Here is a 56,413-nt window from a genome sequence, read left to right on the forward strand (position 1 = left end):
GAGCCGCGCTCGGCAAGGGACATGCTTTGCGGCGTAAGCGTAGGAGATGTTGCCGTCGGGATCGTCGTATAGGCATCGCGGTCGCTTGCCGGAATGGCTGCGCGAATGCGGCTCCTGACGATGGCGTAGCCGGTGATCAGAAGATGGGCGAGCGCCGTCACCAGGAAGAGTGCATGCGGGCTGATGACCGACATGACCGGACCACCAATCGTCGGGCCGATGACGGTGCCGATACCGTAGAGAAGCAGCAGGCCGCCCGAAACCTTCACGAAATCCTCCGATGCCGCAAAGTCGTTCGCATGGGCGACGGCGATCGGATAGAGCGTATTGGCAACGGCACCGTAGAGGATGACGAGGCCGATCAGGAAAGCAGGGGACGAGGGGTGCAATACGAATATCAGGAGGCCGGCGAGCGCTGCAATGGCCGACATGGCCGCCAGCACATAACGGCGGTCGATGCGGTCGGAAAGTCGCCCGGCCGGAAGCTGCATTATCGCGCCAGCAAAGATGGTAGCACTCATCATTACCGCAATCGAAGTATCGGAGAGGCCGGCACCCGCGCCGAAGACGGCGCCGAGCGTACCATAGGCGCCGTTGGCGATGCCGACGAGCAGAATGCCGAGGCAGGAGACGGGCGAATTGCGATAGAGTGCAGGCAGATCGAGTTTCACCGCCTTCAGCGGCTGTGGCGAGGCGGCGGTCGAGAGCGTCGTCGGCAGCATGGCGATGCAGTAGAAGATACCGCAGATCATGAAGAGCACCGGCGTGCGCACGTCTTCCAGCGGGATCATCAACTGACCGCCCACGACGCCGAGCAGCGTGATGCCGATATAGAGCGAAAAGATCGCACCGCGGCTTTCATTGTTCGCCCGTTCGTTCAGCCAGCTTTCGATGATCATCGAGGTGCCTGCGGTTGAGAAGCCGGTGACGGCGCGCAGGATGACCCACCAGACCGGGTCAATGACGATGCCGCTCACGAGCGCGATGATGGCGATAATCGCGATGAAGCCGGAGAAGGCGCGCACATGGCCGACGCGGCGCACGATCTTCGGGGCAACGAGGCAGCCGATGACGAAGCCCGCGGCCCAAGACGTGCCGAGCAAGCCGAGTGTGGTCGTTGCATAACCTTCGAGATTTCCGCGCACGGGAAGCAGAATGCCCTGCAATCCGTTGCCCATGAAAAGGAAAAGCGTGCCAAAGAGCAGCGCAGCGACGGACAGCAGATTTCTTGTCATATCCCCAGACTCGGCGTGTTCGCTTTGAAAAGGACATAAGGCGAGACCTGTATCTGCCTAGTCCATAAGAATGTTGATTGTGTCCCGGAATGCCTTTACGGCGAGTAGATATTCTTTGTTCGCGTGAAAAAATGTCCGTCCTGTGACATTCTGCTAAATGGAAAAAATAAAGCCATGACAAAGCTGATAGCGTTGCTGCTCATCCTTGCCATGGCAATCCAGGTCATTAAGCCGCTCGGCTATCCAGGGCTGCGCCGCCGGATGGATTTCTGGAAGATCGCGCTGATTGCCTTTGCCATCTGGGCGGTGGCGCTGCTGGCGCGCGACTTTGTAGTATGATGCCTGCATTCAGTCCCGTAGGATGATTTCGCCCTTCATAACGGGCACGCAACTTCCCGAGATCGTTACGTCGGTGACGACGCCTGCTTTCTTGACGATATCGAGCTCAATGATGCTGCGTCGGCCCATTTCGACGCCCTGTTCGATCGTTATATGCTGCCGGATGTCCGCCTCCGGCAGCAGCGAAACGAGATAGGCGGAAAGAGCGGCCGATGCGCTGCCGGTCGCGGGATCCTCGATGACGTTGTCCAGCGGCGCGAACATGCGGGCGCGGATCTTCCACGGCGTAGCGGCGGGTCGGACGTAGAGGAACAGGGAAAAATCATGGCTGCCGGTCGTGGTCTTGGCCGCCGCCTGAAAGCCATTGATATTCGGGCTTGCCGCAGCGAGGGCCTCAAGGCTTTCGAGTTCTGCGACGGCGAAGTTCAGACCGACCGATGCAAAGACTGGGGCATGGGTGTTTTTGCGGATTGAGGCAAGATCGATGGACACGCAGTTTGCAATGACCGCTTCGGGTATCGTCTCTCCTATTTCAAGCGGCCGTGGAGCACGGATGGCTGCAGCGGTGACACGGCCTTCGTTGCGCTGCAAGGCCACTTCCACGAGACCGGCCTTCTCCTCGAACCGCAGCGTATCGCCGATGGGGCGGCCGAAGATTTCGCTCTGCCGGCCGAGAACACAGGCGGTGCCGACATTGGGATGCCCGGCAAACGGCACTTCCATTGTCGGTGTGAAGATGCGCACTCTTGCCGTGTTTTCGGGCTTCTCCGGCGGCAGCACGAAAGTAACTTCGGAATAGCCGAATTCGGCAGCGATCTCCTGCATTGTCGCGTTGCTGAGGCCCCTTGCGTCGGGCATGACCGCAAGCGGGTTGCCCTGGAAGCGGGTTGAGGTGAAGACGTCGACGGTGATGTAAGAGAGGCTGTTCATGGCGGCTCCGATGGTTGAGATGCCATGATTAGCGAGGCCGACGGTTGCGGCGAACAATTATCTTGTCGCCATGACAAATCGCGGTGGCGATACGCAGGCACAAAATAAAACAGGCGGCGAAGATGCTCGCCGCCTGCGTGTTTTTCTCGATGCTCAAGAAGCTTATGCAGCTTTTTCGAGCTCAGCCTTCCAATTGCCCTTGGCGGCGAGGCTGTTCATCTCAGCGCGGTGCGTGAACTCGCGCTGGCCGGCGGCGACGTTTTCCTGCTTGCCATTCCAGGTCTTGAGCGCACTGTCCTGCAGGGCGCGGCCATAGGAGAAGGTGACGAGCCAGGGCAGATCGTAGCCCGAATTGATCGCGGAGAGATGCGCGGTTGCTTCTTCCGTGGTCTGGCCGCCGGAGAGGAAGGCGATACCCGGAACTGCTGACGGGACCGTGTGCTTCAGTACCCGCACGGTGCGCTCGGCAACTTCAGCGACGGAAGCCTTGCGCGCATTCTTCCCGTCGATGACCATGTTCGGCTTGAGGATCATGCCTTCGAGGCTGACACGTGCTTCGGCCAGTTCCTCGAAGACGATGCGCAGCGTGGATTCGGTCACTTCGGCGCAGCGGTCGATATTGTGGTCGCCCGGCTTGCCGTCCATAAGGCACTCCGGCTCGACGATCGGGACGATCCTAGCTTCCTGGCAGAGCGCTGCATAACGGGCCAGCGCCTGAGCGTTCGCACGTACGGAACCGCGGGTCGGCAGGGTCTCAGAGATAGCGATCACACCGCGCCACTTGGCGAAACGGGCGCCGGCTTCGTGATATTTGGCAAGGCGGTCTGCGAGGCCGTCGAGGCCTTCAGTGATGGTTTCGCCAGGGAACTTGGCCATCGGTTTGGCGCCGATATCCACCTTGATGCCCGGAATGCTGTCGGCGGCCTTGATAATGTCGACGAAAGGCGTGCCGTCGGCGGCCTTCTGAAACAGGGTTTCCTCGTAAAGGATGACACCGGAAATGTACTTCTTCATTGCGTCTTCCGAGCGGAAGAGCATCTCGCGATAATCGCGGCGGCTGGTTTCGGTCGATTCAAGATTGATCGTATCGAAACGCTTCTTGATGGTGGAGGTCGATTCGTCGGCTGCAAGCAGGCCCCGACCGCCAGCAACCATCTTCACTGCAATGTCTTCCAGTCGTTCGCTCATCTCGTTCTCTCCACAATGAAACCCAGCAGAATTGACAATATAGAACTCGGATAACAGAAGTTTATAGGGAGAAAAATGGGAGCGCTAAGTCATTGAAACGATTGAATTGATTTCAATCGTTTGAAAGTTCGGGAATTTTTTCTCTTTTTGAGGAAAAGACCGCGGAAGCGCTAGCCTCCGCGGTCTATCCTGCTGGAATATCTGCCTAATCGGCTTACCGATCAGTGGGTGAGTTAACGGGAGAGAACGGCCACGCCGGGTAGTTCCTTTCCTTCCATCCATTCAAGGAAGGCGCCGCCTGCCGTCGAAACATAGGTAAACTCTTCGGCCACGCCGGCATGGTTCAATGCTGAGACCGTATCACCACCGCCCGCGACGGACGTGAGCTTACCCGCCTCGGTGCGCTCGGCGGCAAATTTCGCGGCGGCAACGGTCGCCGCGTCGAAGGGTTCGATTTCGAACGCGCCGAGCGGACCGTTCCAGACAAGCGTAGCGGCGCGTTCGATCCAAGCCTTGACGGCATCGATCGACTTCGGGCCGACATCGAGGACCATGGCATCGTCAGGGATGGCTTCAATCGAGACGATCTCATTGGCAGCACCTGCCTTGAACTCGCGGGCGACGACACCGTCTTCAGGCAGAACGATCGCGCAGCCGGCGGTGGCGGCCTCGATCATGATCTGCTTGGCGGTATCGGCGAGATCATGTTCGCAGAGCGATTTACCGACGTCGGTGCCGCGGGCGGCAATGAAGGTGTTGGCCATGCCACCGCCAATGACGAGCGCATCGACCTTCTTCACGAGGTTCATCAGGAGATCGATCTTGGTCGAGACCTTGGCGCCTCCGACGATTGCGACAACCGGACGGACCGGCTTGCCGAGGCCCTTTTCCAGTGCCTCGAGTTCGGCCTGCATCGTGCGCCCCGCATAAGCCGGTAAATGATGGGCAAGACCTTCGGTGGAGGAGTGGGCGCGGTGCGCGGCCGAAAAGGCGTCGTTCACATAGATATCGCCGTTTGCCGCGAGCGCCTTGGTGAAATCCGGATCGTTCTTTTCCTCGCCCTTGTGGAAGCGGGTGTTTTCCAGAACGAGGATATCGCCATTGTTCATTTTCGCGACGGCAGAAGCCGCTGCCTCGCCGATGCAGTCGGAAGCCGTCAGCACGGCGTGGTCAAGTACCTGCTCGACCGAGGGGGCAACCAACGAGAGGGAGAATTCTGGTGAGGGACCGTCCTTCGGGCGGCCGAAATGAGCGAGCAGGATGACCTTGGCGCCCTTTTCTGACAGTTCGAGGATCGTCGGCGCAACGCGCTCGATGCGGGTCGTGTCCGTAACCTTGCCGTCCTTGACCGGGACGTTGAGGTCGACGCGAACGAGAACGCGCTTGCCGGCGATGTCGTTGAGGTCGTCGAGGGTCTTGAAAGCTGCCATGGAAGGATCCGTTCGTGGTTGCGAAAGTTGCGCCGACCATAGCAAGGATCGGGGGAGACGCAAGGCAGTCGGCGGCCGTTTTAGCGCGGGCTTTCGTCACGTCCGGCAGCGCTTTCCGCAGCCGTCGCCTCGTGCTTTTTACGGCCTTTCATACGCTCGCGGGTGCGCTGGATAATCTCGCGCAGATTGATGAAGATCGGCAGCGTAATGGCGGGCTCGACGGCTTCCAGCGACATCCCGACGGAGGTGATGTGATCCTGGTCGTCGAGGTCGCGGACGATGAGGATGAGCGAGCCGAGACGGACGCGATCGGCATAGTCCGCCTTGCCGCCGAGACGCTGTTTCATCAGTTCGGCGATCGTCAGACCCTTTTCGGATTCGTTGAGCAGGCCCGGACCATAGGCAGCATCGAGATCGGCGGCAGGCCGGGCCGGCGACAGCGCAAAGGCGCCGAAAAATTCCGCGTCGTCCTCATCAACAGGTGCACGGCTGGCGAAGAGCCGGTCGAGCAGGCGCGAATAGCTGGGTGCGATGAAGAGGTAGACGAGATCGTTTTCCCTCAGGCGGCCGGCATATTGGTAGCGCATCGACTTGCCGTCCCGGATCACGAGCGAGGGGGCTGCCCAGCGCGGAATGCGTTCGCCGCGAAGAACCGGGCTGTCCTTGATGACGCGATAGGAAAGCAGCTCGTGATTGGCGGCACCCGGCAGATCGACCTCCACCTTGTCGACCGCGCCGATGCGCGGCGGGATGATGAGGCCGAGGCGCTTGGCGACTGGCTTGATCGTCCAGCCCTGCACGAGCAGCGAGACAAGCACGATGATGAAGGCAGTGTTGAAATAGATTTGGCTATGCTGCAGCCCGCCGAGGATCGGCATGATGGCAAGCAGGATAGAGACGGCGCCGCGCAGGCCGACCCAGGCGACAAAGCCGATTTCCTGCTGCGTATAATCGAAGGGCAGCAGCGACAGCCAGACGGCGAGCGGCCGGGCGACGAAGATCAGGAAGAGAGCGAGCAGGATCGCCGGTACGATAATGACCGGAAACTGCGAGGGCGTCGCCAGCAGGCCGAGCACGAGGAACATGATGATCTGGGCAAGCCAGGTCATGCCATCCTGAAAGCGCCTAATGGTGCCGATCGCCTGCATCTTGCGGTTTCCAGCGTAGATGCCGGCGACATAGACGGCAAGGAAACCACTGCCGCCGACTGCGCCAGTGAACGAGAAGACAAGCAGGGCGAGCGCCAGCACGAAGATCGGCGTGAGGCCGCGATCGGTTTCCAGCCGGCCAGCGATCAGCACGATCATCATGCCGCCGAGCAGGCCGAGGATGACGCCGAGGCCCATTTGCTGAATGAACATGGCGAGCATGCCGATGTTGATACCGGCGTAGCGTTCGCCGCTCGCTAAAACCTCGACCAGTGCGATGGTCAGGAAAATCGCCATCGGGTCGTTGGTGCCGGATTCGACTTCCAGCGTGGAACGCACCTTGTCCCTGATATTGATGCCGCCGATGCGCAACAGGAAGAAGACCGCGGCGGCATCGGTGGAGGCGACGATCGAGCCGAGCAGCATGCCTTCCAGCCAGGTGAAGTTGAGCAGCCATCGGGCGGCGAAGGCAAAGAGGGCTGCCGTAAGAAGCACGCCGACCGAGGCCAGCGTCAGCGACGGCACCGCTGCAATGCGGAAAGCCTGCATCGGCGTGCCAAAGCCGGAATCGAAGAGAATGATTGCAAGAGCAATCGAACCCAGGACATAGGCGAGGTAGTTGTTGCTGAATTCGATGCCGAGACCATCGACACCGGCGGCAAGGCCGATCATCAGGAACAGCAAAAGCAGGGGAGCGCCGAAGCGGAAGGCAAGAAGGCTCGAAAAGGCAGCAAGAAGCACAAGCGCCGTCGCAACGAGCACCACAATGTAAAACGCTTCCATGCCTACCCCTTTCGCCTCATCACGCCATCCCGAAGCCGCTCCGGCCTGTCCCTTGCCCCTCCGCGCCCAGTGCGATCTTTTAATAAACGGCAAAATACAGCAGAAGGGTAGGCCTTGCGGGCTTAACCTCTACTGCATCGCTGCATCATGCTGCTGGACAGCCCTCGGGTAAGGACCAGTGAGGAATGCTACGGAAAAAAGTCTGATAAAGAATGTAGAAGCAATTCAGGCGAGAGGAGGGCGGATAGGCCGGGTGAGGGACTTTTTATTGAGCTGGCCGTCAGAGGCCGCTTTTATCTTTGCTCACCTGATATTGCTTTTGAATTCGATCCACCGGCGTACCGTCGTTCAGCGGCACTTTCTCCAGCGTGTTATAGGTGCGAAACCCCATCTTCTCGTAGTAGGCCAGCCCGCCGGCATTATCGGCGCGGATGGTCGCATTGATGACGTCGATATTGCGTTCCTCGGCAGCGGAAAGCGTTGCTGCAAACAGCGCGGTGCCTACGCCTGATATCTTTGGGCTCTGGCGCGCGAAAGTTCCGATATCGGCCCAACCCTCTGGCAGGTCGCCGTAACGGCTGAGGAACTGAAAGCCTGTCAGGCCAGAGCCCGCTTGCGCCACATGGCAGACAATTGCGAATTCGCCTGATATGAACCAGTCAGCCAGGATTTCGGGAGAAAAGGGATCCTGCAGCGCGGTCGTGCCGCCGGCTTGGATGATTTCATTGATAAGTCTGCAGAGTTCCTCCGCGTCATCAACAGTCGCCTTGCGAATGGTCAGCTGCGTCACGCTCTTTCCTCAACGTTTGCCCGAAACGAAAACGGCCCGGTTTCCCGAGCCGTTTTCTAATGTCACTGCCTGAAGGCTCAGATGAGCTTGGCGAAGGCGACAGCCGTGTCGGACATGCGGCTGGAGAAGCCCCACTCGTTATCGTACCAGGACAGGACGCGCACGAAGTTGCCTTCCATGACCTTGGTCTGATCGGTTGCGAACATCGAGGAGTGGCTGTCGTGGTTGAAGTCGCGCGAGACGAGCGGCTCGTCGGTATAGCCGAGAATGCCCTTCAGCTTGCCGTTTGCGGCAGCCTTGATGGCTTCGTTGATTTCGCCGACCGTGGTCGTCTTCTTGGAAACGAACTTGAAGTCGACGACTGAGACGTTCGGGGTCGGAACGCGGATCGAGGTGCCGTCAAGCTTACCCTTCAGGTGCGGCAGAACGAGGCCGACGGCCTTGGCAGCGCCCGTCGAGGTCGGGATCATTGAAAGCGCAGCAGCGCGGGCACGATACAGGTCCTTATGCATCGTGTCGAGCGTCGGCTGGTCGCCGGTGTAGGAGTGGATGGTCGTCATGAAGCCGTGGTCGATGCCAACGGCGTCATCGAGAACCTTGACGACCGGCACAAGGCAGTTCGTGGTGCAGGAGGCGTTGGAGATGACCAAGTGCTCCTTGGTGAGCTGGTCATGGTTGACGCCGAAGACAACGGTCAGGTCAGCGCCATCGGCAGGAGCTGAAACGATGACGCGCTTGGCGCCAGCCGTCAGGTGGGCGGCAGCCTTGTCGCGGGCGGTGAAGATGCCCGTGCATTCCATCGCGATGTCGACACCCAGTTCCCTATGGGGAAGGGTTGCCGGATCCTTGATCGCGGTGACCTTGATCGGCTTGCCGCCACCGACGATGATCGTATCGCCTTCGACCTTCACTTCGGCCGGGAACTTCCCATGGATGGAGTCGTAACGGAGCAGGTGGGCATTGGTCTCAACCGGGCCGAGGTCATTGATGGCGACGACTTCGATGTCGGTGCGGCCGGACTCGACGATGGCGCGAAGAACGTTGCGGCCGATACGTCCGAAACCGTTGATGGCAACCTTGACTGTCATGTGCATTCACTCCCTAGAGGTGGGGCTTGCTAATAGTAGATGAGGAAGTACCCGAAGGTACTTCTATTAAAGCTTCGCTTCTGCAGCTGCAACGACGGCGTCAGCCGTGATGCCGAAATGTTCGAAGACCTTCTTTGCGGGGCCGGATGCGCCAAAGCCCTTCATGCCGATAAAGGTTCCTTCCGGACCGATGAAGGCATCCCACCCTTCGCGAACGGCAGCTTCGACGGCAATCTTAACCGGCGAGTTGCCGAGGACTTCCTTGCGGTAAGCTTCCGGCTGATCGAAGAAGAGTTCGGTGCAGGGAACGGAAACGACACGGGCGCTGACACCCTTGCCTTCGAGCGTGGCACGGGCGGCCACGGCGAGTTCCACTTCTGAGCCGGACGCAAAGATCGTGACCTTGGCGTCGGCATTGCCGGCGAGCGTATAAGCGCCGAGTTCGCAGAGGTTCTTCTGGTTATATTCGGTGCGGACGGTCGTCAGGTTCTGGCGGGTGAGAGCCAACGCAGACGGATGGTTCTTGCTTTTCATGGCGATCTGCCAGCACTCCGCGGTTTCCACGGCGTCTGCAGGGCGGAAGACCCGCAGGTTCGGGACGGCGCGCAGACCGGCAATCTGTTCGACCGGCTGATGGGTCGGGCCGTCCTCGCCGACGCCGATCGAATCGTGCGTCAGCACGTGGATGACACGGATGCCCATGAGCGAGGCGAGGCGGATCGGCGGACGGCAATAATCGGAGAAGATCAGGAAGCCACCGCCGTAAGGAATGAGGCCACCGTGCAACGCGATACCGTTCATGGCAGATGCCATGCCGTGCTCGCGGATGCCCCAGTGCATGTAACGACCGGCGAAATCCGTCGGCGTGATCGAATGCATCTGGCTGGTCTTGGTATTGTTCGACGGCGTCAGGTCGGCGGAGCCGCCCAGTGTTTCCGGTACGAAGCCGTTGATGACTTCGAGCGCGTCTTCGGATGCTTTGCGGGAGGCGATCGTCGGCTTGGTTTCGGCAAGCTTCTTCTTGTAGTCGTCGATGGCCTTGTCGAAACCTTCGGGCAGGTCGCCGGCAAAACGGCGGGTGAACTCGGCCTTGGCCGGCGACTTGGACAGCGTTTCTTCCCATGCCTTGACGATATTGTCAGAGCGGGTGCCGGCCGCGCGCCATGCGTCGAGAACATCGGAGGGAACGACGAAGGGCTCATATTCCCAATTCAGCGCCTTGCGGGTGGCGGCAATTTCGTCGGCACCGAGCGGATTGCCGTGTACCTTGTGAGTGCCCTGCTTGTTCGGAGCGCCGAAGCCGATGACCGTCTTGCAGGCGATGAATGTCGGGCGGTCGGACTTGTGGGCAGCTTCGATCGCGTCGGCGATAGCGGCCTGATCGTGGCCGTCGATCTCGATCGTGTTCCAGTGCACGGCCTTGAAGCGGGCGATCTGATCGGTCGAGTCTGACAGCGAGACGGCGCCGTCGATGGTGATCGAATTGTTGTCCCAGAAGAGGATCAGCTTGTTGAGCTTCAGATGGCCGGCGAGCGCGATCGCCTCATGGCTGATACCCTCCATCAGGCAGCCGTCGCCATTGATGACGTAGGTATAATGGTCCTGCAGTTCCGGACCGAACTCTTCGCGCAGCTTGCGCTCGGCGATCGCCATGCCGACGGCGTTGGCAATGCCCTGGCCGAGCGGGCCGGTGGTGGTTTCGATGCCGGTGGCATGACCATATTCCGGGTGGCCGGCGGTCTTGGAGCCGAGCTGGCGGAACTGCTTCAGGTCCTCTATCGACATGTCGGGATAGCCGGTCAAATAGAGCAGCGAGTAGAGCAGCATCGAGCCGTGGCCGGCCGAAAGCACGAAACGGTCGCGGTTCGGCCAGTGCGGCTTTTGGGGATCGAAGCGGAGATATTTGGTGAAGAGGACCGTCGCCACATCCGCCATGCCCATCGGCATGCCCGGGTGGCCGGAATTCGCCTTTTCGACGGCGTCCATGGAGAGGAATCGGATCGCATTCGCCATCCGATCGTTTTGTTCGCGTGAGGTCATGGCTTTTCCGCTGGTTCCGGGTTGGAGGATGGCCTCGAGCCTGACAAGACCATCAATGAGAGCGGTCGAGACATAGCAGTTGGAACGGCCAAGTCAACAAAATGGAAGCCGTTTGGAGCGCGGGTGCGACGATTTTTGACATTTGACCGTCAAGTTTTACAAAAGACGAATTTTGTGTGACGGGCTTATGTAAATCGCTCATCCACAGAATAGGGCGGGGCTAAGCCGGGAGGCTTTATTGACGCGCTCCAACCTAGCTGCATATCCTCTTGAAAATACAGGGTCGGCGGCAGAGGCCGATTCGCGGGTCTTGTGCGGGGAACCGGAAGAGACATGACGCCTAACGGCAAAACCATCGAAGCTGCGCTTACGGAGCTGAAACAGGCGATCTCGGGCCTTGAGAATGCCGTCGACATGCGTATCGAGCGCCAGCGCGAGCAGGGCGAGATCGAGGGTGAGGTTCGCCGCGTGCATGCCGACCGCTCGCGCCTTGCCCAGGAGCTGGATCAGGCCGAATTCCGCGCGAACCGACTGGAAGAGGTCAACCGCGAGGTTTCGCGCCGCCTGGTGACGGCGATGGAAACGATCCGCGCGGTTCTTGACCGCTAAGAGGACTTGATAGCATGGCGCAGGTAACGGTAACAATCGACGGCAAGGCCTATCGCATGGCCTGCGAAGAGGGACAGGAAGATCATCTGACTGACCTCGCGACCCGTTTCGACCGTTATGTCGGCCATCTCAAGGGACAGTTCGGCGAAATCGGCGATCTCAGGATTACCGTCATGGCCGGGATCATGGTTATGGACGAGATCTCGGAGCTGACGCGGCGCGTCGCCGGGCTGGAATCGGAGCTGGAGACGCTGCGTGGCAACCGGGATACCGTGCTTGCTGCCACCGCCCGTACGGAAGAAGGCATTGCGGCGGCGCTTTCGGAAGTGACGAGCCGCATTCAGGGCATCACCGACAAGCTCAACGGCCGCGCGCCCGCCGAACTTAATTAATTTCGAACAGCACCGCTGCCCCACTGGTGCGGCGACGTAAATGCCCCTATATTCCCTCACGCGGTCTGTGCTTCTCGACAGGAACAATGAATCCTCGGGGCCATACCCGATCCTTAGGGAGCTGTCCCTGTCCGGGCTCGTGGGTCTGGACACACGGCGCCCACCTACTTTCGTAGGCGCCCAGGATCGAAAGTTTCCACCGGTTGTGTGGATCGCGCTCTTTTCTTTTTGGCCGGTTCTTCCTGACCAGCCAGCCCATTTCCCCAATCAGCTTTATTGTCAGTCGCCCGGGGGCTCTGTCCACCCGGTCAGCTTCGCCCAGTCGTAGGCGCCTTCCATGATGATATCGAAGACTGGATCCTTGATGTCGTAGTAGGCATCGGCATTGTCAGGGAAAAAACCGGCGAGGCGCTGTTTGATCAGCCCCTAGGCTGCTGCCGCCGTCGGATGAGCGCGCAGGAAATTCCGGCATAAAAGCGGATAGCGCTGATTGAATCGGCCCCTTTCACGAACATGGATATTCGCGGGCCGGCCCCTGCTTTTGAAATACAGCTTTCTCAGCTCACTTTCGGCCAGATCGAGACCTGGTGGACAGTGATCGGTTACGATCGAGCGGCTCTCGAACCCCTCGCGTTCGAACGCTGTTCTATCGACCAGTTCAAGAGCATCGACACTCACCTGGATGTCGATGATATCCTTTGCGACAAGTCCGGGCACGGCCGTGGAGCCGATGTGATGGATTGCGGCACCAGCGGGTGCTGCGCGCAGGATGACCCGCTTCAAACTTGCGAAGTCGTCGGCCCAGCTTTGGCGCGGCTGATGGATTTCTATCGGCATGGAGCGCTCGCTATCGTTGAGCCGTGACAGGGGAATGACGGAGGTCTTCCTCAATGAATGTTCTCGACCAGGAAATCGATGAAGGCCCGGATACGTGCGGCAAGATGTTCGTGACCGGGATAAACGGCGTGAATGAGTTCGGTATCTTCAGGATTATAGGTTTCCAATACGGGCACCAGCGTTCCGGCATCGATATCCGGCTGCACATGGAACTGACCGACACGAGCGAGGCCAAGACCGGCGAGGCAAAGGCTGCGAGCGGTCGGTCCGTTATTGGTTTCGAGGTTGCCGAAGACGGGTCTTGAGAAGCGATCGCCATTCGGGATGCGGAATGGCCATTCCTCCGCGGTCGAGCGGAAGCTGAAGGTCAGGCAGTTGTGACGATCGAGATCCTCAGGGCTTTCCGGGATGCCTGCTCTTTTCAGATAGTCAGGCGAGGCGACGATGACGCGGCGGCTTTCGAGCAGCTTGCGTGCCTTCAGAGAGGAATCGCGCAAGGCGCCTGAGCGGATAGCAATATCGGCGCGCTCGCCGACGATGTCGATGATGCCGTCGCTGAGTGCGAGGTCGAGATCTACCTCAGGATAGAGTTTCAGGAAATCCGGAACCAGCGGCACGATATAGCGAACGCCGAAAGCCACAGAAGTGCTGACGCGCAGTCGGCCGCGCGCTACCGTCGTGCCGCCGGCCGAGACGGCGCGTTCTGTCTCCTCAATGTCGGCGAGGATGCGGCGGGAGCGTTCAAGATAGATTTCGCCTTCCGGCGTCAGCTTCAGCGCGCGGGTGGTGCGCACGAGAAGACGCGTGCCGAGCCGATCTTCCAGCCGCGTGACCAGCTTGCTGACGGCAGAGGGCGAAAGCCTGAGCTTGCGGCCGGCCGCCGAAAAGCTCTGCAGTCCTGCCACCTGCACGAAGACATCCATCTCGCCGATGCGGTTGTCCATCCGCTTCCTATCTTGAATTCAATTCACAACTGTTGAGCCATTATAGGCGATTATCGAACAGGTGCGCCACGCCCATATTTCGGCCCGAACAAGAACCAAACACATCGGGCCATTCCCATGCCACTTGCTCTTTTTGCGTTGACGATCGCGGCCTATGCGATCGGGACCACGGAATTCGTCATCGTCGGCTTACTGCCGACGGTTGCCAATGACCTTCACATCACCCTGCCGCTCGCCGGCCTCATCGTCAGCGTCTATGCGCTGGGTGTCACCTTCGGTGCGCCGATCCTGACGGCGCTGACCGGGCGGATCGAGCGCAAACCGCTGATGCTGGGGCTGATGGCGCTCTTTATTATCGGCCACATTATCGCGGCGCTCAGCCCCGGCTACGAAGTGCTGCTGATTGCCCGCGTGGTCTCGGCCTTCGCGCACGGGGTATTCTTCTCCGTCGGTTCCACGATCGCTGCCGATCTTGTGCCGGAGAATCGAAGGGCGTCGGCTATTGCGATGATGTTCATGGGCCTGACGGTTGCAATCGTCACCGGCGTTCCGCTGGGTACTTTCATCGGCCAGACCTTCGGTTGGCGTACCACCTTTGCTGCCGTTGCCGGTCTCGGTGTCGTTGCCTTCGCAGCCATTGCTTTCCTGCTGCCCTCGAACCTCAAGAAGGCTCCGCCGGCCAGCATCGGTGAACAGATCCGCGTGCTTGCTACGGGGCGGCTACTACTCGTCTATGCCATGACGGCACTCGGTTATGGCGGCACTTTTGTTGCCTTCACCTTCCTCGCACCGATCCTCGAGCAGATTACCGGCTTTGCCTCTTCGGCCGTCGGCCTGATCTTGATGCTCTATGGGGTGGCGATTGCCGTCGGCAACGTCGTCGGCGGACGCATCTCCAACCGCGATCCGGTTAAAGCGCTGACATTCCTGTTTATCGCCCAGGCACTCGTGCTGGCGCTCTTCAGGTTCACGGCTGTCTCGCCCTGGCTGACGATCCCAACGCTCGCAATCCTCGGCTTCCTGTCCTTTGCCAATGTGCCGGGCCTGCAGCTTTATGTCGTACAGCTGGCACGTGGGCTCCGGCCGAATGCGGTCGATGTTGCTTCGGCGCTCAATATCGCCGCCTTCAACCTCGGCATTGCTATGGGTGCCTGGGTGGGTGGTCTGGTGGTTGAGTCCCGCTTCGGGCTGGGCGCCACGCCATTCGTTGCTGCAGCGCTCGTCACTGTCGCCCTTGGCCTCACCATCCGCAGCGGCGCCCTCGACCGCCGCTCCACCCCGGCTGCAGCCACGGCCTGCAGCGCGGCCTGACCTCCCCGCACTCGAAAGGAAGCAACATGAAATTCGTCAGCGCCAATGGCGCCTCCATTCCCGCCCTCGGCTTTGGCACGTTCCGCATGCCGGGCCCGGACGCCGAGCGCATGGTCTCGCATGTGCTCGCAAACGGTTATCGCCATATCGATACCGCGCAGATCTACGGCAACGAGGCCGAGGTCGGCGACGGTATCCGCCGCTCCGGCGTCGCCCGTGGCGATATCTTCCTGACCACCAAGGTCTGGGTCGAGAACTACAAGCGCGATGCCTTCCTTGCATCGGTCGACGAGAGCCTGAAGAAGTTGAAGACCGACTATGTGGATCTGCTGCTGCTTCATTGGCCGGACCAAACCGTACCGCTTGCCGAGCAGATCGGCTCGCTGAATGAAGTGGCGAAGGCGGGCAAGGTGCGCCATATCGGCGTGTCGAACTTCAATACTGATCTGATGGGGGAAGCCGTCAAGCTCAGCAGCCTGCCGACCGTGACGAACCAGGTGGAATATCATCCCTATATTGATCAAACGCCGGTGCTGCGCGCTGCAAAGCAGCTCGATATGTCGGTGACGGCCTATTACGCCATGGCTGACGGCAAGGTGTTTGAGGATGCGGTGCTGAAGGCGATTGCCGCCAGGCATGGCAAGCCGATTGCCCAGATCGTTCTCCGATGGATCGTTCAGCAGGATCTGATCGTGCTTTCCAAGACCGTCTCTGAACGGCGCGCACAGGAGAATGCGGCGATCTTAGATTTCGAACTCTCTTCCGAAGAGATGACGGCAATCCACGCGTTGGCGAAAGCCGATGGCCGTATCGTCAGCCCGGAAGGGTTGGCGCCGGCTTGGGATAGGGCAGCTTAGGGAACGGGCGCTTCGGCCCGTCCCTGTTTGCTATAGCTCAGGCAATCTCTGCAATGATCATCGGTCCGCTCCGCCGCAGACGGCCGGCGTTGCGGTCCGTGTCAACGGCGCATCGGCGGAGGATGATGGGGAAGCGAAGATGCTTTCCAGCCGCCTTGCCTGAGCAACGGTGACCGGCAGGATACCCCGCTCCCAGCGGGAGACGGTCGCCTGGTTGACGGCGAGGATTCCGCCAGATGCTCCTGCTTCATATTGCGCAGCTGACGCATGCGCCGGATGGCAGATCCCGATATCGGCATGGTTCCTCCCTCTCTTTATCATAGAGCCGCGACGATTGCCGCTGCAAGTTAATGGGTGGGATTGTCGAGGTCGCTCTTCAGCCGGTCGAGAATGGACAATGCGTGGCCGGCATAGGCGCTGATCCAGCGGTCATGAATCTGCTTGATCGGCAGACTGTTCAGATGGTTCCAGCGCTCCCGGCCCTCTTTCCTGGCAATCACCAGATCGGCTTCCTCCAGCACCTTCAGATGCTGCATGACAGTGCAGCGGTCCATCTCCGGGAATGCTTCGCAGAGCGCGCCTGTCGTGCGTGGTTCTTCCTTCAGAAGGTCGAGAATATCGCGGCGGCGGCGATGCGCTAGCGCCTTGAAAATGGGGTCGTCATCCGATTCGCTTGACATGTTATGTTTTTATAACATAATTAAGGCCGGATACAACGGAGAAGAGGAGGAAGTCGCATGTCCCTCAATATTCGCGTCTCGGGCCGCATCGGCCGCCCGGTGGCTGATGTCTTCGATGCGGTCGTCAACCCGAAGAAACTCTCGAGCTATTTCACCACGGTGGGCGGTGCCAGCGCGCCGCTGGTTGAGGGGACGACGGTGACCTGGTGGAAAGATGTACCGGTCGAGGTGGTCGAGCTCGTGCCAGACAGCAAGATCGTGCTGCGCTGGGATGGCGCAACTGACGAGGAGAAGAAGCCTTACAACACCCTCGTAGAGATGAATTTCAAACCGCTTGATGACGGTGGCACCATGGTGACCATCGCGGAGGACGGTTGGCGCGAGGATGAGCCGGGGCGCCGCGGAACCTACCAGAATCTCGAGGGCTGGACGCAGATGTTCTGCTGCATGAAGGCCTTTGTCGAATACGGCATCAATCTGCGCGAAGGCATGTTCCTCAGCGAGATGCGGGGTGAGCAGGCCAAAGCGCAGGAGGGGTGAGGGGAAGCGTCATGAACGATCTGATCTATGGCGGCGTCGACGTCGCGATGAAGGTTCCGCCGAGCAGGCAGAAGATCATATAGCCGCCGATGAGGCGGCTATATGTCCGTCGGAGGGTTGGAATTACGTTCTGAAGACGGCAGATTGCTGAGTGCGGAAGCCATAGCCCTGCGCAAGATGCAATAGACGCACTCGTCTTCGTGACAGAGACTTCGCTTGCCTGTCACGATGCGGGTGTTAGTTTCCGGAATCATATCGATTAAATCCCAGGAGATTTCAGATGCAGCTTGGCATGGTAGGTTTGGGCCGTATGGGCAATTACATGGTCCAGCGCTTGATGCGGGGCGGCCACGAATGCGTGGTCTATGACGCCAGGCCGGAAAGCGTCGCCGAGCTCGTTGGTCTCGGTGCCGACGGTAGTGGCTCGCTCGAAGAATTCGTCTCGAAGCTCGCCCGCCCGCGTGCCGTCTGGCTGATGCTGCCGGCCGCGATCACCGACAAGGTCATCGCCTCGATCGTCCCGCTGCTGCATGACGGCGATATCCTGATCGATGGCGGCAACTCCTACTATCACGATGACATCCGCCGCGGCGCGGAACTCATCACCAAGGGCATCCACTATGTCGACGTTGGCACCAGCGGCGGCGTCTTCGGCCTCGAACGTGGCTATTGCCTGATGATCGGCGGCGAGAAGGGTATCGTACAGCATCTGTCGCCGATCTTCGCAACGCTGGCACCGGGCAACGGCACCGCGGAGGCCTCGCCGAACCGCACGCCGGAAGCTGCAGCTCTCAGCACCGCCGAGCAGGGTTTCCTGCATTGCGGCCCGCATGGTGCCGGCCACTTCGTCAAGATGGTTCATAACGGCATTGAATACGGTCTGATGGCCGCCTATGCAGAAGGCCTCAACATCCTGAAGCACGCCAATATCGGCGCTCTGACGCATGAGGCCGATGCCGAAACGGCGCCGCTCTCTCATCCGGAATATTACCAGTACGATTTCAACCTGCCGGAGATCGCCGAAGTCTGGCGCCGTGGCAGCGTCATCACCTCCTGGCTGCTCGACCTGACGGCCGATGCGCTGCACAAGGACCCGGTCCTTACCCAATATGCGGGTCGTGTTTCGGACTCCGGCGAAGGCCGCTGGACGATCATGGCCGCCATCGACGAAAGCGTGCCGACGCCGGTGCTCAGCGCCGCGCTTCACGGCCGTTTCTCCTCGCGCGACCAGGACGAATTCGCCAACAAGGTACTTTCGGCCATGCGCGCCGGCTTCGGTGGTCATGCCGAGAAGCCGCACAAATAAGCAAAACACGCTGTCTTTATGTCAGCCGCCGGTCCGCGAGGTCCGGCGGCTTTGTTTTCGCCACGATAGCTAGACCATTTGTCTGTCTGGCTTTTCCGGCGCAGCACTTGCATAAATGCCTGACGTGCAAAACCGGAGGCGGGCATGGGGCAAATTTCTGCGATCGGCATCTGCAGCATCATGATGCTGCTTTCTCTTTTCGGCGCCGTTTCCGCGCAGACGACGCCGGCAACTTCCACCGACGTTGCGCCACCGCCTGCCCAGGTGCGGCAGATGATGGAGTTGATGCAAACGCCCGAAGTGAAGCAATGGATGGCGACGCAGATGGCGGCGCCCGCAGCCTCGACCGGCAATAACGAGGAAATGTCGATATTGTCCGACCGCCTCCAGCACGCCCGCAGGCACATTGCCATGGTCTCGGGTGCGGCGATGACACTACCTTCCGAAGTCGCACGGACGTCATCGCTTTTTCTCGGCGAATTGCGCGCGGCTGGTCCGCTTCGCATGGTCGGGCAATTTCTCGCCGTCCTCGTCACCGGCTTCATCGTCGAAATCCTGGTGCGAAGGATGGTACGTGAAAGGCGGGAGCGGGCAGCGCAGATGACAGTTACGCGCCTTGCCACTCGGGTCATTCCGGCCATCGTATTCGGCCTCGCGACGGGACTCACGTTGATCAGCTTCAATTGGCCGCCGGTCAGCCTGAATGTCGCGATTGCCATTGCCATCGCTGTCGTCGTCCAACGCTTCGCCGTTTCCATTGGCGGTGTCATCGTCGATCTCGTCACCTTGCCACGTGGCGAGGGAGAGACGGTTGCGGTTGATCCGGCTGTCGCGCAGTTCTGGTTCCGCCGCTGCACCTTGTTTGTCATCTATTTCGTCTTCGGCTGGGCCGTCCTGCAATCGATGCAGCCGCTCGGCTATTCGATGGGCGCGCGGTATCTGATCGGCTATATGCTCGGCGTCGGCCTCTTTTTGATTGCCACCGAAGCTGTCTGGTCACGGCCGGGCAATGAAACCCGGCGCAGTTATGCCATTACCTGGCTGCTGACCCTTTATTTCCTGCTGCTCTGGGGCATATGGGTGCTGAGCTTCAATTGGCTCCTTTGGGTGTGCATCTATCTCCTGCTGCTGCCGAGGGTGCTCGCCGTTTCGACGCTGGCGGTCAAATCCTTCCACTATGCCGAAGCGGGTTTTCTTGCCAAACGCCGCATCGCGACTGTGTTACTCGACCGTGGCGTCCGGGCGCTGATCATCGCCTTTGCAGCGATCTGGCTTGGACGCATGCTCGGCGTCGAAACCACCACGATGATGATGTCGAACGAAACGATGATCGATCGAGTGGCACGCGGTATTATCGGCGGTATCGTCATCCTCCTTGCGGCCGATCTTCTTTGGCATCTGGTCCGGGCTTATATCGACGGCAAGCTTCTGGATTCGCCCGTCGACAGCACGGTCAGCGATGAGGACAAGGTCAAGCGCGCGCGTCTGCAGACATTGCTGCCAATCTTCCGCAACATCCTTGCCGTCGTCATCGTCGTCATCGCCGTTCTGATGGTACTTTCGGGCCTCGGCATCGAGATCGGGCCATTGATCGCCGGTGCCGGCGTCGTCGGCGTCGCAGTCGGCTTCGGTGCGCAGACCATCGTCAAGGATGTCATCAGCGGCATGTTCTATCTGTGGGACGATGCTTTTCGTGTCGGCGAATATATCGAAAGCGGCAGCCACAAGGGCGTGGTCGAAGCCTTCAGCCTGCGTTCCGTCAAACTCCGCCATCATCGTGGGCCGCTGACGACGGTGCCTTTCGGGGAGCTTGGGGCCGTCAAGAACCTCAACCGCGATTGGACGATCGACAAGATAAGCCTGAACGTGACCTATGACACCGATCTCGTGAAAACGAAGAAGATCATCAAGCAAATCGGCCAGCAGCTTCTCGACAACCCCGAGTGGGGTCCGAATATCATCGAAACGCTGAAGATGAAGGGGGTTGAGCAGTTCGGTGAATTCGCAATCGAGATCCGCCTTTCGATGATGACCAAGCCCGGTGAGCAGTTCGTCATCCGCCGCAATGCGCTGGCGATGATCCGCAATGCCTTCAAGGAGAACGGTATCGAATTCGCCGTGCCGACCGTGCAGGTCTCCGGCGAGCGCGAGATTGAGGCGAGCGTCGCTGCGGCGCGTTATGCGGCGCAGGCCCGTGCCGCGGGAGAGCCGACGACCTGATCTTCGATTGAAAGACAAAGCTTACGAAATCGCAATGCGATCAGGGATCAGCACTGCGCAAATTTGCCCCAATTGAGGATGAAGGAGGCGGCAAGTGCGCGGGTGTGGGTAGCCGCAACATGGTTCATAGAGCCTGTATGTTGCTTATGTTACGTCTTTCAAAAGAGATTCCCGCGAGATGGCAATTACGGCAGGTAAGAGATGTCGGGTAACGACAAGTTGGAAGTTACTTCAGAGCCGGAAGAGGGCTCTTCCTTTGGCGCACTTTTCCGGCGCTACCGCACACCGCTGACGGCTCTCGCCACGCTCCTCATTTTCTGCCTCGTCGGCTATGCGATCATGCAGCTGACGGATGAGGTGCGCTATGACGATGTGGTCGAGGCACTGGCCGAAACGCGGCCGAGTTCGATCCTGATCGCACTGTTCTTTACGGCGCTGAGCTTCCTGGCGCTCGTCTTCTATGATCTCAACGCCATCGACTATATCGGCAGGCGTCTGCCCTTCCCGCATGTCGCGCTGACGGCCTTCAGCGCCTATGCTGTCGGCAATACCGCCGGTTTCGGCGCTCTCTCCGGTGGTGCGATCCGTTACCGTGCCTATACGCGGCTTGGAATTGCGCCCGAAGATATCGGCCGTATCATCGCTTTCGTGACACTTTCCTTTGGCCTCGGGCTGGCTGCCGTCGCAGCAATTGCGCTCCTCGTCATTGCCGATGAGATCGCCCCGCTGATCAGCGTCAGCAGCCTATGGCTTCGCATCATCGCGGCAGCGATCCTGGCAATCCTCGGCTCTCTCATGGTCATCGGCCGCGAAGGCCGGGTGATCGAAATCGGGTCGATCGCGCTCCGCCTGCCGGATTCGCGTACGTGGTCGCGCCAGTTCCTGGTGACCGCATTCGATATCGCGGCTTCCGCCTCGGTGCTCTATGTGCTCCTGCCGCAGACGGCGATCGGCTGGCCGGTGTTTCTGGCAGTTTATGCGATTGCCGTCGGCCTTGGCGTGCTGAGCCATGTGCCGGCGGGCCTCGGCGTTTTCGAGACCGTCATCATCGCTTCGCTCGGCAGCGCGGTGAATATCGATGCCGTCCTCGGCTCACTGGTTCTTTATCGTCTGATCTATCACGTCTTGCCGCTGCTGATCGCCATCCTTGCGGTTTCGGTGACGGAGCTTCGCCGCTTCGTGGATCATCCGGCCGCCTCCAGCGTGCGGCGCATCGGCGGACGGCTGATGCCGCAGCTGCTTTCGGCGCTGGCGCTGCTTCTCGGCGTCATGCTAATTTTTTCGAGCGTGACGCCGACGCCTGACCAGAATCTTGAATTCCTCTCCAACTATCTGCCGCTGCCGATCGTGGAAGGTGCCCACTTCCTCTCCAGCCTTCTTGGCCTTGCACTGGTCGTTGCGGCGCGGGGCCTTGGCCAGAGGCTCGATGGCGCCTGGTGGGTGGCGGTGTTTTCGGCGGTTGCTGCCTTGACGCTCTCGTTGCTGAAGGCGATCGCCCTTGTCGAAGCGGCTTTCCTCGCCTTTCTCGTTTTCGGCCTATTCGTCAGCCGTCGGCTTTTTACTCGCCATGCTTCGCTTCTCAACCAGGCGATGACGGCTTCCTGGCTGATGGCGATCGCTGTGATTATCGGAGGCGCGGTCGTCATCCTGCTCTTCGTCTATCGTGACGTCGAATACAGCAACGAGCTCTGGTGGCAGTTCGAATTTGCCGCAGAAGCGCCGCGCGGCCTGCGTGCCGTGCTCGGCATCTCCATCATTTCCTCAGCCATTGCCATTTTCAGCCTGTTGCGGCCGGCGACTTTCAAACCGGAACCGGCAGATGAAGAGGCGGTGCGCCGTGCCGTGGAAATCGTCGAGAAACAGGATAGCGCAGACGCCAATCTGGTGCGCATGGGGGATAAGTCCATCATGTTTTCGGAAAAGGGCGACGCCTTCATCATGTATGGCCGGCAGGGCCGTTCGTGGATAGCGTTGTTTGATCCGATCGGCGATCGTCATGCTGTGCCGGAACTGGTCTGGCGCTTCGTGGAAGCGGCGCGCGCTGCAGGCTGCCGCGCTGTATTCTATCAGATCTCGCCGGCGCTGCTTTCGCATTGCGCCGACGCCGGACTGCGCGCCTTCAAGCTCGGCGAACTGGCAGTGACCGACCTGCGCACCTTCGAGATGAAGGGCGGCAAATGGGCGAACTTGCGCCAGACCGCAAGCCGCGCCCAGCGCGACGGTTTGGAATTCAGCGTTGTCGAACCAGTCGATATTCCCGGGATCATCGACGATCTCTCGGCCGTTTCCAACGCTTGGCTCGAGCATCACAATGCCAAGGAGAAGGGCTTCTCGCTCGGCGCCTTCGATCCGGATTATGTAAAGTCGCAACCGGTCGGCATTCTCAAGAAGGACGGCCGGATCGTTGCCTTTGCCAATATCCTTGTCACCGCGGCGAAAGAGGAAGGGACGATCGACCTGATGCGCTTCTCGCCTGATGCGCCCAAGGGATCTATGGACTTCCTGTTCGTGCAGATCATGGAACATCTGCGCGCCCAAGGTTTTACGCATTTCAACCTCGGCATGGCGCCCCTCTCCGGCATGTCGAAACGCGAGGTGGCGCCCGTTTGGGACCGTATCGGCGGTACCGTCTTCGAACACGGCGAGCGCTTCTACAACTTCAAAGGGCTTCGCGCCTTCAAATCCAAGTTTCATCCGCACTGGCAACCGCGCTATCTTGCGGTTTCAGGAGGGGGCAATCCGATGATCGCATTGATGGATGCGACATTTCTGATCGGGGGCGGATTGAAAGGGGTAGTGAGAAAATGATGAAAAAATATCTGTTTGCTGCTGTATGCGTCAGCATGCTCGCGGCCGCGCCGTCTTATGCTGCGGATGAAACCACTGAGAGTTTCGAAACTGGCCTTATCCCTTCGCCGCACATCTTCCTGCCGCAGGGCGAGGTGAAGGGTGCGGTCTTCCTGATTTCCGATGCAGCGGGCTGGGGAGACAATGAAAAGACCGAGGCAGATCGTCTGGTTTCGCAGGGTTCCGTCGTCATCGGCGTCGATTTTCCGTCCTATATGGAAGCGCTGAACCGCTATGATGTCAGTCTCAACGATGGCTGCATCTACACGGTTTCCGATATTGAATCGCTCAGCCAGCAGGTACAGCGCGCCGCCGGCAACAGCCCCTATCACCTGCCGATCGTTGCCGGCATCGGCGAAGGCGGCGCGCTGGCGCTTGCCATTGCCGCACAGACACCTGATGCGACGATCGGCCAGACATTTGCCGTCGATCCGCGTGCCGGCATTCCGCTGAGCAAGGAGCTCTGTACACCGGCCACGAAGAAGGTGGTCGGAGACCGCAGCGTCTATGGGCTCACCGATGGTGCTCTGCCGGATCCTGTTATCGCCACCTTCACGCCCAAGGCCGACAAGGATGGCCGTGCTCATGTCGAGGATATCAAGAAGACACATGACGCCATCGAAATCCGCGAATCCACGGACGATGCGCAGACTGTGTTTGCCGATACGCTCGACGATCTGGTGACGGCTTCCGGCGCCTTCGACAATCCGCTCGGTCTGCCGCTTGCCGTTCTCGACGCCACGCCGAATCTCGACACGATGGCGGTGATCTATTCCGGCGATGGCGGCTGGCGCGATATCGACAAGGAAGTGGGCGGCAAGCTGCAGAAGGAAGGCATCCCTGTCGTCGGCATCGACTCGCTACGCTATTTCTGGACGGAGCGGAAGCCGCAAGAAACGGCCGACGATCTTTCCCGTATTATCGAATTTTACCGCAAGCAGTGGAAGGTGAAGCACGTCCTGTTGATCGGTTATTCTTTCGGCGCCGATATAGTGCCCGCCTCCTATCAGCTTTTGAAGCCTGCGGAGAAGGCGGCTGTTGCGCAGATTTCGCTTCTCTCGCTGTCGCACCAGGTCGATTATGTCATCTCCGTCATGGGCTGGCTCGGTCAGAAAACCGAGGGGGCAGGCGGCGATCCTATCGAGGAGCTCAAGGGTGCCGATCCGAAGCTCGTCCAATGCATCTACGGCAAGGATGATGACGATGATGTTGCCTGCCCCGCCGTCAAGGACGTCGGCGGCGAGGTCATCGAACTGCCGGGCGATCATCACTTCGACGAAAATTACGATCTTCTGACGAAGACGATCGTCGACGGCTTGAAGGCGCGCCTCAAGGGCTAAAGAGCGGCGCGATCTTTCAGATTCGCTTGCCACGCTTTAGGCTCTTGTTTTCGCATGTCGTTACCCCAAAACCGCGGAGCACTTTGCGCGACATGCTCTAACGCATCAGCATCTGTTCACTCCAGCCGAGGGCGGCAACCTCGCCGCCTCGGAACCTAGCATCGTCATCGACGATGAATTCGTCGAGTTGCGGCGGGGCGACGCTGCTTCCAGCCAGCATGGCGTGGACCTGTCCGCGATGGTGCGTCTGATGTTGGAAGAGGTGACTCAGCACATCGTCCACGCGTTCCCGCTGGAGGCGGCCCTCGCGCTGAAGCTCCACGGCCGAAGTAAGCTTCTCGGGTGTCAGACCTTCGCAGATTGCAACAAGACGCTGGTCGACCTTCGCCTGCTCTGCGGAGAGCGACGGGATATCGTCAAAGGGCTCTTCGATGTCGAAAGCGCGAAGGCCGAGCGTGCCGCCTTCCAGCCCGTTGACATAGAACCAGTCGACCGTGAGAATGTGGTTCAGCGTCGATTTGATCGATGGGAAAAAACTTGTACGCGTGGCCTCGAATTCACCGGGCTTGAGGGTCGCGCAGGCGGCAAGAAGCCGGTTGTTCGCCAGGGCATTGTTGTAGGCGAGCTTTCGGAACATGCGACAGGGATCGAAACTCGGCATCGCCTCTCCTCTTTAATGCATGCATTGTCTCTTTGTTTTCAGGCAATCCTGGACGCAGAACGCTTCACGCTTTTGCGGGGTTTACCCTAGTTCTTGTCATCGAGATCGCCGTCTCGCCACACGAGATGACGGGGCGAGGCGGGCAGGTTCTCGATCTCGGCCGCGATGAAATAGGGCGGAATATCAAGAGTAGTCAGGGCCTGGAATGTTGCAGGCACCCATTTGAATTCCAGATGGTTGTCGCCGTCCTCCACCCGATGAATGATCTCATGCGTGCGGAACGGAAATTCCTGGGGGATTTCCATGAAATAGTAGAGGCCGAGTTCATGCCAGTCGCGCCCCTCGTAATGGAAGAAGTTCTCGACGCTCCAGAGCAGGCGGCCGACGGTCACTTCGACGCCGATCTCCTCCATCATCTCCCGCTTCAGCGTTTCCTCAGAGGTTTCGCCGATCTCCGCACGGCCGCCGGGAAAAGTCCAGAAAGGTTCGTGAACGGCGCGATGGACAAGCACGTGCCCATCACGAAAGCCGAGCCCGGCAATGCGGTAGTTGAAGCGCTGGCGGCCTGAATTGAGGCGAACGACAGTTCTCTTGGGCATGATATTATCCGACATCGATGACCACTATCTCCGGCGGAACGCCGAAGCGCACGGGCGCGATGGAGCAGCCGAGTCCGCTGGAAACGATGATATTTCGGCCGTTCTCTAGGATATGGCCGTAGGCATACCGATCGCCATAGCGTGAGGGCACCATCGGCGAATAACCGAGAAGACGGATCTGTCCTCCATGCGTATGGCCGGACAGGGTGAGCGATACACGTTCGGGCACGCGCGGAAAAATATCAGGCTCGTGGGCGAGCAGGATGACGGGCAGGTCATCGGAAACCTGCGCGAGCGTTCCGTCGAGATCATCGAGACCCTGCATCCGGCTGCGGCCCCATTTCCTGTCCGGCAGGAGCGCCAACTGGTCTTCCAGACCCGCCAGCCAAAAGCCATATCCGTCCTTTTCCAAACGGACGGCGCGATTGCTGTAGACGGGAATACCGGCGTCGGCCAAAGCCCTATGTCCGATCGTATCGCCTCCGCCATTCATCTGCGCGGTTCTATCTTCCCACCAATCATGGTTGCCCATGATCGCATGGACTCCCAGCGGGGCTTTGAGCGTCGCCAGCGCCTTTGACCATTCACTGGAATGAACGTAACCCGTCACCATGTTCATGCCCGCCGCGTAGTCTCCGAGCAGGAAGGTGATGTCGCCCTCCAGTTCGTTGGCGCGGGCGCAGATCGAGGTGATGCGGTCTGCCGACATCCAGGGTTCGCAGGCGTGGAAATCGGCCAATGCGACAAGACGCAGCTTCAGACCGGGTGTCCAGCCCGGCGGGGTTAGCTTGTAACGGGAAATTGTCAGCCGGGCCAGCGGTTCATAGGCGAAGGCATATCCGCCGAGTGCCATCAGGCCGGCAAAACTGCTGCCCGCCAATTTGAGAAAGCCGCGCCGGCTGATCAATCAATCGTCCTCCCGGAACAGCCCGAACTGTGCAGCCTCCATATCCTTCGGTGGCTGCATGCCGAGATGTTTCCACGCGATTGCGGTCAGAACGCGGCCACGTGGCGTACGCTGGATAAAACCCTGCTGGATCATGTAGGGCTCGATAATGTCTTCGATGGCATCGCGTGGCTCGGAGAGGCCGGCGGCAATGGTTTCGATGCCGACCGGGCCGCCGCCGAAGTTGACCGCGATCATATTGAGGTAACGCTTATCGAGCTGGTCAAAGCCGACATTGTCGACCAGCAGGCGGGTCAGCGCCTCGTCGGCGACCTCGCGGGTGACGGCTTCGACCCTTGCGACTTCGGCGAAGTCGCGTACGCGGCGCAGCAGGCGGCCGGCGATGCGCGGCGTGCCGCGAGCGCGCCGCGCGATCTCGCGGGCGCCGTCATCGGTCATGCCAAGGCCCATCAGGCGGGCGCCGCGGCGAACGATCAGCTCCAGCTCCTCCACCGTATAGAAGGAGAGGCGCACCGGAATGCCGAAACGGTCGCGCAACGGGGTCGTCAGCAGGCCGAGGCGGGTGGTCGCGGCAACGAGCGTGAATTTCGACAGATCGATCTTCACCGAGCGGGCGGCCGGGCCTTCGCCGATGATGAGGTCGAGCTGGAAATCTTCCATGGCCGGATAGAGGATTTCCTCGACCGCCGGATTGAGGCGATGGATTTCGTCGATGAAAAGAACGTCGCGCTCTTCGAGATTGGTCAGCAACGCAGCGAGATCGCCGGCTTTTGCGATGACCGGGCCGGAGGTCGAGCGGAAGTTGACGCCGAGTTCCTTCGCCATAATCTGCGCCAGCGTCGTCTTGCCGAGGCCCGGCGGACCGACGAAGAGGACGTGATCCAGCGCCTCGCCTCGGTTCTTGGCTGCTTCGATGAAAATCTTGAGATTGGCACGCGCTTCCGCCTGGCCGGTGAACTCGTCCAGAGACTGCGGGCGCAGCGTCGTATCCAGGTCTTCGCCACGCTTTTCAGGCGCTATCAGGCGATCAGCGGTCATCAGGCACTTCCGTTCAAAGCTTGCTCAAGTCCATACACCAAGCGGTCGCCGTTGACATCCCGTCGGGCAATCAACGCGAAAGTTCCCGCAGGCCGAGGCGGATCAGCTTGGCGCTGTCTGCGTCCTCGCCGGCTGTCTTCATGGCGGCGGCGACCGCATTGGCGGCCTGATCGCGCGAATAGCCAAGATTGGTTAGCGCCGAAACAGCGTCGGCGACGGGAGCGGCTGCCACGCCTTCGCCGATCTCCTGCTTGAGGCCGATATTAATCGCCTCACCGGCAAAGGCAGGTGCCTTGTTCTTGAGTTCGGTGACGATACGGATCGCGACCTTGGGACCGACGCCCTGGGCGCGCGAAACGGCGGTCTTGTCTTGGAGGGCGATCGCATTGGCAAGTTCGGGAGGTGTCAGGGTCGAAAGCACGGCGAGCGCCACTTTCGCGCCGACGCCCTGCACGCTTTGCAGCAGATTGAACCATTCGCGCTCGAGCCGGGTCTGGAAACCGAAGAGCTTAAGCTGGTCCTCGCGCACATAGGTTTCGATAAAGAGCACGCAGGCTTCTCCCACGGAACCGAGCTTCGAGAGCGTGCGCGCCGAGCAATAGGCGACGTAGCAGACGCCGTGCACATCCACGAGCACATAGTCGTCGCCGATCTCATCTATAATGCCTTTCAGCTTGCCGATCATGATATTGTTCCGTCAAGGATGGGTTGCGAGAGCGTTGGCAGCTGCCCGCATTCTGTTGCTGCCGCGATGATGGGCGTGGCAGATGGCGATTGCCAAAGCGTCGGCGGCGTCGTTGCCCTTGAATTCGGCTTTCGGCATCAGGATCTTCAGCATCATGTGGATCTGTTGCTTCTCCCCGTGACCGACACCGATGACGGTCTTCTTCACGGCATTCGGCGCATATTCCGATACCGGGAGACCGGCGCGGGCCGGCACTAGCATGGCGATGCCGCGGGCCTGGCCGAGCTTGAGGGTTGCTACCGCATCCTTGTTGACGAAAGTCTGTTCGACGGCGGCCTCATCCGGCTTGTAGGAATGGACCACATCGGCAAGGCCGTCATGCAGCTGGCAGAGGCGGGAAGCGAGGTCCATGTCACCATCCGAAGTGACAGTTCCCGAGGCAACGAAGCGCAGCGAATTGCCGAGCGTATCGATGATGCCCCATCCGGTGCGGCGAAGGCCGGGATCGATACCGATGATACGAATCGTGTTTTGCATAGCTCACCTTATAGCGATGACGAAATAAGTGCCATTGATGTGTGAACAAAGCGAAAACATTCGTTGTTTTTGCGGGGCCGTGTTTACCGCGAATTAAACCGGATGCCTGAATTCTAGTCCGTCAAATGTGAGAGGGGCCAGCTTTCGCAAAGCTTAAGGCTTCTGATGGTCTGTTTGCATTTCAACCGGCGGGTGATGTCTCCGTGCTTCCACTCGCCGGCGCCGCTGTTCCGAAGGGTTCGTATTTCATGGCTCAGAGATTTCAGTCCCTGTCCTTCAAGGTGATAGCCACCTTCATCCTGCTGACCACGCTCTCGGTCGCGGTGATCAATATCCTCGCCTATTTCGCCAGCAGCCGCATTTCCGACGAGCAGGCGCTGAAGGCCAAGGAGAGCGTCTTGATCTTCCGTGGCGACATGCTGCAGGATCAGCTTGTGCAGCTTGAAAATCAAGCGACCTCGATTGCGCGTATCGAAGCGCTGCAGATGTCGATCACCAACCTGAAGAGCGGTTGGAAGACGATGGAGAAGAGCTCGGGTGACGCACGCGGGGAGCTGAAGAAGGCCTTCATCACGAATAATCCGAACCCGGCCGACCAGCGCGAGAAGCTTGCAAAGCCCGAGGGGCCAAGCGGTTTCTATTATTCGAGCCATGAGAAGACGCAGGGCGAGGTGGCGCGCGACCTCGCCGATACCGCCTTCAGCGACCTCCTGATCGTCGATCTCGATGGCACCGTGCTCTATTCCTACAAGAAGAACGACGACTTCGCCGAAAACCTGAAGTCAGATGCTTGGAAATCGACCGGAGCGGGCATCGCCTATGCCAAGGCAATGGAAAACACCGCCAAGGCGACCGACGATTCCGCGCCGACGGCCTTCTCCGGTCTGCGCGTCGATGCAGGAAGCGGCAAGTCGGCGATCTTCTATGCAGTTCCGATCGTCAAGCTCGGGCAGGCGAAGGGGCTGATGCTCTTCAAGGTGCGCGACGATGTCGTCACCAGCATTCTCGCGAAGGGTATCGTGTCCGGCAGCACGGCAAAGGCGGCCATCATTTCGGCAGACGGCTCGGCCGTCGGCCTCAATGCATCTGGTCAGCTTGCAACGCTGGATACTGCGCCGTTCACCTTCATCAAGGATGCACTTGCGAGTTCGGCAATGACGGTCGCGGATTTCGATCGCGCCGATGGTGCGGCCCGCGCCTATGTGCGTGGCATTGATTATCGTGGCGACCGTTTCCTCGTCGTTGAAAGCATGCTGCTCAGCGAATTGAACGCCGGCTCGATCGAGATCGCCACGCTGCTGACCTCGATCGGCGTCGGCGTTCTCGTCATCATGGCGATCGCCACGGGGCTCATCACCAACTTCTTGTTCTCACCGCTCGTCCGGCTTGCCGGCGTGACCCGCGAAGTCGCTGACGGCAAGCTGGATGTCGAGATCGGCAGCGAGAACCGCAAGGACGAGATCGGCACCATGGCGAAGGCGCTTGGTCGTTTCAAGCAGTCGCTGATCGAAGGTCGCCAACTCGAAGCCGAGAATGAGCGGGCGCGTGCGCGTGCCGAAAGCGAGCGCCGGCAGAACCTTGCGCAGCGAGAGGCGGAAGCCCGCAGCCTGCAGGATGTCGTCGCAGCGCTCGACGAGGGGCTTCATCATCTGGCCAGCGGTGATCTGGCCTACCAGATCGAAAAACGCTTTCCGAGCGAACTCGAAAGTCTACGCGTGAACTTCAATGAGGCGCTGGCAACGCTCAACGAGACGATGACGGCGATCGGCGGCAATTCCATGGCCGTCCGTGCAGGTTCCGAAGAGATGCGCACCGGTGCCGATGAACTGGCTGGCCGCACCGAGCGGCAGGCAAGCTCGATTACCGAGACGGCTAACGCGATCAGCGCCATCACCCAGTCGGTGCGCGTACAGATCGAACGCGCCGAGCAGGCCGCGCGCATCGCCCGCGATGCAAAGAAGGAGACGGTCGGCTCCAGCCAGATCATGCGCGAGACGATCGCAGCGATGGAAGCGATCCAGGCGTCATCGCGGCAGATCAACACTATCATCTCCGTCATTGACGATATCGCCTTCCAGACAAACCTGCTGGCATTGAATGCCGGCGTCGAAGCGGCACGCGCGGGCGAAAGCGGCAAGGGTTTTGCAGTCGTCGCCATGGAAGTACGCGAATTGGCGCAACGCTCTTCGAGCGCTGCCAAGGAAATCTCCAGTCTGTTGCAGAAATCCACGCATGAGGTTGAAAGCGGCGTTGCGCTTGTTGAGAGGGCAGGCGTTGCGCTCGCTGGCATCGGCGGTCATGTCGAAGCCATCGATGGCCAGATCAACGAAATCATGGAATCCACCCGTGAAGAGGCCGACACCCTGCGACAGATCAACAGCGCGGTCGCCGAGCTCGATTCCATGACCCAGCAGAATGCGGCGATGGTCGAGGAGACGACAGCTGCCATCCACCGTCTGGCAACCGAGGCCGTAGAGATGGACCGTCAGCTCGGCAATTTTACGCTTGCCGAAGGTCAGCAGTACAGCGCCGACGTACATCTGCTGCGCAAGCGAGCCTGATCGCATCTTGCTGATCCGGTTCGAAAGACCCGATGATGCCGACGCCATTCACGCGCTGACGTGGACGGCGTTCGAATCAATGCCTTTCAGCAACAATACCGAAGCTCAGATCGTCAGAGATCTTCGCGCGTCGGGTGACCTGACAATATCTCTTGTCGCGGAAGAGGGCGAAGAGATTGTCGGCCATGTTGCCTTCTCGCCAATCACGGTCGGCGATATCGAGGATGGATGGTTTGGGCTGGGGCCGATTTCGGTGAAACCGGAACGGCAAAGGCAGGGAATCGGCCGAGCATTGATCCTGAAGGGGCTTGGTCTGCTGAGAGGGTGTGATGCGACCGGCTGCGCGCTGATCGGAAATCCCGCAGTTTATCGCGGCGTCGGTTTCGAGAGCGATGGGAAGCTCACCTATGGCGATCTCGACACGCGTTATGTGCAGCGGATCGTCTTCAAAGGATCGCCACCATCAGGTGCGTTGAAATTCTCCCCGGTTTTCGACAAATGACGGTTATTTTCTGCGACAGCTTTTGTTTAAGCCGCGATTTGGAATAGAGCCACGGCGAACCTACATAGACCGCACTCCCATTCTTGCGCGGCAGGTTTTCATGGTTCCCTTTTCCATTCTCGATCTTTCCCCTGTGGCAGACGGCACGACCATCAGCCAATCCTTTGCGGCGTCGAAGCGCATGGCACAGAAGGCGGAGGAATTCGGCTATACGCGTTTTTGGATGGCGGAGCATCATGGCATGCCCGGCGTCGCGAGCGCGGCGACTTCGGTCATTCTGGGCCAGATCGGGGCGGTGACGAAGACCATCCGCATCGGTTCGGGTGGCGTTATGCTGCCGAACCATGCGCCGCTCGTCATTGCTGAGCAGTTCGGCACCCTGGAAGCGCTATTTCCCGGCCGCGTTGATCTCGGTCTCGGCCGGGCGCCGGGAACGGACATGCGAACGGCGCAGGCGCTCAGGCGTAACCTCGATGCGGGTGCAAACAGTTTTCCCAATGATGTAGTGGAACTACAGCAGCTTCTGGGGGCACCGATCGAAAACCAGGCAATCCTCGCTGTACCCGGCAGCAATTCGAACATTCCGATATGGCTGCTCGGCTCCAGTCTCTACAGCGCCCAGCTTGCGGCCATGCTCGGTCTCCCCTTCGCCTTTGCTTCGCATTTTGCGCCTGACATGCTGCTTGATGCGATCGCAATCTATCGCGACCGGTTCCAGCCTTCCTCGGAACTGGACAAGCCCTATGTGATGGTCGGCGTCATGGGCGCTGTTTCCGAAACGGACGAGGAAGCGCGGTATCACTTCACCTCTGCACAGCAGCAATTTGTCAATCTCAGGCGCAATGTGCGTGGTCCTTTCCCGCGGCCGGTCAAAGACATGGACGCCTTCTGGTCTCCGATGGAAAAGATGAATGTGGAGCACACATTGCGTTACGCCGTCGTCGGCTCCCCAGCCACGGCAGAGGCCCAGCTAAATGAATTCCTCAAGAAAACGCAGGCCGATGAGGTCATCATCTCCATGCCGATCCATGATATCGAGGCACGGTTGAAATCGGTGGAGCTCTTTGCCGGACTCGGCAATTTCATGCGGGCCGCGGCCTAGCCGGCAAGCATCCTAGCAAGCAAAAAAACCCGGCGGAATGGCCGGGTTTTCCATTCAATATCGTGGACGGCTTCAAGCCGAGAGCTTGGCCAGAACTTCTTCCGAGACTTCGAAGTTCGAGTAGACGTTCTGGACGTCGTCATCGTCTTCGAGCGAGTCGATGAGCTTAAGCAGCGACTGGGCTCTTTCTTCGTCGACCGGCACGTTGTTCTGGGCGCGCCAGACGGCTTTCACAGTCTCGGCTTCGCCGAGGGATGCTTCGAGCGCCTTGGCAACTTCGCCTAGGGCCTCGAAGGCGGTGGTGATGTAATGGCCTTCCTCGTCGGTCTCCACATCATCGGCGCCGGCTTCGATCGCGGCTTCCATGACTTTGTCGGCATCGCCGGCGGACAGTTTGTAGGTGATTTCGCCGACATGATCGAAGGAGAAGGAAACCGAGCCGGTTTCGCCGAGTGCGCCGCCGGCTTTGGTGAAGATCGAGCGGACGTTGGAGGCGGTGCGGTTGCGGTTATCGGTCAGGGCCTCGACGATGATCGCCGTGCCGCCCGGGCCGTAGCCTTCGTAGCGGACTTCGTCATAGTTCTCGGTGTCGGCGCCGGAAGCCTTCTTGATGGCGCGATCGATGTTGTCCTTCGGCATCGACTGGGCCTTGGCGTTCTGGATCGCCAGGCGCAGGCGGGCGTTCATCGAAGGGTCGGGCAGGCCGGCCTTGGCGGCAACGGTGATTTCGCGCGCGAGCTTGGAGAACATTTTCGAGCGCACGGAATCCTGACGGCCCTTGCGGTGCATGATGTTTTTAAACTGTGAATGGCCAGCCATGGCACCCCTGTTCACGTCTCATTGTTCGGAATGGGCCGCCTTATAAGATCGGAAAGGGCGATATTCAAGGAAAAAGCAGCTTTTCAATCCTTCTCTGGTGGCATGGCGAATGGCGGAACAAAGCGGCAAAGATGACGTTTTCAACCGACAACACCAGCAGGAAAGGAACGGCTATGGCAAGCTTCAGCGAAGCCCGTGAACAACCGGCGCGTCAACTCTGGGATCAAATCAACGACATCCATGCCGGCATGCTCGGCCTTTCAGGCGTCGACATGCATATGCAGCCCATGGCTCCGAATGTAGATCCGACCACCAACACGATCTGGTTCTATACCAAGACGGATGCCGAACTCGTACAGATGATCAAACCCGGCAGCCGCGCGCATTTCTGCGTCATCGGCAAGAACCATGACTATCATGCCTGCCTGTCCGGGGTTATCGAGGTGCGTCCTGATCCCGCAAAAATTGAGGAGTTCTGGAACTCTGTCGTGGCTGCCTGGTATGAAGGCGGCAAGAAGGATCCGAAGCTGACGATGCTTTCCATGCATGTCGACGACGCCGACATCTGGGTCTCGACCGGAAGCAAGCTGAAATTCGGCTGGGAAATTGCCAAGGCCAATTTCGACGAGGAGAAGATGCCTGACGTCGGCATCAAACGGCATTTGCAATTTGCGTGAGACAAAGGCTTGGGATCGAGCCCGGACCTTCTTACTGCACGTCCTTCATTACATAGATCAGAGGCTTTTTCGGTAGCGTACGCATCGAAACGGTCAGGCTATTGTCGGGCGCATAATTGACGTCGAAGCCGTTGCCGAACATCGAGATGAAGGCGTTGACAGGCGGGCCGCGGCGATGCATCGGCAGGATCAGCGATGACCGCAGCCGCTTGATGACGCGGCTCATGCTGTCGGCTCCCATGGTCAGACCGCCGTCGACCGGCACCATGACTACATCCAGCCTGCCGATTTCCGTATAATGTGCGTCGGTCAGCTCATAATGGAGGTGGCCGAGATGGCCGATGCAGAGGTCGGCGATTTCGAAAATGAAAATGGAATTGCCGTCCTGTTGCGATCCGCCGAGCCCGTAGCTGAAGCGGATGTCCGTCGTCACATTGCGGATATAGGCATCGCCGACGAGGAGATTGATTTTGGCTTTTCCGCCAGGCACGTCGCTCCATCCATGCAGCACGTGTTTGATGTCTGGATCCGGGGTCAGCGTATAATGCGTCGAGTGGGCCTTGTTCATGGTGACGACATCGGGTGTGACGGCCGGCCTGCACCACCCGTTATAATCAGTGGCGATGACGATGCCGCCAGGCGTCTCGATCTCGAAAGTCGAATGTCCGAGGTAGGTGAACGTGACGTCCTCACCTTCGGAAACCGCAGCAATTACCGGCGCCGCGCCGGAGAAACTCGCGAAAGAGGCCTTGGGAATATTTTGCGCGATGGCCTGGCACTGGCTGACCGGTCTTCGATCTTCCTGGGCTGTGGCAAGGTTCGGAGCGGAGAAAACCGCAAAACATGCGATAGCGAGGACAAAACAGTGCGGCCTCATGCCACCCTCCGGCGCTTTCACGACGCCCGGAGGATGCGGCATGCTGCCGCAGCGGTCCAGACGCGGCATGCTCACAATTGCGTGTTACGAGGCGCTAGCGCCAGAATTCCGGGATCGTCTCGGCAAGCCTCGGGCCGAGGCGCAGGGGGGCGATCTTCTCTGCCAAGCCCGTCGCATCGGAAATTTCCACGCCAACGCCGCAGATGGTGGCGGGTCCGGTTGCTGCTTCCATGCGGCCCTTCGGCATCTTGGAGATGAAGCGGTTGAGCGGTTCTTCCTTGTCCATGCCGAGCGAGGAATCGTAATCGCCACACATGCCGGCGTCCGACATATAGGCTGTACCGCCATTGAGGATCTGCGCATCGGCGGTCGGGACATGGGTGTGGGTGCCGACGACGAAGCTGGCGCGGCCATCGACGAAATGGCCGAAGCACTGCTTTTCGCTCGTCGCCTCCGCGTGGAAATCGAAGATGATGGCGTCGGCCTGTTCCTTCAGCGGACAGGCGGCAAGGATCGTTTCGGCCGCCTTGAAAGGATCGTCGAGCTCGGGATGCATGAAGACGCGGCCCATGATGTTGGCGACGAGTACGCGCGCGCCGTTGCGCGCATAGAAAAGACCCGAGCCGCGCCCGGGTGTACCCTGCGGATAGTTTGCCGGACGCAGAAACTGGTCATGGCGGCCCGCGAAGGCGACGGCATCCTTCTGATCCCAGACGTGATTGCCTGTTGTCACCACATCGGCGCCGGCATTGATCGTTTCCAGAAAGATGTCTTCGGTGATGCCGAAGCCGCCGGCGGCGTTCTCGCCGTTGACGATGACGAAATCGAGCTTCAGGTCGGAAACCAGGCCAGGCAGGCGGTCCCAAACCGCCGTGCGTCCCGTCTTGCCGACCATGTCACCCAGAAATAGCAGTCGCATTCCCTATCCAATCCGTGAGGTAAAATGGCGCAGGCCGCTTTCCGTCAGGATGGCATCCAGGCTTATGTCATGCGGCTCAGCGGGTACCTCTGCCACTTCCTGGCAGTCAAATGCAATGCCGATCAGCTTCGGTGACAGGCCTTTTTGTCTGAGACGGTCGATTGCCCGGTCATAGTGGCCGGCGCCGTAGCCGATGCGGTGGCCGCGGGAATCGAAGGCCGATAGCGGCACGAGCATGATTTCGGGGTCGAGGATGGCAGCATCTTCGCCTGGGCCGACCGTGCCGAAGCCGGTGCTCCTCAGTGCCGCACCGTGGACGAGTTCCCGAAAGACGATGGTTTGCTTGTCGATGATTGCGGGCACGCAAAGACGGCCGCCGCGCCCGCGCCACCGCGCCATCAACGGCTGCAGGTCTGCTTCCGAGCGGATCGGCAGAAAACCGGAGATGGTTGTACCGGGCGCAAAAGCAATCGCATCGCCGGCATGAGCTGCCATGTCGAGGCTTTTGGCTGTGCGAAGATCTGTCGGGATGGCGTCCCGGGCAGCCAGACGTTCGGCGCGCAATTGAGCCTTCAATTCCTTGGGCGTCATCTCAAATCCAGTATCGTTGCCGAGCGAACATAACCGCTTGCGGCTGGAGGCGACAGGTGAAAAGGGTCTATTCCTCGCCTGATTGCGCCTCGCCCTCGGGATGGGCATAGGCGAGCTTCAGCATAAGCTCCGACGCCTCGATCAACGCCTTGCGCTCTTGCGAAGTCAGGCGTTCGTCCATCGCTTTTTCCAGCCAGGCGCGGCGAGCGCCCATATCCTCCGACAGTATGTTGCGGCCATGACGGGTGATCGACAGTTCGATCTCGCGGCGATCGGCTTCGCTCCGCATCCGGCTGATCAGTCCGTCACGCTCGAGAGCGGCGATGATGCGGGTGACCGATTGCGGTTGCAGGCGCTCCTCGAGCGCAAGACGCCAGGCGGGCATCGGACCCAAGCGATGAAGAGTGGCGAGGATCGCGATGGTCGACAGGCTGTGCGGACTTTCGGACCGTGCGCCGCGCAGGCGGCGGCCGAGCAGCAGGACCGAACGCAGGATGAGTGTCGCGGCGGCGTCGTTGTTAGTGGACATATAGTACGCAGTGCGTATTGTATTGATCGAGCCCAATCCCTGGATCGAGAGACGGTTGATGGAAAAGACACTCAATCACTTTGCCGGAGCCTTTCGCTGGTCGACTGAGAAGGAAGTGACGGCGGTCGAAATCACCGTTTCGGCGCTCGCCATGGCCGTTCCGGCTCTGCTTGCAGCGAGAGGCCATCATACGGGGCTTGGCCTGATCGGTGGCATGGCGATGAGCGGGACGGTAGCGCACGGCAGGCTGAGGACGCAAGCTGCGAGCGCAGGGGCTGCATTGCTGGTGTTGATGCTTGCGACCGGGCTTGCCTGTGCAATTGGGCGGCTGGGCGGTGCGTGGCAGATCGGCCTGTTGCTGATCGCGGGACTTGCCGGCGTCGTCGGCGGCTTCGATCGCGTTGTTGTCGCCGCCTCCATGCGCTTCGTCTTTTATCTCGTCATGGTCGGCGGCATCGTTTCTACCACCACGGCAGATCCGTTGCTCATTTTTGCGATTGTCATCGGCGGCGCGCTTTTTGCTGTCGCTCTCCATATGGTGATGGCTGCGGTCGTCGCGCATATTCGCCATCATCTGGCAGAGCCGGTTGAGGATGACCGCAAGCCGACCGCCAGACAGAAATTCAACCGGCTGCGGCGCTCCCTGGCGGAACCGGCGGGTTGGCAATATCCCGTCCGGCTGGTTTCCTGCCTGGGCGCAGTTTCGCTCACCCACTTGTTCTTTCCCGATCATGACATTCACTGGGCGGCGCTGGCGCTGGTGCTGCTGATCGAGCGGCGGCCGGAGCGTTTGCCGCTGAAGACGACGCAAAGAGTGATCGGCGTTCTCTTCGGTGTCTGCTGTGCGGGATTGCTGTCGCTTCTAACCTTGCCAAGTTGGGCCGATGTGCTTGTCATCGGCATGCTCGGCGGCACCAGGCCCTTCCTTCGGGCCAGGAATTATCTCGCTTATTCGATCGTGATGACGCCGCTGATGATGATGGCGATGGGAACCGCCGATCATGCCCTGCCAACGTCAGCACTGCTGGATAGGCTATTTGCAACTGTCTTCGCCGCCTGCCTTGTCCTGCTCGTCAACCACGCAACGATTCATTTTCTGCCACAGACGGCAGCGCCTCGCGCTTAGACAACGATGCTCGAAGGAATGGTCGCCGTCGGCACGGCAGCCGACAGCCCGGTCATGGCTGATTGTGCTGCTCCGATTGCACCTTCGACGGCGTCACGGTTATTTTCACGCAGATCGCGCATGGCCTTTTCGAGGATCTGCTTCAGTTCGCGGACGACGGATTTGAACTCCTCCATCGTCTTGCGGTCATCGGCGGAAATTGCCGAGGACTTCGGACCGTCCTCGACGATTTCCTGATAGGCTTTGCGGGCATGAGCCGCGCCATCTGTTTCCGCAGTGTCCGTGCCGCCTTCCACCGTTTCCGTTGTCGTTTCGGTGCCCTGCTTTGCCTCGGTAGAAGCCGTTGCATCGCTTGCGACAACGTCGGCCGTTGCATTGGCGGTGGCATCGGCCGTGGTGGCGGTGGAAGCCGATATGGCTGCAGTGCTGGTCGCAGCACCTGCGTCGGAGGAGCCCTCGGTTGCAACGGCCGAGGCGAACTCGGAGGCCGCGGCGCCGACCTTTCGCGCGAGTTCGGCGGCGAGACGCGCAATCACTTCAGGCGGGAAGCCCGCCGTCTTCAGCGCCTGAAGCTCCTGCTTGGCTTCTTCCAGCTTGCGCTGGGCGCGGCTCTTTGCATCGTCAGCGGAGCTTGCCAGCGAATTGCGCACCTGCTCCAGCGCCAGCGACTGCCGCTGGATCTTCAATACACCCGTGTCGGGCTCATCTCTCGTGGACGATACGCCGGATTGCGCCGGTTGGGTGCCGCGCAGAAGGGTGGTCGCCGAAACGGTTGCGAGCTGCATAATATACCCCCGATTACATTTGGGGCGTACTCTGCCAGATCAGACTTGCGTGGAACTGGGCCGCGAAACGGTTTGTTTCTCGGCCAATTGCCGCATCGTCTGCTCAAAAAGGGGCATGCCGCCGGGCTTCCAGCCGAGCGCGCGAATCTTGCCTGTGTTCATAGCGCAAAGCTCTGCCTTGTCCGCTGCTTCGGGCAGCGGGAAGGGACAGTCGGCGTGATGCCGCATCGGCGAGAGGATATCCTTCGTATCGACGACGATATCCGAAACGTTGAAGATCTCGCCTGAGATTCGGGCGCTTTCTGTTTCCAGCATCAGGCGCACGGCGCGGCCGAGATCGCGACCATGTACTTCGGTTCCCGCATGTGAGGAAATGGGCTGGCCGCTCAGATAGTCATCGATCAGTCGATCCCATTTGTTTGGAGAACGGTCACCGTAAACGCCTGTTGCCCGTAAGCTTGCTCCGGCAAAGCCTGGTCCGGAAAGATGGGCGAGCGTGCGTTCCGCATCGAGCTTGACCTGTCCGTAAAGGGTTTCCGGCGTGGCGGGCATGGTTTCGAAAAGCTCGGTGCCAGGTGCATGCTCGCCATAGGCGGCGCGGCTGGAGATGAAGATGCAGCGGCGGGTACCCGCGCGCTTTGCTTCCTCGAAGAGTTTTACGGTGCCGTCGAGGTTCAGGCGGTGAAATGCCTTCGGGTCATCGCCTTCGCCGCCGCGATATTTTCCTTCGATGTGATTGAAGGCGGCGTGCACGAAGAAATAGGCGTCGTCGAAGGCGCCGATATCGTCCTTGTCCGGATCGAGCGAAAGCGGGACGAAATCGACCGGACGAGAGAAGGATCGGGGGAGCGGCGCACGCCGTCCGCCGATAATCACCTGATATCCGGCAGAAAGCAGCTCTTCGACGATATAGTGTCCGACGAGGCCCGTTCCGCCTGATACCAGTACTTTCATGCCACCTCATCCGGATTGGCCAGAGATGCAATCTCCGGCACATGGCCGCCAGTATGGAAACAATGCCACAAATCGATCAAAGGTTGTAGCCTCGCGGCCTTGGGATGATTTTTTTCCCAAGGCTTTTCATATTGATAGTGCAGGATAGAAATGCTCTCCCAATCCCACAGAGCCGGCATGGTGAACCACACATATTGCAGCATGTTGAAATAGACCGGCAGGCCGTGCCAATCGGGGAAGAACGTCTCGAGGAAGGTCTGATCCGTGCGCCGCCAGAAGATGTCGGGCTGATCCAGAACCGCGAGCATCTTCCGGAAGGCCTCGTGCGAGGGGCGGGCGACGAAGACGCCGGAGTTCATGCGGCGGAAGTCTGCAAGGCTTTCATAGACATTCGGCGCCGCGGAGAATTCCGGATAGGCGAAGAGCTTGTCGACGTTCTTCAAGACGATCGCATCGGCATCGATGAAGACGCAGCGCTCATATTCGACAAGCTGCCAGAGGCGGAGTTTGCAGAAATTGTCGAGCGGCGAGTGAAAGGCCGGTTTGCGGCCCTTGGTGAAAGGTGCTGCGGAATGGAGATTGCCGCGCCCATGCCGCTCATTGAAAGCATCAGACAAAGGCAGATGACCGACTTCGATCAGCCGGCAGCCGAGAGCGTCCAGTGGGGCGAGGGTGGCCGCGTCAACACCGCCGGTATGCAGGATGACAATGGCGGCGTCCGTACCAGTGCGGCGCAGCGAGTTGACCAGTGCCGTCGCGCCCATGGCGTAATCAGCGTTGGTGACGAGAGTGACGTAGGCGAAGTGCGGGGCAGGAGTCATGGATGCGGTGCACTTTCCTGAACGGCCTCGCTCCGGCAAGGCCGTTCCCTCGAGAAGAAAGCACTTCTCATGATACGGACTTCAGCCGCTTGCCTTCCGGGTCGTGATTTATCGTCGCGGCGATATCCTTCGTCCAGGCGGAGACGGCAGGGACGCGGGAGCGGTCGACACGGTAAGCGAATTTCTTGGCGACTTCGACAATTTCGTCGAGCAGGCCAGCCTGCAGCGTGATCGGGTTGAGGCCAAGGCCGAGGAACTTGTCGTTCCTGACGACCAGATCGTTTTCGGCAGCTTCCTTGCGCGGATTGGGCAGCCAGACGACTTCGGAACCGGCCATCTTGGCGATCATCTCCGCAAGATCGCGCACGCGGTGGGTTTCCGTCATCTGGTTGAAGATCTCGACGCGTGAGCCGCGGGCGGGGGGATTCTGGAGCGCCAGTTCGATGCAGCGAACGGAATCCTGGATGTGGATGAAGGCGCGCGTCTGCCCGCCGGTGCCGTGGACGGTCAGCGGATAGCCGATGGCGGCCTGAATGAGGAACCGGTTCAGCACCGTGCCGTAATCGCCGTCATAATCGAAGCGATTGATGAGCTGCGGATGGCGGCGCGTCTGTTCAGTATGCGTGCCCCAGACGATGCCTTGATGCAGATCCGTGATCCTGAGACCATCATTCTTGGCATAGAACTGGAAAAGCAGCTGATCCAGGCACTTCGTCATGTGGTAGATCGAGCCGGGATTGGACGGATAGAGAATTTCCTGGGAAGCCGTTTCGCCATCCATCGTTTCGATGCTGACGGGAAGATAACCTTCTGGAATGGCTGCGCCGACTGTCGAATAGCCATAGACGCCCATGGTGCCCAGGTGGACGAGATGCGCATCGAGCTGCAGCTCGACCAATGCATTCAAGAGATTATGCGTGGCGCTGACGTTGTTGTTGACAGTGTAATTCTTGTGCCGGTCGCTCTTCATCGAATAAGGCGCGGCGCGCTGCTCGGCGAAATGGATGATCGCATCCGGCCGGTTTTCCGCGAGCCACTTCTTCAGGAGCTCGTAGTCGCGGGCGAGGTCGATCAGATTGAAATGGATGCGGCGGCCGGTTTCGGCATGCCAGATACGAGTGCGCTCCTGAATGGAGTCCATCGGCGTCAGCGACTGGACGCCGAGCTCGGTATCGATCCAGCGGCGGGAGAGATTGTCGAGGATGTGGATGTCATGCCCGGCATCGGAGAGATGCAGCGAGGTTGGCCAACCGATGAAACCGTCTCCGCCCATCACCGCAATCTTCATGCCACTGGCTCCTCATCGGTTGCGTCCTAACGGGGATAGTTAGGAAATATGACAATTGTTCAATGCTTGCTTGTCGAGACGTGTTGCGCCAAAGAGGGCGGAAAGTTTGGAGAAAATTATGGCGGAACACGGTTTTTCTATTTCCGGCGAACTCACCGAGATAGGCCACCGACTCGTGCAGCGGGTCTATTATGAAGATACGGATTTCTCCGGTCTGGTCTATCATGCACGCTATCTGCATTTCCTCGAACGTGGTCGCACCGACTATCTGCGCTGCCTCGGTGTCGAGCAGCGAGAGCTCGTCAATGCGGACGAGGAGGGACTCGTTTTCGTCGTTCATCGCATGGAGATCGACTTTAAAAGCCCGGCACGCATGGACGACATTTTGACCGTGATCACACACACCGAAAAGGCCGGCGGCGCAAAGATGGTGCTCAACCAGGAAATCCGCCGCGACGATACTTTGCTGATCGCCGCCAAAGTAATCATCGCCGTGATCAACGCCAAGGGCAGGCCGCGCCGGTTGCCGGAGGCGCTGGCAAGGCAAATGCTCATTCCTGAAAGCTGAAAATAACCAGGCTAAAGCCTGCGCTTTCTGCGTCAAAGTGACGGAATCGAGGACTTGAAAAAACTTGAATTTTATGTGAAGGAATTGCCGCGCTGCAAGATGAGCGCTGTGTTCAGCAACCGGGCGATTCTCCGGTCAAGTTAATCCAGGAACAAAATCTCCCGCGACGTTCCCGCTGTCATAGTCTGGCACTAACGATCTATTAACCATAATAGTGTCTTACTCGCGGAGTCGGAGTTTGTGCGACGCACGCCTTCCTTTGACCAAATTTGACGGCAAGAAGGCGGAAGAAGAGCTTGGAAGCTTGACCAGGGCTTTGGGCGGCGGCCGCCAGACATTCTTGCGTGATCACTTCGTGCCGCCCGGTCAAGCGCCGGGCGTTTGGATTCGGGGATTTTGGATCTATGGAACAAGTAGGATTGGCAGCAGCCACGACCGACGTTAGTCTCTGGTCGCTTTTCATGCAGGCCGGCATCGTCGTCAAGCTGGTCATGCTCGGCCTTATCGCCGCTTCGGTGTGGACCTGGGCTATCGTCATCGACAAATATCTAGCCTACGGACGCGCCCGTCGCCAGTTCGACAAGTTCGAGCAGGTCTTCTGGTCGGGCCAGTCGCTGGAAGAACTTTACCGGACGCTTTCCGAGCGCAACAATACCGGCCTTGCGGCGATCTTCGTCGCGGCGATGCGCGAGTGGAAGAAATCCTTCGAGCGCGGTGCGCGTTCGCCGATCGGTCTGCAGATGCGTATCGACCGCGCCATGGACGTCACACTCGCCCGTGAATCCGAATATCTCTCGGCCCGCCTTGGGTCGCTTGCGACGATCGGTTCGGCCGGTCCGTTCATCGGTCTCTTCGGTACGGTCGTCGGTATCATGACCTCGTTCCAGGCAATCGCCGGTTCGAAGTCTACCAACCTCGCGGTTGTCGCACCGGGTATCGCAGAAGCGCTTCTCGCGACCGCTATCGGCCTCGTCGCCGCTATTCCGGCGGTTATCGCCTACAACAAGTTCTCCGCCGACGCGGGCAAGCTCTCAGCTCGCATGGAAGGTTTTGCGGACGAATTCTCCGCCATCCTTTCGCGCCAGATCGACGAGAAGCTGCAGCCGCGCCAGGCTGCGCAGTAACGGAGTAGACGATCATGGGTATGGCTGTAGGCGGCAATAGCGGAGGGGGCGGCGGACGCCGCCGCCGCGGTGGCCGCAACAAGGGGGTTATCTCCGAAATCAACGTGACGCCGCTCGTCGACGTCATGCTCGTGCTGCTTATCATCTTCATGGTGGCGGCCCCGATGATGACGGTCGGTGTTCCGATCGATCTGCCGGAAACGCAGGCCAAGGCGCTGAATTCCGAGACGCAACCGATCACGATCTCGGTCAAGAACAGTGGCGAAGTCTATCTGCAGGAAACGCCGATCCCGGCTGAGGAAATTGCTGCAAAGCTCGAGGCGATCGCCACCACCGGTTACAACGAGCGCATCTTCGTGCGCGGCGATGCGACTGCGCCTTACGGCGTGATTGCTGACGTCATGGCCCGTATCCAGGGCGCGGGCTTCAAGAATATCGGCCTCGTGACGCAGCAGAAGAAGGACCAGTAACGCTCAAGATGAAGACCAGCGTCGTCACATCTGCGGTTCTGCACGGGCTGGTGCTTACCTGGGCGCTGGTGTCGCTGGGCGCTCCGGAATCTTTCAAGGTGGAGGATTTCGAGGCAATGCCGGTCGATCTCGTGCCGGTGGAATCCATCACGCAGATGCAGCAGGGCGATAAGAAGGCTCCAATGAAGGAGACCTCTGCGCCTGTGCCCACGACGCGGCCGCCAATCCCGGAGCCGTCGGAAAACGCCGGTGACAATAAGGTCGATCTGAAGACGCCGCCGGTTCCGAACGCCAAGCCGAGCAACAGCGACGCGGCCGCCGCCAATTCGAGCGACAAGCCCCAGCCGCAGATCGACCCGAAGCCGAACGACGTTAAGGAAGTCAACAAGGAAGAGACCGAGGTCGAGCAGCCGAAGCAAGTCGCTTCCATTCCCCAGACCAAGCCGGCAGAAATAACGCCGCCGCCGAAGCCTGAGGAAAAGCCGCCGGAAGAGCAGGCCAAGCCTGAGGAGCCGCCGAAGCCGGATGCGGAAGCACTGCCGGACAAGGTGCCGACCCCGGTCGTCAAGCCGCAGGTAAAGCCGCCGGAGCAGAAACCGGCCGAAAAACCACCGGAGAAGACCCCGGATCAGCCGAAGGCTGCGGAAGTGCCGACGGACAAGAAGAAGGCTGACAAAAAGCAGGAAGTGGCGAAATCCGCTTCGTCGATGAAGAGCGACTTCAACGCGGATGAGATTTCCGCACTGTTGAACAAGACGGATCCGTCTGCCGGCGGCACCAAGCGTTCGACGCAGGAAGCATCGCTGGGCGCGAAGAAGGCCACGAATGGCGCCTCGAAACTGTCGCTCAGTGAAATGGATGCGCTGAAAAGCGCGATCGCCGGCAACTGGTCGGTCATTCCCGGCATGGAGGGCATGGCTGACGTGCGCATCAAGGTTCATATGAAGCTTGATCAGGACGGCAATATCATTGGCGAGCCGGAAGTCGAAGCTACGGGTGGCGACAATGATTCCACCCGCCGAGCTCTGGCCGGCGGTGCCTATCGCGCCATCATGAAATCAGCGCCTTTCTCAAGTCTGCCGAAAGACAAATACGACGCCTGGAACGAGGTCGTCGTCAACTTTGATCCGAGCGATCTGGGAATCTAGATGCTGCACCGGCGATTCCATTTTGCGAAGTCTTTCGGGACCATGGCGATATTGGCGATTGCTTGCACGCTTTCTCCTAATGCGCGTGCTGAGACTGTCGTCCGCAAAGAAAGCGGTACGAAGGTGCCGATGATAAGCCGAGCGACCATGGACGCAATGAAACGCTCGGTCGCTGTCCGTTTCATACTCCCCGGTAACCTCAAGGATGCCGGCAGCGTCAAACTGCAATTTCGTGTGAAGCTCGGCAAAGACGGCAATATTTTGGGACCCCCCGAGGCTGACGCCAGCGGTGGTAGCGAGGCCACGCGTAAAACCATTAGGGACGCTGCGTTTCGTGCGATCGTCCGCGCGGCTCCTTTCACGATGCTCCCAAAAGATAAATACGATGGCTGGAAGGAAGTTATCTTTAACTTCGATGCCAGCGACCTGAACCCATAAATGCTGAAAGGCTGTTTGGTATGACAAAGTGTTCCTTCTTCCGCGCCATCATGGTCGCTGCCGGTCTGATGACCGCCGCTGCCTTCGCGACGCCGGCCAACGCACTTGTTGAGATCAACATCAATAAGGGTAACGTCCAGCCGCTGCCGATCGCGGTGACGGACTTCCTGCAGGGCAATATGGGTGCGCAGGTTTCACAGGTCATCGCGGCCGACCTGCAGCGGTCTGGACTGTTTGCGCCGATCAACAAGACAGCCTTCATCGAGAAGATTTCCAATCCGGACGCCTCGCCGCGCTTCGAGGATTGGAAGGTCATCAACGCTCAGGCACTAGTCACCGGCCGCGTCACCCAGGAGGCGGATGGCCGTCTTCGCGCCGAGTTCCGTCTGTGGGACACGTTCGCCGGTCAGCAGATGACGGGCCAGCAGTTCTACACGCAGCCGGAGAACTGGCGCCGTGTCGCGCATATCATCGCTGATGCAATTTATAAGCAGATCACCGGCGAAGAGGGCTATTTCGACACCCGCGTCGTCTTCGTGTCCGAATCCGGCACCAAGCAGCAGCGCAAGCGCCAGCTGGCGATCATGGATCAGGACGGTTTCAACGTGCGCATGCTGACTGACGGCAGCGATCTCGTTCTGACGCCGCGCTTCTCGCCGAACCGGCAGGAAGTGACCTACATGTCCTTCGCCAACCAGCAGCCGCGCGTCTATCTGCTGCAGCTGGAGACCGGACAGCGCGAAGTCGTCGGTAACTTCCCGGGCATGACCTTTTCGCCGCGCTTTTCTCCTGACGGCCAGAAGGTCATCATGAGCCTGCAGCAGGAAGGCAACTCGAACATTTACACGATGGACTTGCGTTCGCGCACGACGACCCGCCTGACCTCGACCGCGGCAATCGATACCTCGCCCTCCTATTCGCCTGACGGCAACCGCGTTGCCTTTGAAAGCGACCGCGGCGGACAGTCGCAGATCTATGTCATGAATGCCGATGGTTCGGGCCAGACCCGCATTTCCTTCGGCGATGGCCGCTACTCTACGCCGGTGTGGTCGCCGCGCGGCGATCTGATCGCCTTCACCAAGCAGTCTGGCGGTAAGTTCTCGATCGGGGTCATGAAGCCGGATGGCTCGGGAGAGCGTATCCTGACGACCGGTTTCCACAACGAAGGCCCGACATGGGCGCCGAATGGCCGCGTCATCATGTTCTTCCGTCAGGCGGCCGGTGCCGGCGGTCCCCAGCTCTATTCGATCGATCTGACGGGTTATAACGAGCAGGCTATCAAGACGCCGGCCTATGGCTCGGACCCCGCCTGGTCGCCGCTGCTTGAGTAGTGGAGGGCCGAAATTCGCCTTCATGTCGCCGCAAAGTCCTGAAAATGGGCAAAGCAGGGACAAATCAGTAAATCGTTAACCATGATCTTTGAGGGCCGGTTAACCGAGTGCGGTTACTGTCCGGAAACCCTGATTGAAGTCGCAAGGAGACCCGGCCATGAGCCGAATTCACACCCCGGCAATGAGCCGTCTGCAGAATTTCGCCCGCAACCCCGTCATGATCGCGCTTGTCGCCGGCCTCGCTCTTGCGAGCTGCGCCAACAAAAAGAACGTGCCGAACAGTGCCGGTGATCTCGGCCTCGGCGCCGGTGCTGCAACGCCGGGTTCTGCCCAGGACTTCACGGTCAATGTCGGCGATCGCATCTTCTTCGATACCGACTCCACATCGATCCGCGCCGACGCTGCCCAGACACTCGACCGTCAGGCTCAGTGGCTCGGTCGTTACCCGAACTACCAGATCACTGTCGAAGGCCATGCCGACGAACGCGGCACCCGCGAATACAACCTTGCTCTCGGCGCCCGCCGCGCTGCGGCCACCAAGGATTATCTGGCTTCGCGCGGCGTTCCGGCCCAGCGTATGAAGACGATCTCCTACGGCAAGGAACGTCCGGTCGCCGTCTGCGACGATATCTCATGCTGGTCGCAGAACCGCCGTGCGGTCACCGTTCTCGGCGGCGCAGGCATGTAATTTTCGGCGAAAGCCGGAATTTGACAGGGCGGCTCGCTTGCGGGCCGCCTTTCTTTTTGACCACACTTTGGCCAGACTCCGTTGCTTTTTGACAGCAATTGGAAAAATCTCCTGTTCGTGCCATCGGGGCGCGAAGAATCACTGGGACAGGACGATACAAAAATGAAGAAACTAGTCGTGGCAGGCATGCTGTGCCTTGCGGCCGTGACCGGGAGCGAGCGAGCGGCTTATTCCGCTTCGTTCTTCGGCTTGCACATCGGCGGCCAATCCGTGCAACAGGCCCAGCCGGCAGCGCCGGTTGTCAACGTGCAGAGCAGCGGAGCGGAAGTCCGCATCCAGCAGATGGAAGACCAGATGCGGCAGTTGAACGGCCGTATCGAGGAAATGAGCTATCAGCTTCTCCAGATGCAGGAGACGATCCGCAAGCAGCAGGAAGACAATGAATTCCGCTTCCAGCAGCTTGAAAAGACGGGCGGCGGTGCCAGCGGTGGCGGTGCCAAGGCGCCGGTGAAGAAGAGCGAAGCCGACGTCGCTCCGCCGGCATCCGGTGGTGGCGACGATATCGCCAAGGTTATTCAAGCCCCACAGGGAGCCGAAACGGCTCCCTCCACCGATGTGCCGGCCAATGAAGGTCTCGGTCAGCCGCCGCGCGAGCTCGGCTCCATCGATTTTGACCAGAACGGCAATCCCGTTGGCAATACGATGAACAAGAATGCCACGGTTGGTTCTGCGCCGCTGCCGAATGCGACAGCACCGCAACAGACGGCCTCACTCGGTAGTGAATCCGATCAGTACAGGGCAGCGTATGGCCATGTGCTTTCCGGTGACTACGCCACGGCGGAGCAGGAATTCACGCAGTACATCTCCCGTTATCCCAACAGCTCGCGTGTAGCGGATGCCAATTTCTGGCTTGGGGAAGCGCTTTATTCGCAGGGCAAGTTCAACGAATCAGCCAAGACCTTCCTGAACGCCCATCAGAAATATGGTACGTCCGAAAAGGCACCCGAGATGCTGCTGAAGCTCGGCATGTCGCTTGCCGCACTCGATAATACCGACACCGCCTGCGCGACCTTGCGCGAAGTCAGCAAGCGCTATCCGAAGGCCTCCCGTGCGGTCATAAATAAAGTTGCGAGCGAACAGAAGCGTCTCGCCTGCTGAGGTCTCCGGCTTGTTTCCGGAAGGTCCGATGTCTCCTGAAGCGGCAATCGGCCGTTTCCTCGCTTCGCTGAAGACGCCTGCGCGCATTCTTGTCGCGATTTCGGGCGGAAGCGATTCCACCGGCCTGCTCCTGCTGCTCCTCGAAGCGCTGAAGGCCGCTCCCGATCTTTCCATTTCCCTTTGCGCCGCAACCGTCGACCATGCTTTGCGCGACGGATCTGCAGATGAGGCCCATCAGGTCGCTGCTCTCTGCACATCGAAAGACATTTCGCACCGGACAATGGTCTGGCAGGACGAGAAACCGAAAACCGGGATCATGGCAGCTGCGCGCGAGGCGCGTTACCGACTTCTTGCCGAGGCGGCAGAAGCGTTCGACGCAAATCTCATCGTCACAGGACATACGCTCGATGATCAGGGTGAAACGCTGCAGATGCGCGGGATGCGGTCGGAGCAAATCTCAACCGGTATAGCGGATGCGATGCTTTTCGACCGGCGTTTCTGGGTCCTGCGGCCGCTTCTTTTCTCCGCCCGGGCAGATATCCGCGGTTTCCTAAGCGCGCGCGGCATGTCCTGGATCGACGATCCAAGCAATGAGGATGTGAAATACGAGCGCGTGCGGACGCGGCGGCAGCTTTCCGCCGATGCGAAGGCGGAGACAAATATAACTGGAATCTGGGATGAACGACTGGCTCTTTCTTCCGATGGGGCAGAATGGCTCGATCGTTATTTCAGGCTTCATGGCGGTCTGCTCGGTCAGGTAATCCCTGACGGGCTGAGGCAGGATCGCACGGTCGTTGATTACGCGCTCGGCCGCCTGACGGCGGTTTTCGGAGGACAGCCGTTTGGGCCGGGGAGGGCTCAGATGGAGCAGCTTCTTGCATTCTCAGCTGGTGGCAAGCCGGGACGAATGAGCGTCGGCAGGGTAGTATTCGATCTGCGGCGTGACGGGCTTTATCTGGCGCGCGAGACCAGGGGGATCTTGCCCCTGGTGCTGCCGCCGGGGAGCACCAGGATCTGGGACGGCAGGTTCGAGGTCAGAAACAGGTCGGAAGCAAACATTGGGGTCGAGGCAGCAGCTGCCGGGGCACCTTCGTTCCTGTACTCGCCAGAGAAAACCGTTATTTTCGAGTCCGCAGAAGATGGTTCATACTCTGTTCAGTCAATAATGCCGTCGACGCGCTGTGGGCGGCCTCCTCTGCCGAGCACAGAGCATTTTGCGCACCTGCCCAAGGCGGCATGGAAGCGCGCTGTTGCTTCGGCGCCGGCCTTATACGCCGAGAAAGGCACTTTATCCCCGAAATCCGCCCGATCCGTTGATTTGGCGGCCTATTTCGCACCCTTCGACCGCTTTTTGACACGATTTGATTTCACCTTCGCCAATAGGCTTTCGGCAGTTTTCTCAAAGGCGCCCTATGCGGAGCCACCTTTTAAGAAGTATTGACGGAAAAACGATCTGACCTAGTGGATTGCCTTGGCAATGGCGTAGCGCAACCCTATGTTAGAGACCAAATATGACGGTCGCCATGAGGCGACTGTCCAGTGCTGGGGAGTTCAATGAACCCTAACTTACGTAATTTCGCCTTGTGGGCGATCATCGCGCTTCTGCTGATCGCCCTCTTCAGTATGTTCCAGACGGCTCCGGCGCAGACGGGTTCGCGTGAAATCCCTTATTCGCAGTTCCTGCGTGAGGTCGATGCGAACCGCGTGAAGGATGTCGTGGTCACCGGTAACAGGCTGACCGGCACATATCTGGAGAACAACAATACCTTCCAGACCTATTCGCCTGTGATCGACGACAATCTGCTCGATCGCCTGCAATCCAAGAATGTCGCTGTCACCGCGCGCCCGGAAACCGACGGTTCCTCCGGCTTCCTGAGCTATCTCGGAACGCTGCTGCCGATGCTTTTGATCCTCGGCGTCTGGCTGTTCTTCATGCGCCAGATGCAGGGGGGCTCGCGCGGCGCAATGGGTTTTGGCAAGTCAAAGGCCAAACTCCTGACCGAGGCGCACGGCCGTGTGACCTTTGACGACGTCGCCGGCGTTGATGAAGCCAAGCAGGACCTGGAAGAAATTGTCGAATTCCTGCGTGACCCGCAGAAGTTCCAGCGCCTCGGCGGCAAGATCCCGCGCGGCGTGCTGCTCGTCGGTCCTCCGGGCACCGGTAAGACGCTGCTTGCCCGCTCGGTTGCCGGCGAAGCCAACGTGCCGTTCTTCACGATTTCCGGTTCGGACTTCGTCGAAATGTTCGTCGGTGTCGGTGCAAGCCGCGTCCGCGACATGTTCGAGCAGGCCAAGAAGAATGCGCCCTGCATCATCTTCATCGACGAAATCGACGCCGTCGGCCGCCATCGTGGCGCCGGTCTCGGCGGCGGCAACGACGAACGCGAACAGACGCTGAACCAGCTGCTCGTCGAGATGGACGGTTTCGAAGCCAATGAAGGCATCATCCTGATCGCTGCGACCAACCGTCCCGACGTTCTCGATCCGGCGCTGCTGCGTCCGGGCCGTTTCGACCGCCAGGTCGTCGTTCCGAACCCTGATATCGTCGGCCGCGAACGCATCCTTAAGGTTCATGCCCGCAACGTTCCGCTGGCACCGAATGTCGATCTCAAGGTTCTGGCCCGCGGTACCCCCGGCTTCTCGGGTGCCGACCTGATGAACCTCGTCAACGAAGCTGCCCTCATGGCCGCCCGCCGCAACAAGCGTGTCGTCACCATGCAGGAATTCGAAGACGCCAAGGACAAGATCATGATGGGCGCTGAGCGCCGCTCTTCGGCCATGACCGAAGCGGAAAAGAAGCTCACGGCCTATCACGAAGCCGGTCACGCCATCACCGCGCTGAATGTCGCCGTCGCCGATCCGCTGCACAAGGCAACGATCATTCCGCGTGGCCGTGCGCTCGGCATGGTCATGCAGCTTCCCGAGGGCGATCGCTACTCGATGAGCTACAAGTGGATGATCTCGCGCCTCTGCATCATGATGGGTGGCCGCGTTGCCGAAGAACTGACTTTCGGCAAGGAGAACATCACCTCGGGTGCTTCCTCCGACATCGAGCAGGCCACCAAGCTTGCCCGTGCGATGGTCACCCAGTGGGGTTTTTCCGACGAGCTCGGCCAGGTTGCTTATGGCGAAAACCAGCAGGAGGTCTTCCTCGGTCATTCGGTTTCGCAGTCGAAGAACGTCTCCGAAGCGACCGCTCAGAAGATCGACAACGAAGTGCGCCGCCTGATCGACCAGGCCTATCAGCAGGCCAGGGACATCCTGACGGAAAAGCATGATGAGTTCGTAGCACTTGCCGAAGGGCTGCTCGAATACGAAACGCTGACGGGTGAAGAGATTAAGGCGCTGATTCGTGGCGAGAAGCCTGCACGCGATCTTGGTGATGATTCGCCTCCGAGCCGTGGCTCGGCTGTTCCAAAGGCCGGTGCGCGCCCTGCTTCCAAGGGTGATGAACCCGAGGGCGGGCTGGAACCTCAGCCTCACTGAAAGTGAACAGGAATTTGCCTGAAAGGGCCGGATTTCCACAGGGAATCCGGCCCTTTTAATATTAGTAACAGGATATAATCGGTTTTCTTGGTAATTTACGTGCCGGTTACGCGGTTTTGTGGCATTCCGCTGAGTAAGAACAAGTCTGAATCGAGTTCGGGCGCAACGCAATCTTTGAAACCGGATTCTTGCTTGAGGAATGCGTAAGCTTCTACGACGCGCGGAAAGCGCAGGAGTGCATATGAAAAGACGCTATTTTGGGACGGACGGCATTCGAGGCCAAGCCAATATCTTCCCTATGACGCCGGACCTTGCGATGCGGGTCGGCATCGCCGCAGGAACGATTTTTCGTAACGGCGCCCACCGTCATCGTGTGGTGATCGGCAAGGATACGCGCCTGTCGGGATATATGCTGGAGAATGCCCTTGTGGCCGGCTTTACTGCGGCGGGACTGGACGTGTTCCTGCTCGGTCCTATTCCCACACCTGCGGTTGCCATGCTGACGCGTTCGCTGCGATGCGATATCGGCGTGATGATTTCGGCCTCGCACAATCCGTTCCAGGATAACGGTATCAAGCTTTTCGGTCCTGATGGTTACAAGCTCTCCGATGACATCGAAGCCCAGATCGAGGACCTGCTCGACAAGGATCTGTCGGGACAGCTTGCCAAGGCCGAAGAAATCGGCCGCGCCAAGCGCGTCGACGGCGATATCTACCGCTATCTCGAGCACGTCAAACGCACCTTGCCGCGCGATGTGACCCTGCAGGGCCTGCGCGTTGCAGTCGACTGCGCCAATGGCGCGGCCTACAAGGTGGCGCCTGCCGTTCTCTGGGAACTCGGCGCCGACGTGGTGACGATCGGCAACGATCCGAATGGCACGAACATCAACCTGAATTGCGGCTCCACCAGCCCGGTCGCCCTGCAGAAGAAGGTTGACGAGGTGCGCGCCGATATCGGCATTGCGCTCGATGGCGATGCGGACCGCGTTATCATCGTCGATGAAAACGGCTCGATCGTCGATGGCGATCAGCTGATGGCCGTCATCGCCGAAAGCTGGGCCGAGAGCCAGCAGCTGCGCGGAAACGGTATTGTTGCGACCGTCATGTCCAATCTCGGCCTTGAGCGTTTCCTCGAGGATAAGGGTCTCGGCCTTGCCCGTACCAAGGTCGGAGACCGCTATGTCGTCGAGCATATGCGCCAACACAATTACAATGTGGGTGGGGAGCAGTCCGGTCATATCGTGCTTTCGGACTACGGCACAACCGGCGACGGTCTCGTTGCTGCGCTGCAGATTTTGGCGGCCGTCAAGCGCACCGGTAAAACAGTCAGCGAAATCTGCCGTCGCTTCGAGCCCGTGCCGCAGCTTCTGCGCAATGTCCGCATTTCCGGCGGCAAGCCGCTGGAAGACCTGCAGGTGGTCAAGGCGATTGCCGATGCCGAAGCCGAGCTTTCCAAGAACGGCCGTCTCGTCATCCGCCCCTCCGGCACCGAACCATTGATCCGCGTGATGGCGGAAGGCGACGACCGCGCGCAGATCGAACGCATCGTCAACGATCTGATCGGCACGATTTCAAGCGTGCGCAGCGCCGCCTGAGGGCGCGACATCAAGGATTGAAGCCGGCCTCGAGCCGGCTTTTTTATGGTGCTGATTTACCGGTATTGCGCGGCCAGACCGTGTGATTGCCGCAGGCCGGGTCTTCGGCCTCGTGGGCCTGCCCGCTGCTGTTCCCTCGCCTTTGCTCATCCGTCATTCGCAAGTGGAAATGTTTGCCGGACTTTTTATTCGTCGTCTTCCCGATTAGCGAAGTTGAGACAGGCCGGGTGGCCAGCATTTACTTTTCGAAACGTGTTCTGTCGCGGATATTCGAATTACTTCTTATGGTTAAGCAGCTTTTAACGTTTCCAATTCATTATCCATAAAAAGCATATCCGTTTTGGCGGCCCGCAGCGCGCCGACGCAACCGACTGGAGTGAATCCATGAAACGAACTTTGTCCGGTATCTTCGGCGTGCTGTTGATCGCGTCGAATGCTTATTCCGCCGATCTTGCACCGATTGAGCCCGTGCCGGAACAACCGCCGGAAGTCGCCGTCAGCGAAAGCACGGGCTGGTATCTGCGCGGTGATGTCGGCTACGCCTTCACCGACCTGCGTGGCGCAAAGTTCTTCCAGGGCAGCAATGCTCTCGAAGCCGATTTCGATCATGCAGACCTTGACGATGCCTGGACGGTCGGCGGCGGTGTTGGTTACCAGATCAACAGCTATCTGCGCACCGATCTGACCTTCGACTATCTGACCAAGTCTGACTTCCGCGGTTCGACGGTCGGCGGCGGCGCTGCCTTCGGTGCCTGCGTAGACTCCTGTACCTCGCGTGACGTATCGTCGATGACGGCCTATACGCTTCTCGCCAACGCCTATGTCGATCTCGGCACCTACGCCTATTTCACGCCCTATGTCGGCGCCGGTATCGGTGGTTCCTACGTCAAGTGGAAAGACCTCCACAACGTCGCCTGCGCCGATGACGGCAGTGGTTGCGATGACGAAGTCATTCATGGTGGACGTGGCAGCTGGCGCTTCAGCTATGCCCTCATGGCCGGCGCTTCGATCGATGTGACCTGCAACGTCAAGGCCGATGTAGGCTACCGCTACCTGCATATCGATGGCGGCAGCATGTTCGGCTACGCTGAAAACGGCGGCCCGGGTCGCGACCGTGGCGTCAACGTCCACGAAGCCCGTGTCGGTGCCCGTTACCTCTTCGGCGGCTGCGCTCAGCCGGTCGCCTACGAACCGCCGGACATTCCACTGCAGCAGCCGGTCTACAAGTAAGGCCGGAGCGCCGAAGATTATCGAAAGCCGTCCGTGAGGGCGGCTTTTGTTGTTTCAGCAGGTATTTCTCGCGACCATTGCCAGAATGATTTCGAAAAGCTCGCTCTCAGCCTGGCTGGCACTGATCTCGCCGGTTGCCGCAGCGTAGGAGAGTGTTTCGGCAGCGCCGAGCATCGCCCAAAGACTGGCTGAAGCGATGGTTCCTGCGCCGACGAAAGGGCTGAGCACGGATTTGCACTGAGCCATGAAAACTATCTGACACTCATGCTTGACCTTCTCGAGTTCAGGGGAACTCGCCAGAGCGGCGATCACGTCGGGAATTTCGCGTCCCTGCGTGAGAACGCAA

General features: G+C 59.6%; 53 protein-coding genes, 1 other RNA gene and 2 pseudogenes (2 of these 56 running past the window's edge). 28 read left to right on the forward strand and 28 right to left on the reverse strand.

Features of this window, described 5'->3' with window-relative positions:
- Positions 1-1,235, reverse strand: partial view of an MFS transporter gene (locus FHT78_RS22560; protein WP_183748806.1) — the 5' portion only. Its footprint begins 46 nt before the window's first position; only the first 1,235 of its 1,281 coding nucleotides appear in the window; the start codon lies at positions 1,233-1,235; its stop codon lies beyond the left edge, outside the window.
- 174 nt (positions 1,236-1,409) lie between these two features.
- On the opposite strand from FHT78_RS22560, the gene FHT78_RS22565 reads away from it, so the two are divergent.
- Positions 1,410-1,574, forward strand: coding sequence for a hypothetical protein (locus tag FHT78_RS22565; protein WP_165911954.1), 165 nt, complete (start codon positions 1,410-1,412; stop codon positions 1,572-1,574).
- Positions 1,575-1,583: 9 nt separating this feature from the next.
- On the opposite strand, the gene FHT78_RS22570 is transcribed toward FHT78_RS22565, so the two are convergent.
- The 7 genes from FHT78_RS22570 to tkt form a co-directional block, all read right to left on the reverse strand.
- On the reverse strand, positions 1,584-2,504 hold the full coding sequence (locus FHT78_RS22570) for a PhzF family phenazine biosynthesis protein (RefSeq protein WP_183748807.1): 921 nt from the start codon (positions 2,502-2,504) through the stop codon (positions 1,584-1,586).
- A 162-nt stretch (positions 2,505-2,666) separates the two neighbouring features.
- The gene (locus FHT78_RS22575; RefSeq protein WP_183748808.1) at positions 2,667-3,692 is read right to left on the reverse strand and encodes a class I fructose-bisphosphate aldolase; all 1,026 of its coding nucleotides are present in this window, start codon (positions 3,690-3,692) and stop codon (positions 2,667-2,669) included.
- 233 nt (positions 3,693-3,925) lie between these two features.
- On the reverse strand, positions 3,926-5,122 hold the full coding sequence (locus FHT78_RS22580) for a phosphoglycerate kinase (protein WP_183748809.1): 1,197 nt from the start codon (positions 5,120-5,122) through the stop codon (positions 3,926-3,928).
- An 80-nt stretch (positions 5,123-5,202) separates the two neighbouring features.
- A complete protein-coding gene (locus tag FHT78_RS22585) occupies positions 5,203-7,053 on the reverse strand; it encodes a potassium/proton antiporter (protein ID WP_183748810.1) in 1,851 nt (616 codons plus the stop codon).
- 280 nt (positions 7,054-7,333) lie between these two features.
- The gene (locus tag FHT78_RS22590; protein WP_183748868.1) at positions 7,334-7,834 is read right to left on the reverse strand and encodes a GNAT family N-acetyltransferase; all 501 of its coding nucleotides are present in this window, start codon (positions 7,832-7,834) and stop codon (positions 7,334-7,336) included.
- 86 nt (positions 7,835-7,920) lie between these two features.
- A complete protein-coding gene (gap, locus tag FHT78_RS22595) occupies positions 7,921-8,931 on the reverse strand; it encodes a type I glyceraldehyde-3-phosphate dehydrogenase (protein ID WP_183748811.1) in 1,011 nt (336 codons plus the stop codon).
- Between the two features lie 66 nt (positions 8,932-8,997).
- Entirely contained in the window at positions 8,998-10,971 is a 1,974-nt protein-coding gene (gene tkt / locus FHT78_RS22600) for a transketolase (protein WP_183748812.1), read from the reverse strand.
- A 333-nt stretch (positions 10,972-11,304) separates the two neighbouring features.
- Between tkt and FHT78_RS22605 the strand changes: the two genes are divergently transcribed.
- The 3 genes from FHT78_RS22605 (at position 11,305) to ssrS (ending at position 12,190) form a co-directional block, all read left to right on the forward strand.
- Positions 11,305-11,580 carry a DUF4164 domain-containing protein gene (locus FHT78_RS22605; RefSeq protein WP_007826550.1) on the forward strand — a complete coding sequence of 92 codons (276 nt, stop codon included), beginning with the start codon at positions 11,305-11,307 and terminating at the stop codon, positions 11,578-11,580.
- A gap of 14 nt (positions 11,581-11,594) precedes the next feature.
- Positions 11,595-11,972 (forward strand): cell division protein ZapA, encoded by a 378-nt coding sequence (locus tag FHT78_RS22610; RefSeq protein WP_183748813.1) that lies wholly within the window; start codon positions 11,595-11,597, stop codon positions 11,970-11,972.
- A 59-nt stretch (positions 11,973-12,031) separates the two neighbouring features.
- A non-coding RNA gene (ssrS, locus tag FHT78_RS22615) (6S RNA) lies at positions 12,032-12,190 on the forward strand.
- Positions 12,191-12,398: 208 nt separating this feature from the next.
- Here the strand turns inward: ssrS and FHT78_RS22620 are convergent.
- Positions 12,399-12,863: a GrpB family protein gene (locus FHT78_RS22620; protein WP_246715398.1), complete on the reverse strand. Its 465-nt coding sequence runs from the start codon at positions 12,861-12,863 to the stop codon at positions 12,399-12,401.
- Positions 12,860-13,753, reverse strand: coding sequence for a LysR family transcriptional regulator (locus FHT78_RS22625; protein WP_183748814.1), 894 nt, complete (start codon positions 13,751-13,753; stop codon positions 12,860-12,862). Before FHT78_RS22625 ends, FHT78_RS22620 begins: the two co-directional genes overlap by 4 nt.
- A gap of 117 nt (positions 13,754-13,870) precedes the next feature.
- Here FHT78_RS22625 and FHT78_RS22630 point away from each other — a divergent pair, with 117 nt between their 5' ends.
- Complete coding sequence (locus tag FHT78_RS22630; protein ID WP_183748815.1) at positions 13,871-15,064, forward strand: MFS transporter; 1,194 nt, start codon at positions 13,871-13,873, stop codon at positions 15,062-15,064.
- A gap of 26 nt (positions 15,065-15,090) precedes the next feature.
- A complete protein-coding gene (locus tag FHT78_RS22635; protein ID WP_183748816.1) occupies positions 15,091-15,921 on the forward strand; it encodes an aldo/keto reductase in 831 nt (276 codons plus the stop codon).
- 114 nt (positions 15,922-16,035) lie between these two features.
- Here the strand turns inward: FHT78_RS22635 and FHT78_RS29810 are convergent.
- A pseudogene (locus FHT78_RS29810) lies at positions 16,036-16,220 on the reverse strand (helix-turn-helix transcriptional regulator); the annotation flags it as partial.
- A 48-nt stretch (positions 16,221-16,268) separates the two neighbouring features.
- Positions 16,269-16,601 (reverse strand): metalloregulator ArsR/SmtB family transcription factor, encoded by a 333-nt coding sequence (locus FHT78_RS22640; RefSeq protein ID WP_183748817.1) that lies wholly within the window; start codon positions 16,599-16,601, stop codon positions 16,269-16,271.
- A 57-nt stretch (positions 16,602-16,658) separates the two neighbouring features.
- Between FHT78_RS22640 and FHT78_RS22645 the strand changes: the two genes are divergently transcribed.
- From FHT78_RS22645 to FHT78_RS22665, 5 genes are all read left to right on the forward strand, one after another.
- Positions 16,659-17,141, forward strand: coding sequence for an SRPBCC domain-containing protein (locus FHT78_RS22645; protein WP_183748818.1), 483 nt, complete (start codon positions 16,659-16,661; stop codon positions 17,139-17,141).
- Between the two features lie 280 nt (positions 17,142-17,421).
- On the forward strand, positions 17,422-18,447 hold the full coding sequence (gnd, locus tag FHT78_RS22650; protein WP_183748819.1) for a phosphogluconate dehydrogenase (NAD(+)-dependent, decarboxylating): 1,026 nt from the start codon (positions 17,422-17,424) through the stop codon (positions 18,445-18,447).
- A 144-nt stretch (positions 18,448-18,591) separates the two neighbouring features.
- On the forward strand, positions 18,592-20,667 hold the full coding sequence (locus tag FHT78_RS22655; RefSeq protein WP_183748820.1) for a mechanosensitive ion channel family protein: 2,076 nt from the start codon (positions 18,592-18,594) through the stop codon (positions 20,665-20,667).
- A gap of 201 nt (positions 20,668-20,868) precedes the next feature.
- The gene (gene mprF / locus FHT78_RS22660; RefSeq protein ID WP_183748821.1) at positions 20,869-23,475 is read left to right on the forward strand and encodes a bifunctional lysylphosphatidylglycerol flippase/synthetase MprF; all 2,607 of its coding nucleotides are present in this window, start codon (positions 20,869-20,871) and stop codon (positions 23,473-23,475) included.
- Positions 23,475-24,854, forward strand: a complete 1,380-nt coding sequence (locus FHT78_RS22665) for a virulence factor family protein (RefSeq protein ID WP_183748869.1) — start codon at positions 23,475-23,477, stop codon at positions 24,852-24,854. Before mprF ends, FHT78_RS22665 begins: the two co-directional genes overlap by 1 nt.
- A 97-nt stretch (positions 24,855-24,951) precedes the next feature.
- On the opposite strand, the gene FHT78_RS22670 is transcribed toward FHT78_RS22665, so the two are convergent.
- The 6 genes from FHT78_RS22670 to ruvC all read right to left on the reverse strand — a co-directional run bounded on the left by FHT78_RS22670 (position 24,952) and on the right by ruvC (position 29,281).
- A complete protein-coding gene (locus FHT78_RS22670; protein WP_183748822.1) occupies positions 24,952-25,515 on the reverse strand; it encodes a DinB family protein in 564 nt (187 codons plus the stop codon).
- A gap of 86 nt (positions 25,516-25,601) precedes the next feature.
- A complete protein-coding gene (locus tag FHT78_RS22675) occupies positions 25,602-26,114 on the reverse strand; it encodes an NUDIX hydrolase (protein ID WP_183748823.1) in 513 nt (170 codons plus the stop codon).
- Positions 26,115-26,118: 4 nt separating this feature from the next.
- Entirely contained in the window at positions 26,119-27,021 is a 903-nt protein-coding gene (locus FHT78_RS22680) for a metallophosphoesterase (RefSeq protein ID WP_183748824.1), read from the reverse strand.
- Positions 27,022-28,059, reverse strand: coding sequence for a Holliday junction branch migration DNA helicase RuvB (gene ruvB, locus FHT78_RS22685; protein ID WP_183748825.1), 1,038 nt, complete (start codon positions 28,057-28,059; stop codon positions 27,022-27,024).
- 70 nt (positions 28,060-28,129) lie between these two features.
- A complete protein-coding gene (gene ruvA / locus FHT78_RS22690; protein WP_183748826.1) occupies positions 28,130-28,744 on the reverse strand; it encodes a Holliday junction branch migration protein RuvA in 615 nt (204 codons plus the stop codon).
- Between the two features lie 12 nt (positions 28,745-28,756).
- Positions 28,757-29,281, reverse strand: coding sequence for a crossover junction endodeoxyribonuclease RuvC (gene ruvC / locus FHT78_RS22695; protein ID WP_183748827.1), 525 nt, complete (start codon positions 29,279-29,281; stop codon positions 28,757-28,759).
- 248 nt (positions 29,282-29,529) lie between these two features.
- Between ruvC and FHT78_RS22700 the strand changes: the two genes are divergently transcribed.
- The 3 genes from FHT78_RS22700 (at position 29,530) to FHT78_RS22710 (ending at position 33,446) form a co-directional block, all read left to right on the forward strand.
- Positions 29,530-31,842 (forward strand): methyl-accepting chemotaxis protein, encoded by a 2,313-nt coding sequence (locus tag FHT78_RS22700; protein WP_183748828.1) that lies wholly within the window; start codon positions 29,530-29,532, stop codon positions 31,840-31,842.
- Between the two features lie 7 nt (positions 31,843-31,849).
- Positions 31,850-32,344: an N-acetyltransferase gene (locus FHT78_RS22705; protein WP_183748829.1), complete on the forward strand. Its 495-nt coding sequence runs from the start codon at positions 31,850-31,852 to the stop codon at positions 32,342-32,344.
- Between the two features lie 100 nt (positions 32,345-32,444).
- Positions 32,445-33,446, forward strand: coding sequence for an LLM class flavin-dependent oxidoreductase (locus FHT78_RS22710; protein ID WP_183748830.1), 1,002 nt, complete (start codon positions 32,445-32,447; stop codon positions 33,444-33,446).
- Between the two features lie 72 nt (positions 33,447-33,518).
- Here FHT78_RS22710 and FHT78_RS22715 read toward each other — a convergent pair whose 3' ends face one another.
- On the reverse strand, positions 33,519-34,265 hold the full coding sequence (locus tag FHT78_RS22715) for a YebC/PmpR family DNA-binding transcriptional regulator (protein WP_183748831.1): 747 nt from the start codon (positions 34,263-34,265) through the stop codon (positions 33,519-33,521).
- A gap of 173 nt (positions 34,266-34,438) precedes the next feature.
- Between FHT78_RS22715 and FHT78_RS22720 the strand changes: the two genes are divergently transcribed.
- Complete coding sequence (locus tag FHT78_RS22720) at positions 34,439-34,942, forward strand: pyridoxamine 5'-phosphate oxidase family protein (protein ID WP_183748832.1); 504 nt, start codon at positions 34,439-34,441, stop codon at positions 34,940-34,942.
- A 31-nt stretch (positions 34,943-34,973) separates the two neighbouring features.
- Here the strand turns inward: FHT78_RS22720 and FHT78_RS22725 are convergent, their stop codons facing one another.
- The 4 genes from FHT78_RS22725 to FHT78_RS22740 form a co-directional block, all read right to left on the reverse strand.
- Positions 34,974-35,819, reverse strand: coding sequence for an MBL fold metallo-hydrolase (locus FHT78_RS22725; protein ID WP_183748833.1), 846 nt, complete (start codon positions 35,817-35,819; stop codon positions 34,974-34,976).
- A gap of 94 nt (positions 35,820-35,913) precedes the next feature.
- Positions 35,914-36,738: a TIGR00282 family metallophosphoesterase gene (locus tag FHT78_RS22730; RefSeq protein ID WP_007827096.1), complete on the reverse strand. Its 825-nt coding sequence runs from the start codon at positions 36,736-36,738 to the stop codon at positions 35,914-35,916.
- Between the two features lie 3 nt (positions 36,739-36,741).
- Complete coding sequence (locus FHT78_RS22735; RefSeq protein WP_183748834.1) at positions 36,742-37,329, reverse strand: 5-formyltetrahydrofolate cyclo-ligase; 588 nt, start codon at positions 37,327-37,329, stop codon at positions 36,742-36,744.
- Between the two features lie 67 nt (positions 37,330-37,396).
- Complete coding sequence (locus FHT78_RS22740) at positions 37,397-37,933, reverse strand: MarR family transcriptional regulator (RefSeq protein WP_246715399.1); 537 nt, start codon at positions 37,931-37,933, stop codon at positions 37,397-37,399.
- Here FHT78_RS22740 and FHT78_RS22745 point away from each other — a divergent pair.
- Complete coding sequence (locus tag FHT78_RS22745) at positions 37,917-38,984, forward strand: FUSC family protein (RefSeq protein WP_183748835.1); 1,068 nt, start codon at positions 37,917-37,919, stop codon at positions 38,982-38,984. The two genes, FHT78_RS22740 and FHT78_RS22745, sit on opposite strands and share 17 nt — an antisense overlap.
- On the opposite strand, the gene FHT78_RS22750 is transcribed toward FHT78_RS22745, so the two are convergent.
- The 4 genes from FHT78_RS22750 to FHT78_RS22765 all read right to left on the reverse strand — a co-directional run bounded on the left by FHT78_RS22750 (position 38,981) and on the right by FHT78_RS22765 (position 42,832).
- Complete coding sequence (locus FHT78_RS22750; protein ID WP_183748836.1) at positions 38,981-39,769, reverse strand: hypothetical protein; 789 nt, start codon at positions 39,767-39,769, stop codon at positions 38,981-38,983. The two genes, FHT78_RS22745 and FHT78_RS22750, sit on opposite strands and share 4 nt — an antisense overlap.
- 39 nt (positions 39,770-39,808) lie before the next feature.
- On the reverse strand, positions 39,809-40,723 hold the full coding sequence (locus FHT78_RS22755; protein ID WP_183748837.1) for an NAD(P)-dependent oxidoreductase: 915 nt from the start codon (positions 40,721-40,723) through the stop codon (positions 39,809-39,811).
- Entirely contained in the window at positions 40,720-41,544 is an 825-nt protein-coding gene (locus tag FHT78_RS22760; protein WP_183748838.1) for a glycosyltransferase, read from the reverse strand. Before FHT78_RS22760 ends, FHT78_RS22755 begins: the two co-directional genes overlap by 4 nt.
- Positions 41,545-41,611: 67 nt before the next feature.
- Positions 41,612-42,832: an NAD-dependent epimerase/dehydratase family protein gene (locus tag FHT78_RS22765; RefSeq protein WP_183748839.1), complete on the reverse strand. Its 1,221-nt coding sequence runs from the start codon at positions 42,830-42,832 to the stop codon at positions 41,612-41,614.
- A 118-nt stretch (positions 42,833-42,950) separates the two neighbouring features.
- Between FHT78_RS22765 and ybgC the strand changes: the two genes are divergently transcribed.
- The 12 genes and pseudogenes from ybgC (at position 42,951) to FHT78_RS22825 (ending at position 56,067) form a co-directional block, all read left to right on the forward strand.
- Positions 42,951-43,400, forward strand: coding sequence for a tol-pal system-associated acyl-CoA thioesterase (gene ybgC / locus FHT78_RS22770; protein ID WP_183748871.1), 450 nt, complete (start codon positions 42,951-42,953; stop codon positions 43,398-43,400).
- A gap of 404 nt (positions 43,401-43,804) precedes the next feature.
- The gene (gene tolQ, locus FHT78_RS22775) at positions 43,805-44,524 is read left to right on the forward strand and encodes a protein TolQ (RefSeq protein ID WP_183748840.1); all 720 of its coding nucleotides are present in this window, start codon (positions 43,805-43,807) and stop codon (positions 44,522-44,524) included.
- Between the two features lie 14 nt (positions 44,525-44,538).
- Positions 44,539-44,994 carry a protein TolR gene (tolR, locus tag FHT78_RS22780; protein WP_007827059.1) on the forward strand — a complete coding sequence of 152 codons (456 nt, stop codon included), beginning with the start codon at positions 44,539-44,541 and terminating at the stop codon, positions 44,992-44,994.
- An 8-nt stretch (positions 44,995-45,002) separates the two neighbouring features.
- Complete coding sequence (locus FHT78_RS22785) at positions 45,003-46,142, forward strand: hypothetical protein (protein WP_027692924.1); 1,140 nt, start codon at positions 45,003-45,005, stop codon at positions 46,140-46,142.
- Positions 46,143-46,580 (forward strand): hypothetical protein, encoded by a 438-nt coding sequence (locus FHT78_RS22790; RefSeq protein WP_183748841.1) that lies wholly within the window; start codon positions 46,143-46,145, stop codon positions 46,578-46,580. It begins immediately after the preceding gene.
- A gap of 20 nt (positions 46,581-46,600) precedes the next feature.
- Positions 46,601-47,911 carry a Tol-Pal system beta propeller repeat protein TolB gene (gene tolB, locus FHT78_RS22795; RefSeq protein WP_183748842.1) on the forward strand — a complete coding sequence of 437 codons (1,311 nt, stop codon included), beginning with the start codon at positions 46,601-46,603 and terminating at the stop codon, positions 47,909-47,911.
- Positions 47,912-48,068: 157 nt separating this feature from the next.
- The gene (gene pal / locus FHT78_RS22800) at positions 48,069-48,599 is read left to right on the forward strand and encodes a peptidoglycan-associated lipoprotein Pal (RefSeq protein ID WP_183748843.1); all 531 of its coding nucleotides are present in this window, start codon (positions 48,069-48,071) and stop codon (positions 48,597-48,599) included.
- Between the two features lie 162 nt (positions 48,600-48,761).
- A complete protein-coding gene (ybgF, locus tag FHT78_RS22805) occupies positions 48,762-49,757 on the forward strand; it encodes a tol-pal system protein YbgF (RefSeq protein WP_183748844.1) in 996 nt (331 codons plus the stop codon).
- 28 nt (positions 49,758-49,785) lie between these two features.
- A pseudogene (tilS, locus tag FHT78_RS22810) lies at positions 49,786-51,214 on the forward strand (tRNA lysidine(34) synthetase TilS).
- 97 nt (positions 51,215-51,311) lie between these two features.
- Positions 51,312-53,243, forward strand: a complete 1,932-nt coding sequence (gene ftsH / locus FHT78_RS22815; protein WP_183748845.1) for an ATP-dependent zinc metalloprotease FtsH — start codon at positions 51,312-51,314, stop codon at positions 53,241-53,243.
- A 241-nt stretch (positions 53,244-53,484) separates the two neighbouring features.
- Positions 53,485-54,837, forward strand: coding sequence for a phosphoglucosamine mutase (gene glmM, locus FHT78_RS22820; protein WP_183748846.1), 1,353 nt, complete (start codon positions 53,485-53,487; stop codon positions 54,835-54,837).
- Between the two features lie 384 nt (positions 54,838-55,221).
- Positions 55,222-56,067, forward strand: coding sequence for an outer membrane protein (locus FHT78_RS22825; RefSeq protein ID WP_183748847.1), 846 nt, complete (start codon positions 55,222-55,224; stop codon positions 56,065-56,067).
- A 54-nt stretch (positions 56,068-56,121) separates the two neighbouring features.
- Here the strand turns inward: FHT78_RS22825 and FHT78_RS22830 are convergent, their stop codons facing one another.
- Positions 56,122-56,413, reverse strand: the 3' portion of a protein-coding gene (locus FHT78_RS22830; RefSeq protein ID WP_183748848.1) for a TetR/AcrR family transcriptional regulator. Its footprint extends 323 nt past the window's final position; 292 of the gene's 615 nt are visible here — the last part of the coding sequence; the start codon falls outside the window, past its right edge — the gene reads right to left on this strand; the stop codon is at positions 56,122-56,124.

Source organism: Rhizobium sp. BK196, from assembly GCF_014193255.1.
Lineage (GTDB): Bacteria > Pseudomonadota > Alphaproteobacteria > Rhizobiales > Rhizobiaceae > Rhizobium.

What these genes read in the sequence shown, in the direction of transcription:
- FHT78_RS22720 (WP_183748832.1), top strand. Translation starts at nt 34,439, where the DNA reads ATGGCAAGCTTCAGCGAAGCCCGTGAACAACCGGCGCGTCAACTCTGG.
- FHT78_RS22710 (WP_183748830.1), top strand. Translation starts at nt 32,445, where the DNA reads ATGGTTCCCTTTTCCATTCTCGATCTTTCCCCTGTGGCAGACGGCACG.
- FHT78_RS22640 (WP_183748817.1), bottom strand. Translation starts at nt 16,601, where the DNA reads ATGTCAAGCGAATCGGATGACGACCCCATTTTCAAGGCGCTAGCGCAT.
- FHT78_RS22825 (WP_183748847.1), top strand. Translation starts at nt 55,222, where the DNA reads ATGAAACGAACTTTGTCCGGTATCTTCGGCGTGCTGTTGATCGCGTCG.
- FHT78_RS22625 (WP_183748814.1), bottom strand. Translation starts at nt 13,753, where the DNA reads ATGGACAACCGCATCGGCGAGATGGATGTCTTCGTGCAGGTGGCAGGA.
- ruvA (WP_183748826.1), bottom strand. Translation starts at nt 28,744, where the DNA reads ATGATCGGCAAGCTGAAAGGCATTATAGATGAGATCGGCGACGACTAT.
- FHT78_RS22735 (WP_183748834.1), bottom strand. Translation starts at nt 37,329, where the DNA reads ATGACGCCCAAGGAATTGAAGGCTCAATTGCGCGCCGAACGTCTGGCT.
- FHT78_RS22715 (WP_183748831.1), bottom strand. Translation starts at nt 34,265, where the DNA reads ATGGCTGGCCATTCACAGTTTAAAAACATCATGCACCGCAAGGGCCGT.
- FHT78_RS22575 (WP_183748808.1), bottom strand. Translation starts at nt 3,692, where the DNA reads ATGAGCGAACGACTGGAAGACATTGCAGTGAAGATGGTTGCTGGCGGT.
- ybgC (WP_183748871.1), top strand. Translation starts at nt 42,951, where the DNA reads ATGGCGGAACACGGTTTTTCTATTTCCGGCGAACTCACCGAGATAGGC.
- FHT78_RS22725 (WP_183748833.1), bottom strand. Translation starts at nt 35,819, where the DNA reads ATGAGGCCGCACTGTTTTGTCCTCGCTATCGCATGTTTTGCGGTTTTC.
- FHT78_RS22765 (WP_183748839.1), bottom strand. Translation starts at nt 42,832, where the DNA reads ATGAAGATTGCGGTGATGGGCGGAGACGGTTTCATCGGTTGGCCAACC.
- FHT78_RS22645 (WP_183748818.1), top strand. Translation starts at nt 16,659, where the DNA reads ATGTCCCTCAATATTCGCGTCTCGGGCCGCATCGGCCGCCCGGTGGCT.
- FHT78_RS22745 (WP_183748835.1), top strand. Translation starts at nt 37,917, where the DNA reads ATGGAAAAGACACTCAATCACTTTGCCGGAGCCTTTCGCTGGTCGACT.
- ftsH (WP_183748845.1), top strand. Translation starts at nt 51,312, where the DNA reads ATGAACCCTAACTTACGTAATTTCGCCTTGTGGGCGATCATCGCGCTT.
- FHT78_RS22790 (WP_183748841.1), top strand. Translation starts at nt 46,143, where the DNA reads ATGCTGCACCGGCGATTCCATTTTGCGAAGTCTTTCGGGACCATGGCG.
- FHT78_RS22655 (WP_183748820.1), top strand. Translation starts at nt 18,592, where the DNA reads ATGGGGCAAATTTCTGCGATCGGCATCTGCAGCATCATGATGCTGCTT.
- ruvC (WP_183748827.1), bottom strand. Translation starts at nt 29,281, where the DNA reads ATGCAAAACACGATTCGTATCATCGGTATCGATCCCGGCCTTCGCCGC.
- tolB (WP_183748842.1), top strand. Translation starts at nt 46,601, where the DNA reads ATGACAAAGTGTTCCTTCTTCCGCGCCATCATGGTCGCTGCCGGTCTG.
- gnd (WP_183748819.1), top strand. Translation starts at nt 17,422, where the DNA reads ATGCAGCTTGGCATGGTAGGTTTGGGCCGTATGGGCAATTACATGGTC.
- FHT78_RS22750 (WP_183748836.1), bottom strand. Translation starts at nt 39,769, where the DNA reads ATGCAGCTCGCAACCGTTTCGGCGACCACCCTTCTGCGCGGCACCCAA.
- FHT78_RS22730 (WP_007827096.1), bottom strand. Translation starts at nt 36,738, where the DNA reads ATGCGACTGCTATTTCTGGGTGACATGGTCGGCAAGACGGGACGCACG.
- glmM (WP_183748846.1), top strand. Translation starts at nt 53,485, where the DNA reads ATGAAAAGACGCTATTTTGGGACGGACGGCATTCGAGGCCAAGCCAAT.
- gap (WP_183748811.1), bottom strand. Translation starts at nt 8,931, where the DNA reads ATGACAGTCAAGGTTGCCATCAACGGTTTCGGACGTATCGGCCGCAAC.
- FHT78_RS22785 (WP_027692924.1), top strand. Translation starts at nt 45,003, where the DNA reads ATGAAGACCAGCGTCGTCACATCTGCGGTTCTGCACGGGCTGGTGCTT.
- FHT78_RS22630 (WP_183748815.1), top strand. Translation starts at nt 13,871, where the DNA reads ATGCCACTTGCTCTTTTTGCGTTGACGATCGCGGCCTATGCGATCGGG.
- FHT78_RS22580 (WP_183748809.1), bottom strand. Translation starts at nt 5,122, where the DNA reads ATGGCAGCTTTCAAGACCCTCGACGACCTCAACGACATCGCCGGCAAG.
- FHT78_RS22570 (WP_183748807.1), bottom strand. Translation starts at nt 2,504, where the DNA reads ATGAACAGCCTCTCTTACATCACCGTCGACGTCTTCACCTCAACCCGC.
- FHT78_RS22635 (WP_183748816.1), top strand. Translation starts at nt 15,091, where the DNA reads ATGAAATTCGTCAGCGCCAATGGCGCCTCCATTCCCGCCCTCGGCTTT.
- tkt (WP_183748812.1), bottom strand. Translation starts at nt 10,971, where the DNA reads ATGACCTCACGCGAACAAAACGATCGGATGGCGAATGCGATCCGATTC.
- tolQ (WP_183748840.1), top strand. Translation starts at nt 43,805, where the DNA reads ATGGAACAAGTAGGATTGGCAGCAGCCACGACCGACGTTAGTCTCTGG.
- FHT78_RS22755 (WP_183748837.1), bottom strand. Translation starts at nt 40,723, where the DNA reads ATGAAAGTACTGGTATCAGGCGGAACGGGCCTCGTCGGACACTATATC.
- FHT78_RS22665 (WP_183748869.1), top strand. Translation starts at nt 23,475, where the DNA reads ATGAAAAAATATCTGTTTGCTGCTGTATGCGTCAGCATGCTCGCGGCC.
- ybgF (WP_183748844.1), top strand. Translation starts at nt 48,762, where the DNA reads ATGAAGAAACTAGTCGTGGCAGGCATGCTGTGCCTTGCGGCCGTGACC.
- FHT78_RS22605 (WP_007826550.1), top strand. Translation starts at nt 11,305, where the DNA reads ATGACGCCTAACGGCAAAACCATCGAAGCTGCGCTTACGGAGCTGAAA.
- FHT78_RS22700 (WP_183748828.1), top strand. Translation starts at nt 29,530, where the DNA reads ATGGCTCAGAGATTTCAGTCCCTGTCCTTCAAGGTGATAGCCACCTTC.
- FHT78_RS22585 (WP_183748810.1), bottom strand. Translation starts at nt 7,053, where the DNA reads ATGGAAGCGTTTTACATTGTGGTGCTCGTTGCGACGGCGCTTGTGCTT.
- FHT78_RS22610 (WP_183748813.1), top strand. Translation starts at nt 11,595, where the DNA reads ATGGCGCAGGTAACGGTAACAATCGACGGCAAGGCCTATCGCATGGCC.
- ruvB (WP_183748825.1), bottom strand. Translation starts at nt 28,059, where the DNA reads ATGACCGCTGATCGCCTGATAGCGCCTGAAAAGCGTGGCGAAGACCTG.
- FHT78_RS22760 (WP_183748838.1), bottom strand. Translation starts at nt 41,544, where the DNA reads ATGACTCCTGCCCCGCACTTCGCCTACGTCACTCTCGTCACCAACGCT.
- FHT78_RS22675 (WP_183748823.1), bottom strand. Translation starts at nt 26,114, where the DNA reads ATGCCCAAGAGAACTGTCGTTCGCCTCAATTCAGGCCGCCAGCGCTTC.
- pal (WP_183748843.1), top strand. Translation starts at nt 48,069, where the DNA reads ATGAGCCGAATTCACACCCCGGCAATGAGCCGTCTGCAGAATTTCGCC.
- mprF (WP_183748821.1), top strand. Translation starts at nt 20,869, where the DNA reads ATGTCGGGTAACGACAAGTTGGAAGTTACTTCAGAGCCGGAAGAGGGC.
- FHT78_RS22670 (WP_183748822.1), bottom strand. Translation starts at nt 25,515, where the DNA reads ATGCCGAGTTTCGATCCCTGTCGCATGTTCCGAAAGCTCGCCTACAAC.
- FHT78_RS22565 (WP_165911954.1), top strand. Translation starts at nt 1,410, where the DNA reads ATGACAAAGCTGATAGCGTTGCTGCTCATCCTTGCCATGGCAATCCAG.
- tolR (WP_007827059.1), top strand. Translation starts at nt 44,539, where the DNA reads ATGGGTATGGCTGTAGGCGGCAATAGCGGAGGGGGCGGCGGACGCCGC.